Genomic DNA, 55,889 nt, shown 5'->3' with positions numbered 1-55,889 from the left:
ATGGATGACGTCTGCGGGCGACGACCCGGCAGACCGGGCGACAACTCGTCCGGCCGCCATTTGGTTCACAAGCGCGGCAGCCAACTGCGAACGGCCGGCGTTCGCGACGCAGACGAACAGCACCTGCGGCACAGAGACTTCGCGGTCGCGGGTGAGATCCGCGAGACGTTGCCTGGCGAACCGTTCGGCGAGGGGGATCAGTGCTGATGTGACGCGTGCCGTTCGGGCCAGGGAAGTGTACGACTCCCGGACGATCGCCAGCACAGTCGACGCATGCAGCTCTGGCACCTCTGCAGCGAGCTCATCGGCCAGCCGCGTCACGCGTGCGTCGAAATCAGGGCGTCGATCCTCATCTGTGATCTCTTCGGCCCAGGATTCTGCGACAGAAGCCGGCGCAAATGAATCCAGGAGGGCGGTGACAGCGCCACGACGGCTCTGGTTGATCTTGTACCAGACCCACGTTCCGCGGCGCTCGGACGTCAGAACATGCACGTCCTTGAGGACCTTGAGATGGTGCGAGACCGTCGGTTGCGATACTTCAGCAAGCTCCGCGAGGTCGCACACGCAGGACTCGCCTCGAGGATCGGATGCGATGGCTGACAGCATCCGAAGCCGGAGCGGGTCAGCGAGCGCCTTGAGCGTGGCGGCGACAGACGCGGCCGCTTCCTGGCCGATGGCGTGCGACACAGCTGGGCGGCAGGCTGTATCCACGGACGTTGCGTCCTCGGACGCAAGAGACGCACTCATGACGGCATCCGCTCGTTCGTGTACGGGTCGGTGTGGAACCAGGCGCGGGCGGCCCAGAGCGAGACGTAGACGAGTCCGACGAGGATCGGTACCTCAATGAGCGGTCCGACGACACCGGCAAGTGCCTGACCGGATGCGGCACCGAAAGTGCCGATTGCGACGGCGATGGCGAGCTCGAAGTTGTTGCCCGCTGCGGTGAACGCGAGCGTCGAAGAGCGGGCGTAGCCGAGGCCGAGGGCTCTCCCCGTGAAGAGCCCGATGAACCACATCACGGCGAAGTAGACGAGCAGCGGCAGTGCGATGCGCACGACGTCGAGGGGGCGTGAGGTGACCTGTTCTCCTTGAAGGGCGAACAGCAGCACGATCGTGAACAGCAGCCCGTAAAGAGCCCATGGTCCGATCTTGGGCAGGAATCGCTCCTCGTACCAGTCCCGACCTTTTCGGCGTTCACCGATCCATCGCGAAGCGAAGCCGGTGAGGAGAGGGACACCGAGGAAGATGAGGACGTTGAGAGCGATCTGTCCGACCGAGATCTCCAGGCCCTGGGTATCGAACCCGAGCCAGGCAGGGAGCACGGTGAGGTAGAACCAGCCGAGCAGTGCGAAGGCGACGACCTGAAAGACCGAGTTGATCGCGACGAGCACTGCTGCCGCTTCTCGGTCGCCGCAGGCGAGGTCGTTCCAGATGATGACCATAGCGATGCAGCGTGCGAGACCGACGATGATGAGTCCCGTCCGGTACTCCGGCAGGTCGGGGAGGAACGTCCACGCCAGAACGAACATCAGCGCGGGGCCGATGAGCCAGTTCAGCACCAGGGAAGAGATGAGCAGCTTCTTGTCGCCGGTGACAGCAGCGACCCGGTCATAGCGAACCTTCGCGAGCACCGGGTACATCATCACCAGCAAGCCGAGCGCGATAGGCACGGAGATGCCGCCGACCTCGAGGTGGGCGAGCACGGTCGATACGCCCGGGATGAATCGACCGAGGAGGAGGCCCGCGATCATGGCAAGGCCGATCCACAGCGGGAGCCACCGGTCCAGTGTCGACATCCGGCGGGTTGCGGATCGAACAGGAGCAGCCGCGGTACTCATACGAAGACGTCTTCCTGCTCGATCACGACAGTGCTGTCGTCGAGGGCGGAGAGGTAGTGCTGGGCGTCTTGCGCGGCCGCGCACCCGGTGCCGGCTGCGGTGATCGCCTGCCGGTAGGTGTGGTCGACGAGATCCCCGGCGGCGAACACCCCAACGAGGTTCGTGCGCGTGGAGGGATGCTCGACGAGGACGTAACCGTCCGCATCCGTGTCGACGATTCCGGAGACGAGCTCCGAGCGCGGGTCGTGGCCGACCGCGACGAACACGCCTGTGACGGGAAGAACGCGGTCTGCACCGGTGACGACATTCCGAAGAGTGACGGCCTCGACCTTCTCCGCACCGAGGAGGGCGACGACCTCGCTGTTCCACGCGACGTCGATCTTCGGGTGGTCGAGTACACGCTGCGCCATGATCTTCGAGGCACGGAACTCGTCGCGACGGTGCACGACGGTCACCTTCGATGCGAAGCGGGTGAGGAACAGCGCTTCTTCCATCGCGGAATCTCCGCCGCCGACGACGACGATCTCCTGCTCACGGAAGAAGAACCCGTCACACGTGGCGCACCATGAGACTCCGTGTCCGGTGAGACGCTCCTCATCAGGCAGTCCGAGCGTGCGGTACGCGGATCCCATGCTGAGAATGACCGCGCGCGCATGGAATGTGTCACCCGCGCCGGTCTCGATGGTCTTGACCGGCCCCTCGAGTTCGACGCGGACGGCGTCGTCGAGCAGGATACGGGCACCGAAGCGCTCGGCCTGGGCGCGCATCGACTCCATCAACTCGGGACCCTGGATGCCGTCGCCGAAGCCGGGAAAGTTCTCCACCTCGGTGGTGGTCATCAACGCACCACCGGCGGTCACGGAACCAGCAAGAACCACCGGAGCAAGACCCGCACGCGCGGCATAGACCGCGGCTGTATACCCCGCCGGGCCAGAACCGATGATGATCAGCTCAACCTCTTGTATCGACATGCGTCTATATTGACATCAATCGATATGCATCCGCAAATGTGGCGGCGAATGTTCACCTCCTGGTCATCTACCGGATGCGGTCAGCCGACAGCGACCGGTCGCAGGCCGATCTGCAGGGTGGGCTGTGGGGCGCAGCATCCGCCCGCGCCCGTACCGTCGGCGGGGTCGAAATCGACTGCCCCACCGCACACACCCGTGTCAGGAAGGACGAGATCGTTGCGCGCTGCCGCTTCATAGTCGCCGGCGAGGTGCGCCACCACACTGCGCACCTGCTCGTAGCCGGTGAGTGCGAGGAAGGTCGGTGCGCGTCCGTACGATTTCGCTCCCACGATGAAGAAGTCCTTCTCGGGCTGTGCGAGCTGGCGCGCGCCGGTTGCCCCCACAGATCCACACGAGTGGATGTTGGGGTCGATCTCGTCAGCGATACCCGCAACAGCATCGAGCAGCGGGTCAAGGTCGAGGCGCAGTTCGCGCAGCATCTCGGTGTCGGGGCGGAAACCGGTCAGCGCGAACACCTGTGCGACCCCGCTGACCTCTCGGCCGCCTTCTGCGCGGAGCACCAGACCTTGGTCGCCGCTCGCGACCTCGGCGAGCCGGAATCCGGTCATCACTTCGACCGTTCCCTCATCGATGGCCTTCTGCGCGAGTTGCCCGAGCGCCGCGCGCTCTGGCAGTTCGTCTCCTGCTCCCCCACCGGCGATGCGGGCCGCATCGCCGCGACGCAGCAGCCAGGTGACCCGGGTCCCGGGCGTGCGCCGAGCGAGTGCTGCGACCTGGAGCACTGCATGAACGGCGGAGTGCCCTGCGCCGACGACCACGGCGTGGGCGCCTGCGAGCTCTGCGACATCATCGGGGATGCGGTACGAGACACGATCCGCGGCAGCCCGCTCACCCACGGCGGGGAAGCCGTCAGCTCCGGCTGGGTTCGGCAGGTTCCAGGTGCCGCTCGCATCGATCACCGCCCGAGCCAGGATGCGGCCGTCACGCCCACTCGAATCCTGCGTGTGCACGACGAACGGCTGCTGCGCCCGGCCTGTGCTCACGACCTTGTCACGCCCCTGGCGGCTGACGCCGGTGACCGTTTCGCCGTAGCGCACCCGCTCGCCGAATGAGGCGGCGAGCGGCTCGAGGTACTCACTCACCCACTGCGCACCCTTTGGGTACCCCTCGACCGGAGCCACCCATCCGAGCGCCTCGAGGAGACGGCGCGCGGCGGCATCGATCAGCTCTGGCCACGCCGAGAACAGCCGCACCTGCTGCCACTCGGCCACAGCCGCGCCGGCGCCAGCACCTTGCTCGATGACGACGAAGTCGACGCCCCGCTCATTCAGATGAGCCGCCGCGGCGAGGCCCTGCGGACCTGCGCCGATGACCACCACGGGAAGCTCACTCATCACGTCTCCTCAGATCGAAGAACTTCAATATGAAAACAGTGACGCACCTATCGAAGAATGTCAATACGTGCGAGACTGAGGACGTGAGCCTGCCCCTGACCATCGAAGCGACCGCGTGCTGCACGCCGCGGGTGACCTCCTCCCTTTCGGTCGAAGACGCTGAGAAGACGGCGCGCGTCTTCAAGGCGATCGGCGATCCGACTCGCGTCATGCTGCTCTCGCTCATCTCGCGCGGCGAGGGGGGCGAGGCCTGCATCTGCGACCTGACCGAGCCCGTCGGTCTGTCGCAGGGCACCGTGTCTCACCACATGAAGCTCCTCACCGAAGCGGGGCTCATCACCCGCGAGCAGCGCGGCAGATGGGCGTACTTCAGACTGAACGACGGTGCGCTCGACGCGGCCGCCGACGCGCTTCGGAGCGTCTGACGCGCTCAGACCTGCACGATGCGCGGCGCAGGTGGCGGCGGGTCGAGCTGACGCAGAGGCACCCCGTGAGCCTCGCGGTGCAGCCGCTCCATGCGGATGTCGAGTTCTGAGGCGGCTTCGGCGGCATCCGTCAGGCTCTCGACGATGTGCGAAGGCACCTGGTTGGAGAACTTGTAGTAGATCTTGTGCTCGAGGCTCGCCCAGAAGTCCATCGCAATGGTGCGGAACTGCACCTCCACTGGCACCAGCAATGGCCCAGTGGAGAGAAACACCGGCACATCGATGATCACGTGCAGGCTCTTGTAGCCGTTGTCCTTGGGATGAGCGATGTAGTCCTTGACGGCACGGACGGTGATGTCGTCCTGCTGAGTGAGCAGGTCGAACAGCAGGTAGACGTCCGCGACGAAGCTGCAGGTGACGCGAACGCCGGCGATGTCAGTGATGTTCTGACGGATCTGTTCGAAGTAGGGCTCCGCGATCCCCTTGCGGGCGATCTTCTCGACGATGCTGTCCGGCGTCTTGAGTCGGCTCTTGACGTGCTCGATCGGGTTGTACGAGTGGTCGTGCAGGAACTCGTCCCGAAGGATCGAGATCTTCGTCTCGACCTCGCGCATGCCGAACTCGTACTCGCGAAGGAACTTCTGGAACTCATCACGGAGCTCTCGTGTCTGGCGGATCGTTTCGTCGTTGACCTCGATGGTCGTCATGACATCGACGCTACGCGTCCGTGTTCAGAGCGGGCTGTGCGTTCGTCATGAGCGGACATCCCGCTGCCCGCGGAGGCTCATGATGCGGCGCTCGTCATCCGGGGACGGGTTCTCGCGGGTGCGGACTTCGAGCACGGCGCCAGTGCTGATGAGGGTCCCACCAGGCGGGACCTCGCACTTCGGGGATGCCGTGGTTCATGCGGATGACCCATTCGGTCGCGTGCAAGGTGCGGTGGTGGAACCAGCACAGCAGCACACCATTGTCTGTATGGGTGGGGCCGCCCTCAGCATGCTCTCGGACGTGATGCACTTCGCACCATGTCGGCGGAACGGTGCAGCCCGGAATGATGCATCCTCCGTCGCGGATCGTGATCGCGCGGCGTTGCAGCGCGTTGAAGACGCGGGAGCTGATGCCGAGCGACACGATCCGGCCATGCTCGTCGAACAGAATGCGCTGGATGCCGCCCGCGCACGCGGTTTGCAGCGCTGTGGCGACGGGGACGAGATCGCCGGTGCGTCCGATGGTCGCCCAGCCGTGACCAGCTGCGAGGTACCCCCATTCAACACAGGGGCACCGACATTCCGAGGCAGAATTCCGGCTGTTCAGGAGAGTTTTTCGAAGAACTTCCCACGCGCTGCACAAACTGGCACACGCTGCAGTTCTCGGCTCCTAGGATCGGAGGATGACCGATTCGCAACGACGCGCCCCATGGCCGCTGCGCACCGAACGACTCGAGATCAGGCCCGCCACGCCGGACGACCTCGGCGTCGTCTGGGGGTACCGGCAGCTTCCCGAGGTGAATCGCTGGCTCGGGAACGCGCCGCAGACCCGCGAGACGTTCGACGAGCTCTATCTCGAGCCCGATCGGTTGGCATCGACGCTGATCATCACCAGGATCGAAGACGGGCTGGTGATCGGCGACCTCATGCTGCGGGTCGGAGACGGCTGGGCGCAGCGGGAGGTCATCGAGCAGGCGAAGGGCACTGAGGCCGAACTCGGGTGGGCACTCGCGCCCGAGCATGCCGGGAACGGCTACGCGACCGAAGCCGTGCGTGCGGTCGTCGACGTGTGCTTCGGTCCGCTCGCGCTGCGCCGTGTGCACGCCGGATGCTTCGCCGACAACGAGCCGTCGTGGCGGCTGATGGAGCGGCTCGGAATGCGCCGCGAGGAGTTCAGCCGCAAGACCGCGTTGCACCGTTCAGGAGAGTGGCTGGACGGCATGAACTACGGTCTGCTCGCGGAGGAGTGGCCGGCGCGAACCGAGGCATGATGATTCCGTATGGGTACCGGATCGACCCGTAGGGATTCCGTACGGATTCCGTTCTGACGGCGTTCACGCGTGTACGGTCGTCATTCGTGACGCGACGCCGTCACGGGGTCGGGCGCGCGTCAGGCGCCGAGCGCTGCACATGGCTCCGCGCATGAGCGACGGCCGCGCCCAAGTCGTCGAAGAGGTGATTCTGATGGCGCAGCGAGGCGAGCACCCCGACCTTCGTCGCCAGCGCGAGGTGGTCGGGCTGAATACCCTTCACCAGCACCGTGATCCCCCGCCGCTCGAGGCTCGTGATGAGGTCGGTGATGACCTGCGCCCCGGTCGCATCCAGGATCTGCAGCTGCGACATCCGGATCACGACCACTTCGACGTCCCGCAGCTCGCTGATGCGTTCCAGCATCCGCTCTGCGACGCCGAAGAAGAGCGCGCCCTCCAGACGGAAGACGGCGATCCGCTCGTCGCCGGAGACGGCGACGCCGGGGAGTTCTTCGCGGTGCACTCCGCTCGCACGCGCCAGCTGGCGCAACGCGAAGAACGCGGCCACGGCGATGCCGATCAGCACCGCGTAGATGAGGTCGACGCTGATCGTGACGATCGCGGTGATTCCGAAGACGATCGCGTCAGCTCTGGTCGATCCGACGATCGTGCGCACGGTCGCAACCGAGATCATCCGGCAGGCGGTCACCATCAGCACTCCTGCGAGCGCCGCCAGCGGAATGCGTGCGACGACGGATGCTCCGACCAGAACGATCACGAACAGCAGCACGCCGTGCGAGATGGCTGCGATCCGTGAGCGTCCACCCGCCCGCACGTTCACCGCGGTGCGCGCGATCGCACCGGTGGCCGGCATGCCGCCGAAGAGCCCGGCGGCGATCGAGGCGAGTCCTTGCCCTACGAGCTCACGGTCCGCGTCGTAGGGACCCGTGTCGGCCATGGATGCTGCCACTCGAGCCGACAGGAGCGACTCGATCGCGGCCAGCGCTGCCACGGCGATAGCGGGTCCGGCAAGCGACAGCAGTACCTGCGCATCGAGGATCGGGATCGTCGGGGCCGGGAGGCCTGCGGGCAACTCGCCGATCGCATCGACCGGGAGGTCGAACGCCCACGTCGCCACGGCGGCGATGACGATCGCGACGAGCGAGCCGGGAAAGCGCGGGTGGATGCGGGGAGAGACGACCATCACGATCACGACGAGAATCACGAGCATCAGCGACCAGCCGAGCTTCGGCCACGTGACCGTCTGCAGTGACTGGAGCGCGGCGAGCACCGCGTTCGTGCTCTCGCCGACCTCGGTGCCGGTGGCCGTGGGTACCTGCTGCAGGAAGATGATCACCGCGATACCGAGTGTGAAGCCCTCAATCACCGGCCACGGAATGTACGAGATGGTGCGGCCGAGTCGCAGCACGCCGGCGAGGAGCACGATGAGCCCTGCGAGCAGGCACACGGCAGCGAGTGCGCCGAGTCCGTGGACGGCGATGATCGGTGCGAGCACGACGACCATGGCTCCGGTGGGTCCGGAGACCTGCACGTGCGAACCGCCGAAGATCGCCGCGACGATCCCCGCGATGATCGCCGTGACCAGGCCGCTCTCGGCGCCGGCGCCCGAGCTCACTCCGAAGGCGAGGGCGAGGGGCAGCGCGACGATGCCGACCGTGACTCCGGCGAGCAGGTCGCCGCGCCAGGTGCGCCTGGCGCCGCGGTAGTCGTTCGCGGATGGAAGAAGCTGACGCAGAGCAACGCCCACTGACCGTGCGCGCGAGGAGGCAGTCACTGTGAGGATTCCGGTAGCTGCGGCAGCCCGTCGCGCTCGATCAGCTGCTGCTGCGTCGACTGAAGGATTTCGCCGAGCAGCGCACGCGCCACCCGCAGCAGGTCGGCGACCTGCGGGTAGGCGAGGCGGTAATAGACGAGGCTCCCGCGGCGCTCAGAGGTCACCAGCCGGTTGCGGCGCAGCACAGCGAGATGCTGCGACAGATGCGAGGCCTCGAGATCGGTGACGGCGAGGATCTCGGATACGGATGCTTCCGGCGCAGCCGAGAGCACCTCGAGGATGTGGATGCGCAACGGATGCGCGAGCCCCTTGAACAGCCCGGCCTTGACCTCGTAGAGCGGACGATTCGGTTCCGTCAGCAAAGCGCCCCCTGACATGATGATGTGATCAATTCATCATATCGCGGTATTGCGACCTCGGGTCAGGGTGCCGACGTTCGGGTCAGGGCGTCATGCGGTCGGTGCGTGCACCGCGTCCTACGCCGTTGACCGTCAGCAGCGTTCCGGTGTCGGTGAACTCCTGGAGGATCTCATTCTGACGCTCGGTGCCCTGCTTGTACGTGATGAGGCTCACCACGTACGCGACGACCAGAGCACAGATGAACGAGGGCAGCAGTTCGTACATCTCAGGCCAGGCGATGTCCCAGACGAAGACGCCAGCTGCCCCCACGAACATGCCTGCCAGCGCCCCCCAGTTCGTGAGCTTGCGCCAGAAGAGGCTGAGCAGGATCAGCGGACCGAAGGCCGCACCGAAGCCGGCCCACGCGAACGACACGAGTCCCAGGATCGTGTCATCCGGGATGAGCGCGAGCAGTGCGGCGATGATGCCGACGAAGAGCACGGTCGCCCGTCCGAGCATCACCAGCAGCTTGGGAGATGCCTCTTTCTTGACCAGCCGGAAGAGGTCTTCGACGAACGCGGACGACGCGACGATCAGCTGGCTCGAGATCGTGCTCATGATCGCGGCGAGCACTGCCGCGAGGACGAGGCCTGCGACGAACGGGTGCAACAGGGTCTGCGACATCACCAGCACCACTGTTTCAGCGTTGGTGAGGTCGATGCCCTTCTGCGACATGTACGCGATGCCGACGATGCCCGAGAACACCGCGCCGATGAGGGAGATGATCATCCAGGTCATGCCGATGCAGCGAGCGGTCTTCGCCTCACGGGGGCTGCGCAGTGCCATGAACCGCACGATGATGTGCGGCTGCCCGAAGTAGCCCAGGCCCCAGGCGAGACCCGAGACGATGGTCAGCACGACACCGCCGGTGAGTGCGCTCCCGCCGATGAGCGAGAGATGGTTCGGTGCGAGCGCATCGAGCGATGCCCCCACCTCACCGAATCCGCCGACCGCGATGATCGCGGCAACCGGGACGACGATGAGCGCGATCACCATCATCAGCCCCTGCACGACGTCAGTGAACGACGCCCCGAGGAAGCCGCCGAACAGCGTGTACAGCAGCGTGACACCGGCGACGAGCAGCATGCCGAACAGGTAGTCGGAGTTGAAAGAGCTCTCGAAGAAGAACCCGCCAGCGACCATTCCGCTGGAGATGTACAGCGTGAAGAACACCAGGATCACGATGCCGGCGAGAATACGCAAGAGCCTCGAGGAGTCACGCAGGCGGTTCTCGAAGAAGCTCGGGATCGTGATCGAGTTGCGCGACACCTGCGTGTACGCGCGCAGGCGCGGTGCAACGAGCAGCCAGTTCAGGTAGGCGCCTATCGTGAGCCCGACGGCGATCCACGCCTCGATCAGGCCCGACAGATAGATGGCACCAGGAAGACCCATGACCAGCCAGCCGGACATATCGGATGCTCCGGCGCTCAGGGCAGCGACCCACGGCGGCAGGTCCCTCCCGCCGAGCATGTAGTCCTCGTGGTTCTTCGTCCGGCGAAAAGCCAGATACCCGATGACGAGCATTGCGGCGAAGTACAGCCCCAACGCGATGAAGATGAATACTTGGTCGGACATCGTTGTCCTCTCTTTGCAAATCGGTGCGTTGCTGTTCCATCGATACTGACAGGGACGGATGCCTGTGGCCAGGCCCCTCCCGGCACAGCTCGGATGCCACGGAAGGGTGCCCCTCAGGCGCGTACGAGCGTCTGCCGCGCGGAGGGGCGGGTGCCGGCCGGCGTGAGCACCGCGAGAATCCGCACGAGCGTCGTGAGCCAGAGCAGACCGATGCCGATTGCAATGACCTCGAGCACGGTGACCGAGAACAGGTCGAACACGTCCGCAAGGATGAATGCGATGACGATCAGCAGCGCCGCGCCGATCGAGATCAATACGAGCGGATGCGGCGGCCCGGGCATCGCGACAGTCGTCACTGCACCTGCGACGACGAACAGAACCAGCGTCCCCACCGCCGCGATGTTGTGCACGGCCACGATTCCAGATAGCGGGAAGAGTCCGACTGCGGCGAGGGCGACTCCGGTCGCAGACCACAGCGCGACCACCCAGACGATCCGTCCGAGTGCCGCATCTCCGAGAATGCGGTGCAGATCACGCCCGATATACGAACCGACGGTGGCGATGAGGAGCCCCGCGACCACGAGCGTGCCGTTGAACGCCCAGGCGCCGGACCCGATGCCCAGCTGTGAGAAGTTCTGCTCCCACCAGCGCGGGTCCGCTGCGGTCAGCATCGCGAACAGGGTCCCTATGATCAGGTAGCCGAACAGGAGGTCGGCGATGTCGGAGGTGCGCAGGCCCACGCCCGCTCCGAAGGCGAGCCGTCCCGCCACAGCACTGGCAACGCCCGTGACGATACCGCCGCCGATGGGCGGAAGTTCGACGCCCTGAAGCCCGACACCGAGCACCTCCGTCGCCAAGAGGACACCGAGCGCAGTGACCCCGGCGAACGCGAGGGTGAGCGCGACTGCGGACAGCGACGAGATCACCGCCTGCCACCTCGGCATGCCATCGTGGTCGCCCCGGCGGTAGATCTGCGTGCTCGCCACGAACGATGCGGCGGCGATCACCGCGGCGACCATCGCCATCGGCATCCCGACCGACCCATCGCCGGCGACCGGCCGGGGACTCCCCCACAGCTCCCACGTGCCCAGAAGCGCGCCCACGCAGAAGCAGATGACGGTCGCCCAGATCGCTCTGACCTCGCGCTGCATCCGCTCTTCTGCGTTCATAGACTCATCGAACCACGCGGGACCGACGTCAGCACGGCGGCCTCAGCCGCGCATGGCGACGCCGCGACGCCAGTAGCCCATGAAGGCCACCTGCGCGCGGTCGATGCCCAGGTCCTTGACGAGATGGCGGCGGAGCGTCGTGACGACACCGCTCTCGCCGGCGATCCAGAAGTAGCGGTCGACGTCTGCCGCAGCCTGACCGATCGATTCGCCGCTGCCGGAGTAGACCGGCGTCTCCCAGACGAGGTCTTCGCCCTCGGCATCCTGCACGGTGATCTCGGAGTGGCCGGTGTCGCCGAGATAGTCGAGCACGGTCGGGATCACGCGCAGTCCGTGCACAGCATCGCCGCGCGGCAGCCAGTGCACCGTGACTCCCGCGGGAGCCGCGATCGGCAGGACGTCGTCGGCAGAGGGCACCTCGATGAACGCGATCCCGCGCGCATCGCGCGGGGAATCCTCGAGAATGCGCGCGATAGCGGGCGCGGCCGTCTCGTCGCCGACCAGGACGACCGAGGACGCCGCTCCCGGCGAGAATTCGATCCCACTGCGATCCTCACGGCCCCGCCTGGGACCCACGATCCACAGCTCGTCGCCGACGGCGGCGTTGCTCGCCCAGAGAGAAGCGGGACCGGTGAGCCCTGGCGCCAGGTGCAGCACGAAGTCGACGACGACCTCGGTCTCAGCATCCGCCACGTGCAGAGAGCGCACCGAATAGGTGCGCATCGATCCGCGCTCGTCCTCGGGAACCGCGAGGTATGCCCCCCACCAGTCGTCGGTATCGCGATCGATGTCGGCAAGAATTCCGGATGCCGGCGGGAAGACGAGCTTGATCCGCGCGTCGAACACGTCCCCGGGGGTGCCGAAGTCATCGAGGTCTGCGCCCCCGAAGGTGACTCGCACGAAGTTCGGCGACACCCGTTCCACCGCGCGCACGACGGCGCGCGCAAGGACGTAGGAGGGACGAGTGCGGGTCTCAGCGGACATGATGCCTTCCGATCGGGGTGACCATCGGTTTTCCGGAGACCGGATCCGTGGTGATCTGATTCGCCATGCCGAAGACCTCTTCGACAAGGCTGTTGGTGAGCACGTCTTCGGGAGCGCCGATGGCGTGCACTTTTCCGCCGCGCATCGCGACGAGCTCGTCGCTGTAGCGGGCGGCGAGGTTGAGGTCGTGCAGCACCATGACGATCGTCGTACCGCGCGAGACGCTGAGGTCGGTGAGCAGGTCGAGCACCTCGACCTGGTGGGCGACGTCGAGGAAGGTCGTCGGCTCGTCGAGCAGCAGGATGTCGGTCTCCTGCGCGAGCGCCATCGCGATCCAGACTCGCTGGCGCTGGCCGCCGGAGAGCTCATCGACGCTGCGGTCGGCAAGGTCGGTGATGCCGGTCGCCGCGAGCGCGTCGGCGACGACCTCGTAGTCATGCGCCGTCCAGCGCGCGAGAGTCTTCTGATGCGGGTGCCGCCCTCGGCCGACGAGATCGGCGACGACGATGCCCTCCGGAGCGATCGGCGACTGCGGCAGAAGGCCGAGCACCCGCGCGACCTCTTTCGTGGGTCGGGAATGCACCGACTTGCCGTCGAGGACGACCTGTCCGGATGCCGGCGACAAGAGGCGTGCGAGAGCGCGAAGCAGCGTCGACTTGCCGCATCCGTTGGCACCGACGATCGCGGTGATCTTCCCCGGCGCGATGGCGAGGTCGAGCCCTTCGACCACGGTGCGATCGCCGTAGCCGAGGGTGACGGCTTCGGCGGTCAGGGTGTGCGCTTCGGTCACAGCGATCCTCCCGAGCGGTTCGTGCGGATGAGCAGGTAGATCAGGTACGGCGCACCGAGCACGCCGGTGATGACGCCCACCGGGTAGCGGCCCTCGAACGCGAACTGCCCGATCAGATCGCCGCCGAGCACGAGCACGGCGCCGACGCAGGCAGAAGGCAGCAGCAGATTCGCACCCGGCCCGGTGATGCGGGCGGCGATGGGACCCGCCATGAACGCGACGAACGCGATAGGCCCTGTGGCGGCGGTGGCGAAAGCGAGCAGGATCACCGCACCGACGATGAAAACCAACCGCGTGCGGTTCACCCGCACGCCCAGGCCCGCGGCCGAATCGTCGCCGAGCTGCAGCATCCCGAGCGCTTTCGCCTGCGAGAACAGGAACGGCCAGATAACGAGGCTCGCGAGAGCGAGAGGGGTGATGTCGTCCCACGAGGCGTTGTTCAGGCTGCCGGTGATCCAGCGCATCGCGGTCTGGATGTCCCACTGCGCGGCCCGTGACAGCACATACGAGACGACGCTCTGCAGCATGGCGCCGACGCCGATTCCGATGAGGATCAGACGGATGCCGGAGAACCCGCCCTTGTTCGAGAGGAAGTAGATCGCGATCGCCGTGATCAGCGCACCTGCGACCGCGAACCCTGCGACGGCCAGGCCGCTGAGCCCGAGCGTGACGATGGCGACGACCGCCGCCGCACTCGCGCCCTGCGTGATGCCGATGATGTCGGGGGAGGCGAGCGGGTTGCGCAGCAGCGTCTGGAACGAGACGCCGGCGATGCCGAACGCGAAGCCCGCGAGAATCGCGAGAGCGGTGCGGGGCAGCCGCAGCTCCCCCACCGTGAAGGACGCCCCCGGCACGCTCTCGCCGAGGATGACGCGGATGACCTCGCCCGGCGTATAGAAGGTGTTGCCCACCATGAGGGCGACAGCGGCGAGAGCGAGAAGCAGGATGCCGAGGACCACAGTCGCGGTCGCGTGACGACGGTGGCGGGCACGGCGTCCTGATGCGATGGTCTCGGCCGCAGTGCCCTGAGCTGCGACCGACCCCTGAGCTGCGACCGACCCCTGAGCTTCGCCCGACCCCTGAGCCTGTCGAAGGGTCACAGCTCTCTCACCTTCTGGCGGCGAACGATCCAGATGAAGAACGGGGCGCCGATGACAGCGGTGATGATGCCCACCTGGATCTCTTCGCCCGACGGTGAGATCACCCGTCCGGCGATGTCGCTGGCCAGCAGCAGCGCGGCTCCGGCGAGCGCCGAGAACGGCAGCAGCCAACGATGGTCTGTGCCCACCAGCATCCGACAGAAATGCGGGATGACGAGACCGACGAATCCGATCGGTCCCGCGATCGCCGTGGCGGCGCCGGCGAGGATGACGGCACCGACCGCGGAGATCAGTCGTGTGCGGAACACGTTCTCGCCGAGGCCGGTTGCCACGTCATCGCCGAGGGCGAGCGAGTTCATTCCGCGTGCACACGCGAAGCAGACGAGCGCGCCGACGGCGAGCACGGGAGCGGTGACCGCGATGCGCGGCCATTCCGCCCCGCCCACACCGCCGATCTGCCACGCCTGGAACGCTTGCAGCAGGTCGACGCGCGGCAGCAGGATGGCGCTGATGAGCGAGGCGAGCGCCGCACTCGTCGCGGCGCCGGCGAGCGCGAGTTTGAGCGGAGTGGCCCCGCCGCGCCCCAGAGACCCCACCGTATAGACGAAGACGGCGGTCACGGCGGCGCCGATGATGGCGACGAGCATCTGGGTGAAGGCTCCGGTCGCACCGAAGGCGGCGAGCACGATCACGACGGCGAACGACGCGCCGTTGTTGATGCCCAGGATGCCGGGGTCGGCGATCGGGTTGCGGGTCACCGCCTGCATCGCGGCGCCCGACAGGGCGAGCGCAGCGCCGACGAGCAGCGCGAGCACGGTGCGTGGGATGCGCTTGATTATCGCGGCCTGGGCGATGGTGTCGTCCTGACCGGCGAGGGCCGTGGAGATGTCTTGCAGCGAGACGGCACGGACGCCGAAAGCCACCGAGAGGATGCTGAGCACGACAAGCACCCCGACCCCGACGAGCAGCCACATGGTGCGCGCCGAAGCCGGGCGCCGCAGGTTCGCGGTGCCCGGCTTCGATGCGGTGGCGGTCGAGGTCACGCGCCGGTCACTGTGCGAGGAGCGGCGCCTCGAGCAGCGCGAAGTAGTCGTCGAGTCCCCAGCCGATCGACAGTGGCGAAGGGTTCGCCGATGCGGCCAGCGGTGTGGCGTCGGGGAGGATGGCGATGCGGCCCTCGGCGATCGCCGGGATCTTCGACAGCAGCGGATCGGCCTGCAGAGTCTCGATCAGCGAATCGTCGCCGTAGGTGATGAAGACGTCGACATCGTCGAAGACATCAGCGTTCTCCGCGCTCACGGTCAGGTAGAACTCGGTGCTGTCGGTGTCGGCGAGAACGGCTGGCTCCGGGAGCCCGAGCTTGGTGAGGAATCCGGGACGAGTGTCGACCGGCGTGTAGTACATGATCTGGCTGAGGTCGCTCGGGTCGAGGTAGGCGAACAGGAGCTTCGCCTCTTTGAGGGCCGCGTGCTCTTCGAGCGCAGCATCCGTCTGGGCATGGATCTCATCGATAAGAGCGTCGCCCTCGTCGGCGAGACCGAGAGCGGCGGAGTTCATCTCGATCATCGTCTCGACCGGGGTTCCCCAGGCGACCTCGGGGTACGCGACGACGGGGGCGATCTTGGAGAGCGTGTCGTAGTCTTCCTGCGTGAGGCCGGAGTATGAGGCGAGGATCACGTCGGGTTCGGTGTCAGCAACGGCCTCGAAGTCGATGCCGTCGGACTCGTCGAAGAGCACGGGAGTGTCGGCGCCGAGCTCGTCGAGGCGGTCCTCGACCCACGGCAGCACGCCGTTGTCGTCGTCGTCGCCCCACGTGGCCTTGCTCATACCGACGGGGACGATGCCGAGCGCCAGCGGAACCTCGTGGTTCGCCCACGCGACGGTGGCGACGCGTTCGGGCTTCTCGGTGATCGTGGTCTCGCCGTAGACGTGCTCGATCGTGACGGGGAAAGCACCGTCGGATGCCGGGTTCGCGCCCGCTGCGCTGTCGTCGGTGCTTGCGGGAGCGGTGGAGCAGGCGGTGAGGCTTGCGGCGAGAAGCACGGCAGTGCCGAGGCCGAGGATGCGGGAGATGCGCACAGGCGTTCCTTCAGATCGGGGTGGGTGAGGCGTGAGCCGGGGAGCTTTGGTAAGCCTCCCCTAACGTAACACGAGGTTAGGGTGCCCTCAGTTCGCTGTTACCCGATCGGTACGGCGATAACGTGGTCACATGCGTGTGACGGCGGCAATGCGAAGCGCGAAGCGCAGCCCTCTGCTGCAGGTCGTGAAATCGGCCGTCGCGACCATCGGTGCGTGGCTGATCGCCGGATGGCTCGTTCCCGGGCCCCTGCCGGTGTTCGCCGCCATCGCGGCGCTTCTGGTCGTGCTGCCGAGCGTGAACCAGTCATTCACCAAAGCCATCGAGCGCAGCGCCGGTGTGATCGGCGGTGTGCTGATCGCGACCGGTCTGAGCCTGCTGCTCGGTCCGCAGAGCTGGGTGGTGCTGCTGGCGATCGTCGTCGCCATGCTCGTGGCCTGGATTTTCCGCGCCACACCCGGCATGGGCAATCAGGTGGCGATCTCGGCGATGCTCGTGCTCGCACTGGGGTCGTCGAGTCCGCAGTACGCGCTCGATCGGATCATCGAGACCCTGATCGGTGTCGTGATCGGCATCATCGTCAACGCGCTGATCGTGCCGCCTGTTCTCACCGCTCCGGCCCGACGCGACCTGGGGCTGCTCGGAACCGAGCTCGCTGCGAGCATGGACCGGCTCGCGGCCGCCCTCATGACGGTGCAGAGTCCCGCCGACCTTCAGACGCTCATGGTCGAGGCTCGCCTGCTTCGTCCGATGCAGGTCGCTGCCGCGGCATCCGTCACCGCCGGCGAGGAATCCCTGACCCTCAATCCGCGTCGCCGCTCGCGCGGCGAAGTCGCCGAGATGCGGACGCTCCTCGACACGCTCTCCCCGATCGTGACGCAGGTGATCGGCATGACGCGCGCATACTTCGACCACTATGACGAGACTCTCGCCGATGAGCCTTCTGTGCATGCCATCGCCGAGCAGCTGCGCCGGGCAGGGCACGATGTGCGCTTGGCAGTGCAGGTCGCCGATGTGGCCCCAGAGGCGTCGACAGAGACCTCAGCCATTCCGGCCTTGACCGCCCCGCTGTATCTGACACCCCCGGCATCCGGTCATTGGATCCTGGTCGGCTCGCTCATGGAGGACCTGCGCCGCATCCGCGGCGAGCTGCTCGGTGACGAGTGAGGGATGCCGACGAGCTCACCGCGAATGAGGAGAGTTTGAGCGTCAGATGACTCCGCCGCTCAACGCGAGCACTTCCCGCGCGCGCTCCTTGGCAATGCGCGAGTACTCGCGAGCAGCATCCTGCGCGCCTGATTTGTCACCGCCGCGCAGCGCTTCGAGCAGCCGACGCTGTTCTTCGACGAACTGCTGCGATGTCTCTGCGGTTGCCCCGAAACTGCGAGTCATGACCGACTTGATCGCCAGGCCTTCGAACATCGACGTCAGGATCGAACTGCCCGCCAGCGCGACGATCCCCTCGTGAAAGCGGTAGTTCGCCTCCAGATAGGCGTCAAAGTCGACGAAACGATCGTCGATGAGCAGTGCCGCCATCTCGTTGAAGGTTTCCTCGAGCTTGATGATTGTCACGGGTGAAACCTCATCGCCGATCGTCTCGATCACTCCGAGTTCGATGACCAGTCGTGCATCGAACGTCGCGTCCGATGCACGCACGTCGAATGGCAAGACGCAATAGTCTCCGTCCGCTGCACGGCGCACCAGGCCGTCACCCACCAAACGCGTCAGCGCGAAGAATGCCGAAGCCTCGTCCGCTTCCAGAGTCGCGGCAACATCGACAACCTTCAACACCGCGCCGGGGTCGTACGCACGCGTCAGAACCTTTTGACGCACCGCACGGTACGCTGCCTCATCACGCTCGTGCGCGAACTTGCCGAACCCACCACGAAAGTACGTCAGCGGTTGACCGGGTTCATACTCAGCATTGATCACGCGACCGATGTAGATCGTGTGAGTGCCACCGACGACCGATTCGACAACCTCGCATTCGATTCGCGCCAGTGCGTCCTCCAGTAGCGGCGCGCCGAGAAGGCCATACTTGACGGCGACGCCTGCGAACTTATCGTCGCTCGGAACCGCGAACTTGTGCGCTAGCACGCCGCCCCGCTCCGCGAGCACGTTGACCGCATAGTGTCCGGTCTCCGCGATTGCAGCAGCCGTCGGCACGGAATTGTTGATGCACGCGAGCATCATGGGAGGATCGGCCGACAGCGAGGTGACCGAACTTGCCGTCATCCCGTACCTACTGTCGCCAGAACCGGTCGTGATGACTGTGACTCCGGACGCCAAGTGTCCGACGACATCTCGAAACTGCCGCCCGTCCACTGTCGGCAGGGCCTGCTTCTCAACGGCCATCGCTGGTCTCCTTGTCTAGATTCGATGAGTCGTCGAGAAAATCGACGACCAGGCGGGTGAACGTTCCGGGACGTTCCAGGACCACCGCATGGCCCCCCGATAGCCATTCCAGCCGAGCGTTAGGAATCTGCGTAGCCAGCTCGGGAGCAGCAGCGACGAAAGCCGGACCATCGTGCTCACCGCACACCACCAGCGTCGACGATGCGATCCTTGAGATGTCCTCTCTCAGATCAATGTCGCGCAGCAATTCGCACGCACGGGCGTATGCCTCGGCGGGCATCGCGCGAAGCGTCTGCTCGGTGCGCTCTTTCACCACCTGGTCAGAGAAACCGTCCGTGAACCACAGCGTGAATGTCGGCTCGATGAACTGGGCCGTTCCTTCCGCGCGCGCCGCGTCAGCGCGATCGCCCCACATCTTGCGCATCGCCTCGGGATAATGTGCCACGGTATCGGCGAGCACCAGTCTGCGCACGAGCTGCGGGTGGGTCACGGCGAGCCGCTGGGCAAGAATGCCACCCAGCGAAACACCGACCACATCCGCGCTTGTTGCATTGAACTGCGCCAGTGCCGAAGTGATCTGCGTGGCGAGCCGATCAGTGGGCTCGTCAATATGAGCATTCGGCGAGATCTCAGCGGCCGTGCCGTGGCCGGCGATATCGATCGTTATCACGGAGCGATCGCCGAAGCGGTCGCGCACGGGTTCCCAGAATTCCTGATCCGCGCCTAGCGGATGCAGCAGAACAACAGGAGTATCAGCCATCACAGCACCTCCGGGATCAGCCGCGGCGCATCCGCAGGTGCCGGGCTCTGATCAACATTCATGATCAGGGCCAACGTTGTGTAATAGCCAATCGTCGTCGTCAGCTCTACGAGCGTCTCGTCACCGAGGGGGCGCACGTGCGCGAACGTCTCGTCAGAGACCTTCCCCGTCGACAGCAGCTCACGGGTCATCTCCCACACATCCGCCAACTCCTGGCGTCCGCTGCGTGGCCGTCGACCGGCAGCAATGTCTTCAATCACCGACTCCGGCACACCCGCTTTGAGCGCGATCGGCTGGTGGTGGCCCCATTCGAACTGCTGGTTCCAGTGCCGAGCGACCGTCAAGATGGTCAACTCAAACAGATCGCGATCAAGCCTGCCCTCGAACCGAAGAAACTCGCCAACCTGCTGAACGCGCGTCATGAGCTCTGGCGCGTGCATCAGAGGAACGAAGGGCCCAAACAGTGCGCCGCGCGGACCTGAGCTGATGCGCGCTGCGGCCTCATCCTGTACTGCGGTCCATTCAGCTTTCGCAGGCAGCGGCAGCCGCGTGCTCACAGCCGTTCCAGTTCGGCATTCACCAACGGCATGACTTCGTTCGCCATAAGCTCCATCGAACGGCGGCCGAGCGTCTCATCGGCCCAGTCCATGCCCGCATAGACGATCTCGCCGAAGTCACCGACTTCGCTTCGCAGTTCAAGAATGCTCGCCGCCACCTGCTCGGGTGTGCCCGCGATGACAAGATCGCTCATGATCTGATCGAGAGTGACGTCCTCATCAGGCGCTGCCTGGTCTTCCTTGAAGAGCCCGAGCCTGCCGAGCAGAGACATCTTCTTGTGCATCTGGGAATAGTAGAAGCGGTACGGGCTATCCTCACGCGTCAGGGCGTATTCTTCGGCAATCTCCGGAGTATCGGCGACGAAGATCGTCCGTGCAATCCGCCAGTCGGCGGGATCGGCGACGGCACCGATGCTTTCCTTTCCCTGCACGTAGTTTGGCCAGTGCGTCTTGACCCACTTCGGCAGGAGGAAGTTCGCCGAAAGCGGGTGGAAATCCTTCTGTCCCATCACGATGACGCCCTTCGAGAAGGGCGCAACCACTGTTCCCACGATCTCGGGACGCGGCTGTTGCAGCGGCTTGGGCAAGATGCCCATCGACAGTTCGCGATTGATCGTCCGCGAAGTCGACACCTCAAACTGGTTGCCGGGAAAGCTCAGGTCGTAGGGCGCCTCAGACTCCCAGATCGCAGTGATCATATCGATCGAGTCCGCGAAGATCTTGTTGCGGTCCTCGTCGAGAATGCCGAGAACCTCGGCATCGGATGCGAGTGCTCCGGGGCTGACACCCAAGATGAATCGCCCGTTGGCGATATGGTCGAACATCGCTGAGTTCGCCGCGACCAGAGCCGGGTGCTGGTGTGACAGGTTGGTGGTACCAGTGGCCAGCTTTATCTGCTTGGTGTCAGAGATCAGTGTCGCCAGGAACAACAGGCTGTTCGTGACGTTCTCGTGCTCATCGGTCAGGTGCTCACCGATGAATGCATCATTGAAGCCCAACTGGTCGGCGAGGATGACAGCCTCGCGGTCTTCTGTCAGGGTCTCCTGCCAGGTGCGCCCGAGTGGGTGCAACGGCATCGCGAAGTATCCGAGTTTCATTTGTCTGCACTTTCTTGTTGAGCGGGAGTTTTGTCGACGGGGAGGCCGCGCAGTACTTCCATGACAGAGGCCGCGTCCTCGACGCCGCGCCCCTGCGCGGCTGCCTCGTCATAGATGACTGAGGTCGTCTCGATCAACGGCATCGGCGTACCGGACACCGCCGCGAGGTTTCTGATGGCACCGAGATCCTTCACGAAGATGTCAACGCTTGCCATTGCCGGCTCGTAGGTGCTCGAAAGCATCAGCGGACCGCGCACCTGTAGCATTTTCGAACCACCGGCACCGTCTTGCAGAGCGGCGAGCGCCGCCGCCGCGTCAAGGCCGGAGCGCTGCGCGAGTAGCAATGCCTCAGCTGCGGCAAGATTGTGAATCGCCACCAGGGTGTTCGCGACGAGTTTCATCTTCGTGCCGTTTCCGAATGCGCCAACCTCGTAGACGGCTCGCGTGAACGCAGCGACAATTTGCCTAACCTCGTTGAGGACAGTGTCGCCGTCGGCGCTCAGGTAGGCGACGAGATCACCCTTGGCCGCCTGGGCGCTTGTGCCACTCAACGGACAGTCGATCAGGACGATCCCGCTCGAAGCCGCGATGTCGCGCGCTGTGTGCTTCTCACCGATAGTGAGGGTGCTGGTCTCGATGATGACCGGGGGCCGGCCAACAGTCGAGAGTTCGTGAAGCACTGCGTCCAGCGCTGCCACATGTGGCAACGACGTGATGATCACTTTCGCGACATCTGCAATGGCGCCTGCACTCAAGGCAATCTCACCACCGGCGGCCGAGTGGGCGCTGCGTGCCGGTTCCGAGAGGTCGAAGCCGACCACTCGATACCCGGCTCGCAGCAGATGATCAGCGATTGGGCGCCCCATGGCGCCCAATCCGATTAATCCAACAGGCAATGCGGTGCTCATACCGTCTCTCGGCTGACCTTGTGGATGCCCGGAGTCCAAGAGCCGCCCAGGCGTGCATCCGCAATCGACGGGCGATCAAGCGCTGCACGGAACAGGTAGTCGCGTGACGCGATGGCGCGACGCTTGACGTCATCGAGGTCGCCGCGCAAGAGCTTGCCTTCGCGCTTGACTGTCTTGCCGCGCACGAGCACGGTGTCAACGAGTCCGGGGTGGCCCGAGTAGACCAGCGCTCCAGAGGGGTTGTTCAAGGGCGTCATCGCCAGACCATCGGCGCGCACGATGATGATGTCAGCGTCTTTACCGGGGGTGAGCGATCCGGTGATGTGGTCAAGGCCGAGGGCGCGCGCACCTTCGATGGTTGCGAACTCGATGACGTCCATGCATCTGAGGCGAACGGCCTCCTGCTCGCCGGGTACCGCTTCAGCTTCACTGTCGAGCAGACGCTGCAGAGCGATGGTCGACTTCATCGCGTTGAACATGTCGCCACCGTTGGAGACGCATACGTCAATCGAAAGGCTCGGACGCACGCCGGCGTCGAGGAGCCTGCCGGTGGCGGGAACGCCCATGCCCATCTGCGCTTCGACGTCCACCGACACCGATGCCGTCCCGCCCGAATCGGCGATCATCTTAAGTTCGTCGTCTGCGAGAGTGCAGCAGTGCACATGGGTGACGCGATCATTGAGCATGCCGTGATCGCGCATCCACGCAACTGGGCGCTGCTTACCCCATTCGCCATCGCCGTTGTGAACAGTGACGCGAGTATCAAGTTCCTGAATGAGCTTCCAGTCGGCGGCAGCAACCTCGGGGGTGCTGAACTGCGGGCCACGCAGAGCAAACGCCATCGTAGACAGCTGGTCATTCGAGGAGAAGTACTGATCGCGGATACGCAGCACGTCGCGGGTGTGCGGCACATTGCTCGGAAGGTTCCACATCGTCGCACCGCCGCCGTGTGCGAATACGGATCGCATTCCTGTGCTCTGCAGCGCCTCAACGGCCGCATCTGCGTGCTGGGGGGTATCGATGTTGTGCGACCAGTCCAGCAGGGTCGTGATTCCGCTGTCGAGTGCTTCGAGGCCACCGAGCAGGTTTCCGTTATAGGTGTCCTCTGGGCGGAAGTCGCCGCTGAGGCCAAGGTGCACACCCATCAGATACTGCCCGTGGGTCCAGTTGGAGCCGATGTGACGGACGACGGCCTGCCAGAGGTGGCGATGGGAATCGACGAAACCGGGCATGACGATGGCTCCGGATGCATCGATGATCTCGGCGTTGTCGGCTTCGAGGTTCGGAGCGATCGCGACGATCTTTCCGTCCTCGATGAGTACATCACCCGAGTCCAGTTGCCCGATCTTCGGGTCAACGCTGATTATCGTGCCGTTCTTGATCAGGGTGCGTGAGGCAGCCATTGAGTCACTCCTTTGTCGTCCAACCGGGCCTTCGAATGCAAGTCAAGCTTTTGAGCGGGGCTGATGCAGTGTGAGAAGGCATGAAAACTGCGTGCCGCCGATGACAGGTTGTGTGATTTCTGCCGCAGCAATCCTCACGAAGCATCCGGAAATGCGCGTGATCACACGTCGACCCCGTCATGGAGCGCCCGAAAATGGGGGTCAGTCGGCGCCGAAGGTCCGCCACAGTCGCAGCGCAACCTGCAGTTCTGTACGGCGATCCTGAAGCGGACCGAGAAGCTCTTGCGCGCGCTGCAGGCGGTTTCGCACGGTGTGCTCGTGCAGTCCGAGACTGTTCGCAGCCGCGACGTGTGAGCCATACAGAAACGACGCAGCGATCGTCTCGCGCAGACGCGCCGCCTCTGGTGTGTGGTTGGCGAGCAGGCCAAGCTCTTGACGCACGAATTCGCGAGCCAGTTGAGGGTTCTGCGTCAGGAGGATCTCCAAGCGAACATCCGAGAATTTCAGCACACGGATCGCCGCCGCGGGCTCGGATGCCTTCAGGCTCTGGCGGACCGTTTCAATGCGCTCGACCTGGTCCAGGGAAGTGCGCAGCCCCGCGCGGCCGAATGCCGGGGCGCTCACCGACGCCGCGTAATCATTGTCACGCAGCAGTTGTGCAAGCTGTGTCAGACGGTCCTCGGTCCACGGCGATGCAGCGCCCAACCAGAGCAACGAAGAGCTCATGCGTCTGCCGTACAGGAGTGAGCCCTCAAACAGCCCAGAGCGGCGAAGCGTGTCTGCCAGCCGTCCGGCGATCTCGGCTGGGACCTCAGGGAAGAGAACGGCGACGTGGTGGTTCTCCAGAATATAGTCGAGCGTCACCAGATCTGCCGGGTCCATCGGATCGTCTTTATCTTCCAGGAGAGCTTCGATCAGTCGCTGACGCACATGGTGACGTGAACTGTTCAGCGCCTCTTCTGATGCGGCCAGATTCGCCGACAGTTTGGAGACGACAGCGTCGTGGTAAACCATCACGGTTGCCGCCAGTGACTGCTGCGCGCGGGTCTGCTCTGTCGCGCCCACTTTCAACCGCTCGGAGACCGAGGCGACCAGTGTCGACCATTCATGCCACTGCATGAAGAAGCTCAAACGGTACGAACGCTGCATCGCCACTTGCGTGACGCGCATCTGCGCTTCGACGTTGGTGAAGCGCAGCCTGTTCTCCAACGGAACATCGTCGAGTGTGATGGCGCCGATCAGCACATCCCGCAGAGCTTGCACGTTCTCGTCGACGCTTCGAAATAGAGAATCGATGAACACCGTGTCCCCGCGAAGCGCGGGGAAGGCATCTTCTGCGCAGCGGGCGACGATGCGATCGCGCAATCCAGGCAGAGGATGGGAGAGCACATGGGTGAGCGACCAGCGAGGCAAGACGAGCGGAAAGCCGGCTTCAGATTGCAAAAGTCGCTCGGTCAACTATGTTTCTCGCACTTTCTCGATGCCCCCGCTGATTGCGGAGCGCACAATCGCTTCAAAGGCGTTGACGTTGCGCTGGATTGCCGCTTCGTCGATAGGATACTCCGTCTTATTCACGATGGCCTGAGCGAATCGCTCGAGGTTCTCCAGCACCCCAGAGAACGGCGGATAATAGGTTTCTTCCACCGAAGAGCCGTCACGCGTGTAGCGCACGTCCCACCCCGATGGATCCTCCGGATGGCTGCGATCACGGATCTCATACCATCCGTCCGAGCCCATCAGACAGACCCGTCCGATGAACGGTGTCGCCAGAACTGCGGAGATGTTTGCCGTCGCACCCGAAGCGAAGCCCAGGGTCACGGTGAGCGTATCGCCGTTGCCGAACGATGTCGCCAGCGTGCCCAGTCGCGCCCATACCTCTTTCGGCTCGCCCAGTACGCTGATCGCCAGATCTACCAGATGGATGCCGGTTGCCGACAACGGGCCGACCGGCGCCAGTGTCGCCGAAAGCCTCCAGTTATCAGGCGGAAGACTGAGGAACTTGTTCTGGCTGAAGTTTCCTTCGAACACTAACGGTGTGCCCAGCTCCCCCTCGCTGACGAGGCGCTGCATGCGCTGCACTGCGGGCTCGAAGCGGCGCTCGTGACCCAGCCCCACCTGTACTCCCGCTGCGCGTGCCGCTGCGAGTGCCTCCGCCGCCTCCGCAGAGGTCACCGTGAACGGCTTCTCACAAAACACATGCTTACCTGCTCTGGCGGCAGCGATGACCTGTTCTGCATGGAACGCGTGCGGCGTGCACAGGATCACCGCGTCGACGGACGGGTCAGCCAGTGCCTCCTCGAATGCTGAGGCGGTCGGCACTCCCATGCTCGCGAACTCCGCGCGGCTCTGTGCAGATGGATCCACCCCGAGCACGGGCCGGATTACATCGCTCTTCGACAGCAGTCGAGTGATCGTCATTCCCCACCAGCCGAGGCCGACGACGGCGACCCTAAGCGGCAGGGGCAGCTCGAGGTCATTCACAGGCTCATGTTCCGGACGGCGGTCTCTTCCATCGAGATGAGAGACATGCTCTCTTCAGGCGGTAGCACCACTCCGGTCGTGCGCCGGACCGCGTCGAGGATGGCGTCGCGGGATTCTTCGGCGACTCGTCGTGCGCCGGCATAGTCCACGCCGACGAGGCGCCCGTCGCGTTTTACGATCTTGCCTGCGACCATGACGATGTCGATGTCAGCCGGATGCGAATGGAAGATCACCGTTCCCGGCTCCTCCAGCATCGGCCACATGTTCGGTTCGCGGGCGCTGATCACGATGATGTCGGCTTGTTTTCCCTTCTCCAGGCTGCCGATCTGAGACCCGAGGCCGAGCGCCTCAGCCCCGTTGATCGTTCCCCATGCCAATGCATCCATCGAGCTGGTCTCGAGCACGAGTGGCATCTCTTTGCGGGCGTTGAAGCCATCATTGACCCGCACGCGCGAATCTTGTAGGCCCAGACGCAGCTGTCCTACGACGTCGCCACCATTGAGCGTGATGATGTCGCACCCCACCGTCGAGCGAATACCGTACTTCCTCGCTTCGTTGAAGATCGGATGCCCCATGCCCATCTGGATCTCAGTGTCGGGCGTCGAAACCACGGTGCAGCCAGCGCCGGCCAGCATGCGAAACTGCTCGGGCGTGCTGGTGTTGCAGTGCACATGAATCTGACTCTCGTGAAGGAGCCCGGCGCGGTGCATCGGTTCCACTCCCTGCGAGACCGTGACACCGAAATAGTTGTTGTTGTGGATCGACTGCGGCACCTGCATCTCCAGTGCGGCCTCGATCTCTTTGACGCTGTCGCTCCACGGGATCAGTCCGGTCTCGGTCAGAGCCATGCCCATCGTGACGAGGCTGTCCGACGACGGCAGCAGGTCGTCGTGGATGCGGTGCGCGTCTGCGATGCGGTCTTCGACAGTCTTGAATGCCGCATGCTCGACGGGAGCGGGCACGAGTCCGTACCCGTAGACCGCTCGCAACCCACTCTTGAGAAGTGCCTCAACGCCCGCTGTGGCGTGGTCGGGGCTGTTATTGCTGTGCGAATAGTCAAACACCGTCGTCACACCTGCGTTGAGCGCTTCGAGCGCACCGACGTAGTTTCCTGCCCCGACGTCTTCCGGTCGCATCACCGGTGAGATGCTGAACCGGATTCCGCGCATGTACTCGTGCAGCGTCCAGTCTGCCAGCATTGCGCGCATGTTGGTCTGCCACATATGACGGTGGTTATCGACGAATCCCGGCATGACGATGCCGCCGTCGGCGTCGATAATCTCGGCGTCGTCCTCGGGCAGATCGTGCCCTACCTCGAGGATCTTGTCGTCGCCGATCAGCACCTGTCCACGAGACAGAGTTCGGCGCTGACGGTCCATCGTGATCACATAGGCGTTCTTGATGAGCTTCTTGTGCATTACCTTGCTCCTCAGCGGTGTGAGCGAGAGTCAACAGACCGCGCGCGGCCAGAACCCTCTCGAAGTCGGCGGATGTAGCGGATTATTACCGGAGTGGCGAACACAGTCACGATTACCAGGAGTGAGCCCCTGACGAGGCTGGAGACAAACTGCGGGCTCGCCATGTCGGTGAACATTTGCGACAAAAAGCTGAGTCCGAGTGCGCCAGCGGCGATTCCGACGGGTGTGCCGCGCCCACCGGTCAGCGCGATGCCGCCCAGCAGCGCAGCGGTGACCGCAAAGATCAGCGGGGAGAGCCCGGGGTTCGAGGTCGCGGTCGCGACACCATAGCTCTGCAGCGTTCCACCCAGAGCCGCCAACGTTCCAGATATCGCGAACGTGCCGATGACGATGGGATTCACGCGCACTCCGGCAGTGCGGCTCGCACGGCGACCGCCACCTGTTGCGCGCATATCACGACCCAACGGCGTCGCAAGGAACAGAACCGAGATCACGATTATCACCAGGATGGCAATACCACTGCGCACCGAGAAGATACCGGCGATAGGCAAGTTCAAGAAAGCGGTCAGGTCGAAGTTCGCGTACGGCTGACTGCGGTCGTCTCCGATCGTGCCGGTGGCTCCGAGCGTGACCAAGTATCCGGCGAGTGTCACAGCCATCGAATTCACCGCGAATCGTGCGATGACGAATCCTTGCAGCGCACCGAACACTCCGCAGAAGACCATCGCAGCAAGTGCCCCGACCAGCGGATTCTCTCCGCCGAGCTTCACCGCGATCATGCCGCCGAGAGCATATGTGCCCAGCACCGACAGGTCGAACTCACCGATTATCATGGTGAGGCCGATCGCGAGCGCGACCAGAGAAAGCCCGGCGAAGCTCTGCAGAGCGTTGTACGTGCTGAAGAGTGTCGGTGTGCGGCCGTTCAACAGAGGAACGATATACAGGACGATCAGCATCGCGAGCGCAAAAGCGAGCGGCCACAGCGAGATCGCACGATTGGCGCGGCTTGTCAAAGAGGACACCGTCATCATGGTGGTGGTCGTCGTGAGCCTCATCGGGTCTCTCCGTCCTTGGAGTTCACGTGGTTGAGAATGACGACCGCGCCGACGATGAGTCCGAGCACGAGCATCTCAAGCGGGGGCGAGAAGCCGCGCAGTAACAGCATCGAGGACACTGCCGCGATGAGGACAGCGCCGCCAGCGGCCTGCAGCACAGACCCGCGGCCACCGGAGACGGCAAGCCCGCCCACCAGGACCGCAGCGATCGCGTCGTAGGTGAGTGTGCCCGCAGTGGTCAGCGTTCCGCTCTGGTTGAACGCGCCCAGAAGCACGCCTGCAATGCCGGCGGTAACGCCAGCGATGGCGAACGCACCGGTCGTCAGGCGCGTCACCGGAAGAGCCGCTGCTCGTGCGGCCTTCGGGCTAGAGCCCATCAGTATCAGCTGCCGGCCGAATACGCTGCGGCGCAATCCGATCTCGCCGAGGATCACGACGACGACGAAAACGTACACAGGGAAAGGGATCCCGAACAGCGGTGCGGCGAGAAAAGCGAAGTCGGGGGAACCTGCCGGAGGGTGCACCGACGTTCCGCCCGACATCCAGGTCGCGCCGCCTTCGAGCAGTGCACCGGCGCCGATCGTGATGATGATCGGGTTAGCGCCGAAGCGGCCGACCAGATATCCCTGGGCTCCGACGATCAGTGCACCGACCAGCATGGTGCCCAGGATCGCGATGACGAGCCCGAATCCCAGCAGACTGAGAAACACCATCGCGCAAACGGCGACGGTGGCGCCCAACGACATCGAGAACAGATGCCCGCCGATCACGATCGCGGCCGCGCCCACGGCAATGATGCCGACGACTGCGGCGGAGTTGAGAATGGCGCGCATATTCGACAGCGTGTAGAAGCCATCTGTCATGAACGTCGCGATCAACAGGAACACGATGAAGACAATCGCCACGATCCGTGCGACGGGGAGGTATCGGTTGAACCGAGAAGTGGCATGCGTCCTCGGACGCGCGGTCATTGTGGAGTTCATGCTGCGTGCTCCTGCATTCCGTGGGTCATATCGGTCAGCACCTGTGCCGCGCTGACATCAGCTCGCGAATATACGGCTACGACACGCCCCCCGAACATGGTGACCACAGTGTCTGACAGCTCCAGAACCTCGTCGAGCTCCGTCGAGGAGAAGAGCACTGCCGAGCCTTCGTCGGCTGCGCTACGGACCAGATCGTGGATGTCGGCACGCCCACCGACATCGACCCCACGCGTCGGCTCATCGAGCACGAGCAACCGGCAGCCCTCTTTATCGAGCGATCGGGCAACGAGTACTTTTTGCTGATTTCCGCCACTGAGGGCCCCTACTGGCGTGCGACGCCGATCCGGGGCGATGCCGGTCAGTTCCAACAGCCGCCGGATAGAGCGGCGTTCCTTGAGGGAATTGAGAAAACCTGCCCCACTCACGCGGGGCAGCCGGGTCGCCACGAGATTTCGGGCAATGGAATGGCCCAAGAACAGACCGTCGATCTTGCGATCGCTGGTCGTATATAGAATGCCGGCGCGCGCGCTGCGCAGAGGATTGCCGAGCTTGAGCTGCTTGTTATCGATCGACACCGTTCCGCCGACATACGGCACAAGGCCGCCGAGCGCACGGAGCACATCGCTGGCACCGCATCCGACCTGGCCTGCGAGGCCGACGATCTCGCCGGGTGCGATCTTGAGATCGAAATCGACGAGGCGCGGTTCCACGGCGAGATCCTGGATCTCGACGACGACTCCCTCGCTCACTGTGCCGCGTGCTTGCGTGTCGACTTCGGGGAGGTGCCCAAGCATCATGTGCACGATCGACTCTCTCGATAGATTACTGACCTCTTCGGTACCCACGCACTTGCCATCGCGGAACACGGTGGCCCGCTGGCACAGTTCGAGAATCTCGCCCAGCCTGTGCGAGACATAGATAATCGAGCGTCCGTCGGCCGCCATCCGCCGCACTGCACGGAACACCATTTCAATCTCGTGCTCGCTGAGCGTCGCCGTCGGCTCGTCCAGGATCAGGATCTGCGCATCACGGCTGAGTGCGCGAGCGATCTCAATCAGCTGTTGCTCTCCCAGCGGGAGCGACCCCACCTGATCCTTCAGTTCGACACGCGAAAGGCCGAGGGAATCGAGGATCTCACGGAGCACTGAGGCGTGAGGCACATAACCGCGCGTAGCTCCGAGGGTCAGGTTCTCGCGCACCGACAGCGTCGGTACCAGAGAGAGTTCCTGGTCAACAAGTGCGACGCCGTTAGCTTGTGCCTGGCGCGGCGAGCGCGGATCAACCAGCTGTCCGTTGATGAGCACCTCGCCGCCATCGGGCTGCACGAGCCCCGACAGCACCTTGACCAGCGTGCTCTTGCCTGCGCCGTTGTGGCCGAGCAGCGCGTGCACTTCACCGGGTGCGACGTCAAAGCTGACTCCGGCGAGGGCCTTCACCGCCCCGTATGACTTGGAGATGTCTCGCACTTCGAGACGGGAACCTGTACTGCTCATAACTCATTCCTCCGGGGGCGGCCCATACCTGTAGCCGCCCCCCTCAAGGGTTGATAGGTGGTCGCCTCCGGTCAGGAGGTGCTGCACTCTTCGGCGAACTCCTCGACGTTGTCTGCCGTTACACGGTTCGCGGTGTTGAGGTTGACCGGTGGGATCTCACCCGTCTCGAGGTACTCGAGGGTCCACTTGACGAGCCATTCGCCTTCGGCAACCGGCGTCTGGGTGCCGGTGCCATACTGCAAACCGGCGCGGATGTTATCGATTCCTACCTTGAAGCAGTTGCTTCCCGTGACGATCAATCCGTCATTTTCCACTCCCACCGGAATGCCCGATTGCACTGCGCTCTGAATCACTGCGTTGGCAAGATAATCAGCCATGCCGTAGGCCGCCTGGATACCGCCCTTGTTCTCATACTCCGCGAAGAGCTGGGTAGCGATCTGGCCAGCAGCGGCAGGATCCCAGTCGGTGTTTCGCTCGTCGACGATCTTGTACTCGGGGTACTTCGCCATCTCTTTATGGAACTCTTCCATTCGCAGGCCACTGGTGGCGGTCGTGTCGGAGCCAGCCAGCGCGATGACGTTGCCTTCTTCGATGCCGAGCTCTTGTAGACCCTCCACGATGTTCATGGCTGCGAACTTTCCGAGTGAACCGTGGTCGGCGTCAACCGTCATTGCGAGGTCTTCGGCCCCAGGAGCGGGCCGTGTGTTGCTGATGATGACCGGAACACCGGCCGCTTTCGCCTGCTGCAGCGACGGAACGACGGAGTTGTCATCAGTGGGCGTGAGCAGGATCAGGTCCGGTTGCTGCGCGATCGCAGACTGAAGGTTCTGAATCTGCAGAGCGACATCGAACGGATCCTGCAGGTATTCGACCTCAACACCTTCGGCCTCGAGCCCCTCGATGACCGTCTCATTGTAGACAGCGCACCACGGGTTGATATCCCCACAGTGAACCATCACCACGCGCTTGCCTGCGACACCGCTATCCGCGTTGCCTTCTCCTCCAGCGTCCGGACTTGGGGCGCCACCACTAGAGCACGCAGCCAGCGCGACGACGGCGCCGGCTGAGATCACGCCCGCCAGCGCACGCAGACCGCGTCGGGCTTTCGTCCCCGGCGCAAATTGTGCGCCGAGTCGTGCCAGAGCATTTTCAATGCTTTCAACCGTCATGTGATTTCCTCTTTCTCGGTGGGCCACGTTGCCTCCGGACGGAGCGCCTTCGCTCAAACTGAAGTTCACCGCATCATTCACCCCCGTGCAGTGTCGCCTGACGTGAAATAGGAACGCTCAAATCACGGGTTCCGTGATCCTCCCGCGCCGTGGCAAAACGTGTTGTGTGGAAGACAGCCATCCGGTCTCACGTACCGGCTACCGGTGGAGCAACCGAGAGTCTCTATATGTCCCCGATGCCACAGCTCGGCAAACGCTCTTCTTTCGGCGTCATCGCTGCGACCTTCGCACTCCTCACGGTCGGCGGAACGATACTGACGCCGCTTTATACGCTGTGGGCGGAGCAACTCGCGTTCGATACCGCCACCACGACGTGGATCGTCGCGGTGTACGTTGCCGGTGTGCTGATCGCGCTCGTGTGCTTCGGCGAGCTCTCCGACCAGGTAGGCCGACGACCTCTCCCGATCGGGCTCTGATCGCAGCCATCCTCTCGACCGTTTTTTCATCATGGCCGTCGACGTTGCCGCGCTGTTCGTCCGGCGGTTCTTCAGCGGCGTGAGCGTCGGACTGATCACCTCAGCAGCCACGGTCGCGCTGGCTGATCTGCACCCAGGACGCCGCGCCTCGGTACCTGCGATGGTCGCCACGAGCGGCAACACGGGCGGGCTCGGACTCGGTCCGCTCCTGGCCGGATTCTTCGCACAGTACCTTCCCGCCCCGACCGTGCTGGCCTTCTGGGTATTCCTCTCCTTCGTGATCGCCGCGGGCATCGCCACGGTGTTCGTACGTGAAACGCACCGCCGCCGGGCGGGGCCCATCGACTGAGCACCGCAGATCGGCGTGCCCGCCGCCATCCGATCCGCCTACTGGCGGATCGCCATCATGATCTTCCCGGCGTTCGCCATCCTCGGTCTATTCACAAGTCTTTCTCCGCAGTTCATAATCAGCACGCTGGGAGTGGACAATCTGCTTCTCGTGGGCGCGGCGACATTCGTCCTCTTCGAAGCGGGAGTGATCGCTCAGCTACTCCTGCTCAATCGTCCGTATCGCTGGGCGATCCTGTACGGCCTGGGACTGCTGATAGCTTCGCTGCTGCTGATCGCGGTCGGATTGGTTCTGACCAGCTTCATCGTGCTCGCCGCAGGAGCGATCATCGGCGGTTTCGGCGCCGGTCTCGGTTTCATGGGCGGGCTGGGGATGCTCAGTGATGGTATCGCCAGTGACAGCCGGGCCGGCACAACCGCTGCGTACTTCGTCGCCGCGCAGAGTGGGGTCGCCGTTCCCGTCCTGATGATCGGAGCCCTGAGCCCCCCTGGGACTCACGGTCGCGACGATGACGGGGATTATGGCGACTGCTGTGCTGGCAGGTATCGCCTTTGTCATCAACCTGCGCGTGAGGCACTGATCTGACAGCACCTCCCACAGCTCGGTCGGTAGGCTGAGGCGGATATGGGTGGTGCGACGGCGGCTCCCCGACGTGTGGTCAGAACCCCCGGAATCCAAGCGCTATGGTGCTGTCGGCGCTCAGTTTCGCCGGCTTGAGCGCGCTGGTGTAGATCGTGCCGCTGTGGGCGGTGCGCGGCGGCGCCGACGAAGTGGGCGTCAGGCTCGTCAACGCCGTGGCCGCCACCGTCACTCGTGCTGCTTGCAACAGATGCGCTGCCAGTGATCCTTGCTCTCTCAGCCGTGCGCGGCGCAGGCTTCGCCGTGGTCACGGTATGCGGCTCGTCAACTGTCGCACGGCTCGTCCTCGCGCGGCGACGTCGCCGAGATGCGGGCGCTGCTCGACACGCTCTCCCCGATCATGACGCGGGTTGATGCATGCATACTGTAAGCATGCCCAATGTCCTGATTCGAGACCTTCCTCCGCAGGTGCACGCCGTGCTGGTTCGGCGCGCGGAGCAGAACGGACAGTCGCTGCAGCAATACCTCACACACGAGCTGACGAAGCTGGCGAGCGTGCGGACGAACGCCGAACTCATGGATGAGATCACTGCGCGCGGCAACCGGATGCATCTGACCGCCGACGAGATCGTGGAAGCCATTCGACGCGGGCGGTCAGAGTGATCGTCGTCGATGCCTCTGTCGTCGTTAACAGTCTCTTGGGCGTCCTCGAACCCGAAACGCTATCGACGATCAAGCAGTCACAACTCGGCGCGCCCGACATACTCGATGTTGAAGTGGCATCAGCCCTGCGCGGCCTATGGCTTGGACACAAGCTCAATGACGCTGCACTTCACGAAGCTGTGGAAGATCTCGGCGAGTTCGCCGCGACGCGCTTCACCTCGACTCTTCTTGTTCCACGGGCAATACGCCTCAGAGCAAACCTCAGCGTCTACGACGCGACCTACGTCGCACTTGCCGAGGCGCTCGAGTGCACACTGCTCACGCGCGATCGCCGCATCGCCGAGGCCCCCGGCATCCAGTGCGCTGTCGAAGTGATCTGATCTGCATCTGCTGACCCCATGACCGCCACGATGACCGTCCCAGAGGAGTGGTGCCGCCCGGCACCGCGGGTGCATGATGTTCAGAGGATCGCGACCTCTGGGGACGGGCCATGCGCGAAAGCGGCACGGGCGACAAACAGCACACGTCCCGGCACCGCGCCCTGATCGTCGTCGTCGTCGTCCTCGCAGCACTCGTGATCGCGGCGCTCCCGAGCCTTCTGAAACTCGGCAACTTCGCCGAGCGCGTGGAAGAGGGAATGATCGCCGAGCCGGAGGTGCAGGCGTTCTATACGGTTCCGAGTCCTGCGCCGTCTGGAGATCCCGGCGATGTCGTCCGCGTCGAAAAGGCTGTCGGTGCGCCGTCCGGCGCTGAAGCGTGGCGCATCCTGTACCACTCGACCGATGAGACCGGTGCGGACGCGCTCGTGTCCGGCATGATCATCACCCCGACCGCAGCCACAGCGAAGCCTCGGACTCTCGTGCTCTGGGGGCATCCGACCACGGGTATCGCACCACGGTGCGCCCCATCGATCGGGGTCGCGCCCTTCGCCCTGATCGAGGGACTCGAGGCGCTGCTCGATGCCGGCTTCGTGGTCGCAGCGCCCGACTACTCCGGGATGGGGATGCCCGGTCCGCCATCCTTCTTACTCGGCGACACCGAGGCCGCGAACCTGCTCGATATCGCCAGGGCGACCCAGAAAATCCCCGAGGTTCAGATCAGTGCCGATCTGCTGCTGTGGGGACACTCTCAGGGCGGCCACGCCGCGCTCTTCGCGGCGCAGAACGCCGCCGACTACGCCCCCGAACTCACGGTCCTGGGAGTCGCGGTCGCCGCTCCCGCGACAGATCTCGGCGAGCTGCTCAAAGCCGACATCGGCGATGTCTCTGGAGTCACGATCGGCGCGTACGCCTTCTCGGCCTACGCCGCCGCGTATGCGGATTCTCTGCCGCCCGATCCTCTGGATCTCATCCTCACCGAGGCGGGCGCGGCGGCGGTGCCGAGCATGAGCGAGCTCTGCCTCCTCGGCCAGAACGCGAAGCTGCACGACATCGCGACTCCGCTCATCGGCGGGTTCATCTCGCACCCGCCCGAGAGCACGAGCCCCTGGGACGACTTGCTCACCGCGAACACCCCGCAGCAGACCGCGCTGCCGATGCCGCTGTTCGTCGCGCAGGGAGAGTCCGATACGCTCGTGCGCCCGGACACCACGGCGGCCTATGTCCGCACACAGCAGGCCGCCGGAACCGCCGTCACCTCGCACACCTACCCCGGCGTCGGCCACGGTGGCGTCGCGCTCAAAGCCATCGACGAACTCATCCCGTGGATGACCGCGCTCCGGGATGCACCGCGGGCGTGAACTCGCCGCCGAGATACGCTGATCACATGGCTGATTCGCTTCCTCTGTGCCCCGAGTGCTCCAGTGAGCACGCCTACGAAATGGGCGCCCTGCTGGTGTGCCCGATGTGCGGTCACGAATGGTCGCCAAGCGAAGCATCCTCCGACTCGGCAGACGAGCCGGCTGAGAAGGTCGTGAAGGATGCCGTCGGCAACGTCCTCTCCGACGGAGACACCGTCACCCTCGTCACGAGCGTCAAGGTCAAGGGCTCGACAGGTATCAAGGCGGGCACCAAGGTGCGCGGCATCCGCCTCATCGATCCCGTCAACGGTCACGACATCGACTGCAAGATCGATGGGTTCGGCGCGATGCTGCTCAAGTCCAGCGTCGTCAAGAAGGCCTGAGCCGGCCGTTTTTCATGTCTTCTCTTCTCGATCCCACGACTCTTCCCGACGGCTCCGATGCGGATGCCGTCTACATGGCGTTCGTGGAATGGGCAGAGGCCACCGGCATCCAGCTGTATCCCGCGCAGGATGAAGCGGTCATCGAGATCGCCTGCGGCAACAATCTGATCCTGTCGACGCCGACGGGCACCGGAAAGTCACTCGTCGCGATCGGCGCCCATTTCGCGGCGCTCGTCGAAGGCCGACGCAGCTACTACACCGCGCCGATCAAGGCGCTGGTCAGCGAGAAGTTCTTCTCACTCGTCGACATCTTCGGCCCCGACAACGTCGGCATGATCACCGGAGATTCGTCGGTGAATGCGGATGCTCCGATCATCTGCTGCACGGCTGAGATCCTCGCGAATCTCGCACTGCGCCAGGGCCCTTCGGCCGACGTCGGCCAGGTCGTGATGGACGAGTTCCACTTTTACGCCGACCCCGATCGCGGCTGGGCATGGCAGGTGCCGCTGCTGACGCTTCCGCAGGCGCAGTTCGTGCTGATGTCGGCGACGCTCGGCGATGTCACCGAACTCGCCGAAGACCTCACCCGGCGCACTCGCCGTGAGACCGCAGTGGTGACCGGGGTCGAGCGTCCCGTCCCGCTGCACTTCTTCTACGAGCTCACGCCGATCCACGAGACGGTCGAAGACCTGCTGGGCACCAGCCAGTCGCCGATCTACGTCGTGCACTTCTCGCAGGCGGCCGCGATGGAGCGGGCGCAGGCGCTGTCGAGCACGAAGATCGCAACGCGTGAGCAGCGCGACGAGATCGCCGCTCTGATCGGAGAGTTCCGGTTCACGACGGCGTTCGGAAAGACGCTGTCGAAGTTCCTGCGCGCGGGCATCGGTGTGCATCACGCGGGGATGCTGCCGAAGTACCGCAGGCTCGTCGAGCAACTCGCCCAGCGCGGGATGCTGCGCGTCATCTGCGGCACCGACACGCTCGGCGTCGGCATCAACGTGCCGATCCGCACGGTGCTTCTGACCGCGCTGACGAAGTTCGACGGCACGCGGATGCGGCAGCTGAACGCCCGCGAGTTCCATCAGATCGCCGGTCGCGCAGGGCGCGCGGGATACGACACGGCGGGCACCGTGGTCTGCCAGGCCCCGGAGCACGAGTCGGAGAACGCCGCGGCGATCAAGAAGGCCGGCGACGACCCGAAGAAGAAGCGCAAGCTGATCCGCAAAAAGGCGCCGGACGGATTCGTGTCGTGGGGCGAGCCGTCATTCCGCAAACTCGTGGATGCTGAGCCTGAGACGCTCACCTCGCACATGCAAATCACCAGCGCGATGATGCTCAATGTGATCGGCCGCGGCGGTGACGTGTTCGGGAATATACGCGCACTGGTATATGACAACCACGAGCCCCGCAACAGGCAACGCCTGCTCGCGCTACGGGCGCTCGGGATCTACCGGACGCTGCGCGAATCAGGAATCGTCGAGCAGTCCGAGCCTCGCTCCCTGAGCCTGTCGAAGGGGCGAGAGCCGGAGATCCGCCTCACGGTCGACCTACAGCCGAACTTCGCACTCAACCAGCCGTTGTCACCGTTCGCTCTCGCCGCATTCGAGTTGCTCGATCCGGAAGCGGCTTCGTTCGCCCTCGATATGATCTCGATCGTCGAATCGACGCTGGACGATCCGCGTGCGGTACTGAGTCAGCAGGAATTCCTTGCTCGCGGTGATGCCGTGGCAGAGATGAAGCGCGAGGGCATCGAGTATGACGAGCGGATGGAGCTGCTCGAGCAGATCACGTACCCGAAGCCTCTGGAGCAGCTGCTCGGTGCAGCGTTCGAGACGTACAGCGCTGCGCAGCCGTGGATCCGCGACTTCGAACTGCATCCGAAGGCCGTCGTGCGCGACATGTACGAGCGAGCCATGTCATTCGGGGAATATGTCGCCTATTACAAGATCGCACGCTCTGAAGGAGTGGTGCTTCGCTATCTGTCGGATGCGTATCGCGCAGCATCCCAGACCATCCCAGAAGAGCTGAAGAACGAAGACCTGCGCGACCTCATCGAGTGGCTCGGCGAGCTCGTGCGCCAGGTCGACTCTTCACTTCTGGATGAGTGGGAGGAGCTGCGCGCCGGCACCGACAACGGCATCGTCGATCTGCATCGTCCCGACGAAGAGCCGATTGTCCCGCCGGCTCCGAAGCGCCTCACCAGCAACGTGCGCGCGTTCCGCACCCTCGTACGAAATGAGCTTTTCCGGCGAGTGCAGCTGGCAGCCCTCGAAGATGTCGACGGGCTCGCGCTGTTGGATGCGGACTTCGGTGCGAATGCGTGGGATGACGCGCTCGACGGCTACTTCGCGGAGCATGATGAGATCCTCACTGGTCCGGATGCCCGCAGCTCGAAGCTCTTGATCCTCACCGAGGGCGCGGCACAGTGGACCGCACGGCAGATCTTCGACGATCCGGCTGGGGATCACGACTGGGGGATCTCCGCGACCATCGACCTTGCAGCATCCGATGAAGCGGGTGAGGCCGTCGTGACGGTGACCGGGGTGGATCGGCTCTAGGCCGGGCGCTACGGGGTTGTATCCATCGGAGCTTGTTACGGGCGTCGGAGAGATGACCCGAAAAGGTCCGTCAGGTGCAACACCCTCCGACAGGCGCAACAGAGCGGACGACGCTCACCCGCACTCACCAGGGGCTGGGCTTGTAGTCCTTCAGGAACACCCCGTGCTGATCGACGCCGGCCTCGCCCTGCACGATCGGGTCGTACACGCGTGCGGCGCCGTCGACGAGATCGAGCGGCGCGTGGAAGCCCTCTTCGGCGAGTCGCACCTTGGTGTGATGCGGCCGCTCATCGGTGATCCACCCGGTGTCGACGGCGGTCATCAGGATGCCGTCGGTTTCGAGCATCTCGCCCGCACTGGTGCGCGTGAGCATGTTGAGGGCGGCCTTGGCCATGTTCGTGTGCGGGTGACCTGGGCCCTTGTAGCGGCGCGAGAACTGTCCCTCCATCGCAGAGACGTTCACGACGTACTTGCGGTGCGCGCTGGACGAAGCCATCGACGCCCGAAGCCTGCTGATCAGCAGGAAGGGAGCGGTCGTGTTCGCCAGCTGCACCTCGAGCATCTCGAGCGGGTCGACCTGTTCGATCGACTGCACCCAGCTGTTCACGTGGTCGATGTCGGGCACGAGACCGCCGGCATCGATCGCCGAGCCGTCGCTGTGCTTTGCAAGCGACGACGAACCGGGAGCCATCGCGAGGCGCGCGAGATCCTCAGCGGTCAGCGCTTGACCGCCCTGCTCCGCGACGGTTCCGCCGAGCGCCGCAACAGACAGCAAGGGATTCGCATCGACGGATGCCTGCAGCGCCTGCGGGTGCGGGTCTGCGGTGTGCCCGAACGTCTCCATCTCAGGCAGCTTTCCCGAAGGAAGGGGCTGCATCTCAGCATCCGCCAGCAGGGAGTAGGCACCCGGCGAGCGCCGGACGGTCTGGGCCGCATTGTTGATGAGGATGTCCAGCGGCCCTTGGGCTGCAACGGAGTCGGCCAGCGCGACCACCTGGGCGGGGTCGCGCAGATCGATGCCGACGATGCGGAGGCGGTCGATCCAGTCCGCGGCATCCGGAAGCGAAGCGAACCGACGCACGGCGTCCCGCGGGAAACGCGTCGTGATCGTCAGGTGCGCGCCGTCGCGAAGCAGACGCAGCGCGATGTGCATGCCGATCTTCGCGCGTCCGCCGGTGAGCAGCGCGCGACGGCCGGTGAGGTCGGTGCGCGCGTTGCGCTTGCCGTGGCTGAACCGCGCGCAGTCCGGGCAGAGCTGGTGGTAGAACGCGTCGACGAGCGTGTACGGCTGCTTGCAGATGTAGCAGTTGCGGGGCTTGATGAGCTCGCCTGCGACCGGAGCCTGCGCGCTGGTGGCCAGATCGATGCCGCGCGTCTCATCGTCGATGCGATCGGGAGCGCCGGTCGCGGTCTTCGCGACGACCGCTCTGTCGGCTTCGGCGACCGCCTCGCGGATCTCCTTGCGGCGCGCGCGCTTGACGGCCTTGAACATCTGCGCGGTCGCGCGGCGGACGGCGATGTAATCGGGATGCTGCTCGCTCATCGAATCGAGCGAAGCGAGCACCCGGAGAGTGATCGCGAGCTCATCGGGATCGAGGCCGTCGCCGAGGTCCCTGAGCCTGTCGGGTCGGTCCCTGAGCCTGTCGAAGGGTGCGTCGGTCATTGGGCCGATTTTACGCGAGCGAGCTGGGAGAAGACGCCGCCGGGAGGTGTCGGACGAGAGTCCCCATGACACGTGTCGGCTCCCCCGCGTATCGTCGATCGCATGGACGGCGTACACGGCATCATTCCGGCATACCTGCTCGCCCGCCTCGCGCAGTCGAGTCGGTTCCCGAAGGCCGCCGATGCCGCGCGCCAGACTCTGTTGGCGGGTCGTCCGCAGTTCCGCGCGCGCATCACCCTGTCGATCGATGAGAACGGCGACCTCGTCGCCGAGCTGACGGATGCTCCGAACCGCACGATCAACGATGCCGGCGGCACCGAGAAGCTGCCTGGTGTCGTCGTGCGCACCGAGGACGAAGGGCCGGTCGCAGACGTCTCTGTCAACGAGGCGTTCGACGGGCTCGGGGCGACATTCGAGATGCTGCTCGGGGCGTTTCAGCGCAACTCGCTCGACGGAGCAGGGGCGCCGCTCGACGCCACAGTGCACTACAGCACCGACTACGACAATGCCTTCTGGGACGGCGAGCGCATGGTGTTCGGCGACGGCGACGGCGAGGTGTTCCGCGGCTTCACCGGCTCGCTCACCGTGATCGGCCACGAGCTGGCGCACGGCGTCATCCAGCACACCGCGAACCTCGAGTATCAGGGGCAGCCCGGCGCGCTCAACGAATCGATCGCCGATGTGTTCGGGGCACTCGCCGAGCAGTACGCACTCGGGCAGACGGCGGCAGATGCGAGCTGGCTGATCGGAGCCGGTATCTTCACCGATGCGGTGCAGGGGAAGGCGCTGCGATCGATGCTCGAACCCGGCACGGCATACGACGACGATGAACTCGGCAAAGACCCGCAGCCCGCGCACATGACCGGTTTCGTGCAGACCACAGAAGACAACGGCGGCGTGCACATCAACTCCGGCATCCCGAATCGCGCCTTCGCGCTCACCGCCCGTGCGCTCGGCGGCAAGGCCTGGGAACACGCAGGCACCGTCTGGTACCGCGCGCTGACCGGAGGGCTCTCCTCGACCGCGACGTTCCGTGAATTCGCGGACGCCACGGTGTCAGCTGCCGACCACGAGTACGGTGAAGAGGTGACCGCCGCAGTACGCGACGCATGGATGACCGTGGGAGTGCTCGATGCTGAAGGAACCCGCCGCACCGGATGACGACGACCGGTTCATCGTCACAGTCGTGCGCACCGGCGGCATCGCTGGGCTCCGTCGTCAGTGGGAGGTCGTGCCGCCCCGCGATGAAGAGCCGCACTGGATCGAGCTGATCTATCGCTGCCCCTGGCAGGATCCCGCGCCGACGGAGTCGGGAGCAGACCGGTATGTCTGGAGAATCCAGGCGCGCCCGCCCGGCGCCCGGCTCGAGCAGACCCTTCCGGAGTCGGCGCTCGAGGGCGCCTGGAGACAGCTCGTCGAGGCAGTGCGTGCAGCGGCGGCATCCTGACCGCACTTGCCTGACCGCACTTGCCTGACCGCACTTGCCTGACCGCACACCCGTCAGTGCGGATCACACCTGTCAGCGCGGAGCGCCCGATCCGGGCTGACGCCCGTGAAATCCACTGACGGGTGTCGCGCGCTCACCCAGTGGGGCGATCCTCCATCGCCACGCGCGTGACCGGCAGCGCCTCGGGATGCTCCTGCTGCAGCCAGGTCACGATCTTCTCGCGCACAAGGCACCGCAGATCCCACTGGTCATCAGAGTTCGCTGCCGAGATCTTGAACCGCACGGTCACGTAGCCACCTTCGGACCCGGTGACGAGCACGTTCGCCGAACGCTGGTCCCAGAGCGGTGAGGCGGTGACGATCTCCATGAACTTCTCACGCACAGCATCCACCGGCACCCGCCAGTCGAGGTCCATGTAGACGGTGCCGATGATGCGCTCAGAGTTCCTCGTCCACGTCTCGACGGGCGTCGTCGTGAAGTATGTGCAGGGCAGAATCAGACGCCGCTCGTCCCAGATGTAGACGACGACGTACGAGAGGTTGATCTCGCCGATCGTGCCCCACTCGCCCTCGATGACGACGACGTCGCCGACGCGGATCGAGTTCGTGAAGGCGATCTGCACTCCCGCGATGAGGTTGCCCAGGGTCGACTGCGCGGCAAGACCGGCGATGACGCTGATGACACCGGCAGATGCCAGGATGCTCGTGCCGACCGCTCGCACCTCGGGGAACGAGAACAGCACGACGCCGACGGCGATGACCGCGATCAGCACGACGACGAGTCGGTTCATGATGGTCAGCTGCGTCTTGCGGCGGCGGGCCTCAGGACTCGTGGCGTCTTTGCGGCTGTCGTACTGCATGAGCCGTTCCATGCCGAACGTGACGACGGTCGACAGCAGCCAGGCGCCCACCAGTACTGCCGCGATGAGCAGCACCCGTTGCAGGACCGGCCACCAGGGCAGCGTCGCGGGCGCATACGCCGCGCACACGATCCATACGGCGATCACGAACGCCAGGGTCATGCCCGGTATGCGGATGCGACGTTCGAAATCAGCGATCCACGCGGAGCGTCCGCGCGCCCGGCCCGCGATGAAGCGCGCACTGATCACGATCGCCGCTACGATCGCGATCGCCACGACCGCGGCGATGAACGTCCCGATCCAGGCGTTCCATTCGAGCTCGAACTCCGTGACAGATGCCATCACCCCAGGCTAGACAGATTCACCGCACGGGGCACATCCCTCTTGAATACGCGGCGCGTCCGGAGCACTCTTTATTCACAGGCTGCGTTTCGCGGTCACGACAAAGGAGTCGAGATGTCTCAGAAGATCATTCCGAACATCTGGTTCGATCAGAACGCCGATGAGGCGGGCAAGTTCTATGCCGGCATCCTGCCCGACACGACAGCGACGGTCGGCGCGAGGTATCCCGATGAGGTGGCAGAGTGGCAGGCTGACTTCGCCGGCAAGACGCTCACGGTCGATGTCGACGTTGGGGGGTATCAGCTGACGCTGATCAACGCGGGGTCGGAGTTCCGCCCGAACCCCTCGGTGTCGTTCATGCTGAACTTCGACCCCACGCGTTTCGGTGATGATCGGGATGCCGCGCGCGCCAGCCTCGACGCCGTGTGGGCTGGTCTCTCCGAGGGTGGGGAGGTGCGGATGGAACTTGGCGAGTACCCGTTCAGCCCGCGGTACGGGTGGGTGGAAGACCGGTACGGGGTGAACTGGCAGCTGATCCTCACGAGCCCCGAAGGTGAACCGCGACCGTTCCTCATTCCGCAGCTGATGTTCACCGAGTCCGTCGACGGCAAGGCACGTGAAGCGGCACAGTTCTACTGCTCGCTGTTCCCGGACGCGGGCGTGGGCTACATCGCCGTGCACCCACCGCAGTCCGCACAAGAGGTGCCGTCCGCGCATGCGTCACCGGGGACGATCATGTTCGGCGAGTTCCGGCTGGCGGATCAGTGGTTCTCGATGATGGATGGCGGACCAGCCCACGACTTCACGTTCGACTGCGGGGTTTCGTTCGAGGTGCGCGTGGCGGATCAGGAAGAGCTCGACCACTACTGGGATGCCCTGACCGCAGTGCCCGAAGCGGAAGTCTGCGGCTGGCTCGCTGACAAGTACGGGCTCAGCTGGCAGATCGTTCCCGAGAACATGGGCGAACTCATGGAACGTCCGGGTGCATACGCGAAGATGATGGAGATGAGCAAGCTCATCATCGACGACTTCTAGATCATCCGAGGAGATCATGGGACTTTTCTCGCAGAACCCCGCAGACAAGGATGCGTGGGCCGCCCTCCCCGGCGAACCACTCGATCGGAACGGCTCGGTCGACGATCTTCCCGAGGTCCCCGTCGATCCGCTCGAGATCGGCCTGGGGCTCGAAGCCGGCACGAGCGTCTCGTCGATCAGCATCCCGGTCGCGCTTCCCGCACCCGAACACCACAACGCATCCGAAGAGCACGACGCACCCGAAGAGCACGCCTGACCCAACCGGTTACGGTTGAAGGATGACGATCACCGCCGCCGCAGACGGCTCCGCCCTCGGCAATCCAGGACCGAACGGCTGGGCCTGGTACATCGACGACGACAACTGGGCGGCGGGCGGTTCTCCGCACGGAACGAACAACCAGGGCGAGCTGCGGGCGGTCCTCGAGCTGCTGCGCGCGACGGCAGGGTCGGACGAGTCGCTGCTGATCATGTGCGACAGCAAGTACGTGATCGATTCGATCACCAAATGGATGCCGGGATGGAAGCGCCGCGGCTGGCGCAAAGCCGATGGCGCCCCTGTGCTGAACCGCGACCTCATGGAATCGCTGGATGAGGCGATGCAGGGAAGAGATGTGAAGTTCGCCTGGGTGAAGGGTCACGCAGGACACGATCTGAACGAAGCAGCTGACGAGCGGGCGAACGCGGCTGCGAAGGCGTACCAGGCGAAGCAGGAACCGCGCCGCGGCCCCGGCTTCACGCTCGGTGGCGACGCTTCGACAGGCTCAGCGAGCGCGCAGAAGTCGCAGCCGATGTGGGCCGAAGCATCCTCACTGCTCGACGTCTTCGAGGTCCCTGAAGGGTCCGCGGCATCTGCAATCGATCTGCACGTGACGCTCACGCCCGACGAGCACGCGCGGCTGCGCGATCGTGCGCAGGCGCAGGGCATCTCTCTTGAGCAGGCCCTGCGCCGCCTGATCTGAGGCGCGTCAGGCCGACGTCGGTGCGGTCATCCACGCCACGACGACATCGCCGATCATCGATCGCAGGTGTTCGCGCCGCTCTTCTGCGAGCAGGTCGCGGTCGAACAGGTACCCGAAGGTGTATTGGTTGGCGACCTGAAAGAAGCAGTAGGAGCTGATCAGCAGGTGCACGTCGAGCGCGTCGACATCGGCGCGCACCGACCCCTCGGCTCGACCGCGCTCGAGCACCGCTTCCAGAACATCGACGGCCGGCTGGTTCAGCGTGCGCAGTCCGTCGAGACGCTTGATGAACTCGCCATGGTGGATGTTCTCGATCGACACCAGCCGGATGAACGAACTGTGGTTGAGGTGGTGGTCGTAGGTGAGCTCAGCGATCTGGCGGAGCGCTTCCACGGGCGGCAGATCACCGGCATGGATCGACTGCTCGGTCTCGCGAATGCCGCGATACGCATTCTCGAGCACGGCGAGGTAGAGCTGCTCTTTGCCGCCGAAGTAGTAATAGATCATGCGCTTCGTCGTCTGCGTGCGCTCGGCGATCTCATCGACCCGCGTTCCCGCGTAACCTGACTCGGCGAATGCCTCGGTGGCTACCTCGAGGAGCTCCGAGCGCGTGCGCTCAGCATCGCGCTTGCGCACCACCGGCGCAGCCTTTTCGCTCATCGCGTCCACCCCCACATCATGCCCTACCCCGCAGCTCATACCGCTCGATCAAAACGTCGCCACCGGACTCACCGGCGATCCGACCCCACCGGTGACTCGGAGCCCCGCGCATGAGAGGTGGAACACGGATCGGCCCAACGTGGCAGCGGCCGCTGCAAGCTCCTCCATCACGAACATCTCCCCCAGCGGCATCCCGATGTCGCGCACGAGAACGCAGTGCAACGGCATCGCGGCGCCGGATTGCGATGGCGCGACTTCCACGCCCCAGTTGTCCGAGGCGACGAAGGCGACGTCTCGTTCACGCAACCAACGAGCTGTGGACAGGTCCAAACCGGGTTCGGTGGCGAAATACTCTTGCGCATCGCCCTCGAGCAGCAGTTGCATCCATCCCGTGCGCACGAGGACGATGTCCCCCGGCTCCACCCGCACTCCGGCACGGGCCTCCGCCATCAGCAGGTCTTCCGTTGTCACCGGTTCGCCCGAGTCCAGTCGCGCGCGACCAGTCAGCGCAGGAATGTCGAGCAGCACTGCCCGGCCGTTGATGCGGCCGACGTAGTTCTCCATGCCGAGGCGCGACGCGCCCGCCGCGGTCACGGCTGACGCCGCGGACACGCCGTTGTACAGTGCCCCGTCGTACGAGACGTGGGCGAGCGCATCCACCTGCGTCGCTCCTTGCAGGTGCAGGAACATCGCATCGTCGAAGTAGTGGAAGCCGCCTTCTTCGACCGGCGCATCCGGAAGCCGGGTCATGATGTGCACCGGATTGGTGCGACGGCTCCCGGCGGGTTGCGGACCATCGCCGCCCAGCGGCAGCGACAGTTCGAGCACGTGGCCGGTACGGATGCTGTCCGCACCGGCGCGCACGCGTTCCGGGGTCAGGAGGTTCAACGTGCCGAGTTGGTCATCGTCACCCCAGCGACCCCAGTTCGACAGCTCCCTGCCGAGAACTCGATGGTCCGTCGTCACTGCATGCTCACGATCGTGACTGCCGCGAGCGTCGACGAGTGCTGACGGAGTCGAGCAGCACGGCGAGGAAGATCAGAGCACCCTGCACGAACTGCACCCAGAACGACGACACATTCAACAGGGTGAGCCCGTTGTTGATGACGCCGATCAGCAGCACACCGACGAACGTTCCGATCATGCTGCCCTTGCCGCCGAACAGGCTCGTCCCACCGATGACGACGGCCGCGATCACCTGCAGTTCGGTGCCCGTCGCGGCGTTCGGCGTCGCGGAGTCGAGTCGCCCGAGCAGGATCAGCGCGGCAATGCCGGCCGCGATACCCGCGATCACGTATGCGGAGAAGACCACACGGCGCACGTTGATGCCAGCGAGCCTCGCCGCTTCCGCGTTGCCGCCGACAGCGTAGATCCGGTGGCCGAAGGTTGTGCGCGAGAGCACGAAGTGCGCAACGACGAACAGTAGCACCGTCGTGAGGGCGGAGGTCTTCACATCGAACACGGCTGAGGCACCCAGCCAGTTCAGCGATTCTGGAAGGCTGTACACCGACTGCCCCTGGCTGATCTGCAGCGTGAGACCGCGCGCCATTCCCATGGTCGCGAGCGTCACGATGAACGGCGCGAGACGCAGCCAGGAGACGGATGCTCCGTTGAAGGCGCCGACCGCGGCCGCCACCACGATGACAGCGGCGATGCCGAAGAAGCCGTTGCCGGTCGCCTGCGCGACGATCGCGCCGATCATGCCGGACAGCGCGATATTCGCGCCGACGGAGAGGTCGATGCCGCTGGTGATGATGACGAACGTGGCGCCGATAGCGGCGATGCCAACCACAGCGCTCTGCGTCACGATGTTCGTCAGATTGCTCGCGGTCAAGAACGTCGGCGTCATCACCGAGAGCGCGACCGACACGATGATCAGCGCGGCGATGATCGGGAGAAGATTACTGTTGAGGACCGTGCGCGATGCGTCTTTCCAACGCGTCTGAGCGCCGGGGGCCACAGCGGAGTTCGTCATAGGGGGAGCGTTCCGTTCATTGCGTTTCCACTCATTGCGTTTCCACCCGCGGAGAGGTGGAGAATGTGCTCTCGTTCGAAGTCATCACGGGAGATCTCCGCGACGATGCTGCCGCTGACCAGCACATAGATTCGGTCAGCGACGGCCAGTACCTCGTCGGTGTCGCTCGAACAGACAAGGACAGCGGTCCCGCGTTCAGCGAGGTCGAAGATGCGCTCGTAGATGCCGGCTTTCGCGCCGACGTCGACACCTCGCGTCGGGTCGTCGAAGAGCGCGACACTCGGGTCTCGCTCCGAGATCCGAGCGACGACGACTTTCTGCTGATTCCCACCAGAGAGCTCGCCGACGGCTTGAGCCGTCGAGCTCATCCGAACCTGGTATCGCTTGGCGACATCGCGTGCGTTCCGGGCGAGGGCTCGGAAGTCGAGGAACCCCCAGCGCGAGACGCCTCGGTAGTCGCCGTAGACAAGGTTGGATTCGATGCTGCCGTCGAGGACCAGTCCGTCTCGTTTGCGGTCCTCGGGTGCGTACAGGATTCCAGCTCGTGATGCCCTGGCCAGCGAGCCAGTGCGTACGGCTTCGTCGTTGATCGAGATCGAACCGGAGGAGACATTGTTCGCGCCGGAGATCGCACGCATCAGCTCGGTCCGGCCGGCACCGGCGAGACCGACGAGCCCTACGACTTCGCCCGCCCGCGCGACGATCGAGTTGCCGTTGGACCCGGCGGCGACCAGATCATCGACCTGCAGGACGATCGACCCGACAGCGCGAGCGCGATACGGGTACGCCTGCTCGAGGTCTTTTGCGAGCATGGCGCGGACCAAGGACTTCTCATCGAAGTCTGAGGTCTCGCCCTCGGCGACCTTGCGGCCGTCACGCAGCACGACCAGCCGATCCGAGATCCGGAAGAGCTCGTCGAGATGATGGGTCACGTAGAGGATCGCGATTCCCTCTGCCCGCAGTGCTGTGACCACGTTCAGTAGAGTCTCGACGTCTGCCTCCGGCAGCGACGATGTCGGTTCGTCGAGGATCAGTACCCGAGCATCCCGAACGAGGCAGCGCGCGATCTCGGCGAGCTGGCGCTGCGCGATGGTGAGATCCCGGATAGGCGTACCGAGGTCGATCCCGCCCAGGCCGACGCGCTCGAGGCCGGCTTGCGCCCGCCGCCTGTTCGCCGCCCGGCTCTTCACGCCAGCACGGGACTCGAGGTTTCCCAGCAGTACGTTCTCGAGCAACGACATGTCCGGGATGTCGGTGAGCTCCTGGTAGATGACGCTGATCCCCGCATCGATCACGGCCTTCGCCGAGCGCGGAAGCGGCGCTCCGTCGATCGTGATCTCACCCGCTGTGGGTTCGATGGCGCCGGAGAGCGTACGTATCAGCGTCGACTTACCAGCGCCGTTCTCGCCCACCAGGCCGGTGATCTGGCCCCCCTCGAGGACGAACCCCACGTCCTCCAGCACCGTGTTGGTGCCGAAGGTCTTGGAGACGCCCTCGAGAGAGAGTCGAGTGATGCTATTTGACTTCATCCGCCCAGATTCCGTATTCCTTGACCTCTGCGGAATCGATGTTCGCAGGGGTGATGATCTGACCGGGCCACTCGATGAATCCGGTGATCTTCTCACCCTTCTCCACATCGGCGATGTTCTTCATCACGAGCTTGGCGAGCTCGATCGGGTTCGATGCCACAGTCATATCCTGGCGGTTCGCGCGGATGTCCGCGATTGCAGGAGCGGGTGCGTCGTTGCCGGTGACGAAGATGTGGTCGGGGTCACCCACGGGCTTGAAGAGCCCCGCCGCTTCGATCGCCTTGGTGCTTCCCTGCGCTTCGCTGTCGTTGGCGTTCATCACGGCATCGATGTCGGAGTGGGCCTGCAAGATGGTCGACATCTGCTGGAACGTCTTGTCCGTGTCGAACCCGCCATCGACGCGCGCCACGACCTCGATGCCGGGGTACTCGCTGATGATGTTGTCGAATCCAGCGGTCCGATCCGAGCCCGCAGCGCTCCCGGCGATGCCCTGCATCTCGACGACCTTGCCCTTGGGCTCCCCGTACTTCTCGGTGAGGAAGTCGACGATGCCCTGAGCGCTCTGCTCGCCGATGGTCACGTGGTCCATTGCGACCGTGAAAGTGACAGCATCCGAATCGATCGTGTCGGAGATGCCGACGACCGTAACGCCGGCGTCGGCCGCCGCGTTCACGGCGGGGACGATGGCGGATGCATCGGCGGGGCTGACGATGATGTAATCGGCGCCCTGGCTCACGAGGTTCTGGATGTCGCTGGTCTGGGTGTTGTTGTCACCGTTCGAGTTGGTCTGAAGCAGGCGGAAGCCGTACTCATCGGCACCCTCTTCAAGGCCTCGGACGAGTCCCGCGAAGTACGGGTTGGTGAGCGTGTAGCCGGAGTAGCCGACGACGATCTCGTCGGAGTCGCCTCCGGCGTTCTCGTTCTGCTCAGCCGATGCGCACCCGGCCGCCGCAAGGGTGAGGCTGGCTACGAGGGTAAGGCCGAGGATGGCACGACGTACGGTTGTGATTCGAGGATTCACCGTTGAGTCCCTTTCTGGGATGTTGTTGCTGTGTGAGTGGGGGTTGTGGCTTCCTCATCGACGAGTGCGAGGAAGTGCTGCCGCATCCGGATTCCATCGGGCTCGTGACCCGTGATGATCCGGATGCTGTCGATCGCCTGCCCGACGGCCATCAAGCCGCCATCGAGTACGCGGTGTCCGCGGGAACGCGCTGTTCGCACGAGCTGAGTCGCCAGGGGAAGGTAGACCACATCAGCGACCCAGGCCTCAGGGCGCAGCCCGTCGAGCTCGAAAGCGAGCCCTGGGTTGTGCAGCATCCCGGTGGGCGTCGCATGCACCACGCCGTCGGCGTTCGCGAGAGCGGGGGACATATCCGCGAGAGCACAGCTTCTGATCGTGGCCTGCGGGAAGAGCTCCCGCATTCGGCCGACGAGCCTGTCCGCTGCGTCGGGGAACAAGTCGGCGATCGTCATCTCGGTCGCCCCTGACTTCAATGCGGCGAAGCAGGTGGCCGCGCCGGCGCCGCCGGCGCCGACCTGCACGACGTTCTCGCCCTCGATCGAGGTGAGGCCCGCGCGCAGCGCGTACTGAAAGCCCGTCCAGTCGGTGTTGTGCCCGATCACGCGACCGTCGCGGTACAGCACGAGGTTCACAGCACCGAGCTCGGCGGCGTCAGCGGTGAGCTCATCCAGGTACGGAATGATGCCCTGTTTGAACGGATGCGTGACGTTGATCGCGTCGAAGCCGTCCGCAACGATCTCGTCGAGGATCTGCGGCAGATCGCTGACGCCCCGGCCCGTCGAGGCGGTGTCGAGCACTCGATACTCGTAGTCGAGCCCCAAGCGGAGCGCCTCTTCACGATGCATCGGAGGAGTGAGAGAAGTGGCGATTCCCTCTCCGAGCAGACCGACGAGCGTCATGCAGAAATCCCTCTCGTGGCGCGACGAATCATCGTCTCCTGCGGGGGTAGCTGCTGGTGCATGTCGTCGTTGACCTTCATCTGGGGATCGGTGCTGGAATTGAATGTACCGGTTAGTACATTGATCGGCAACACCTCTGGGAAATTAATGTACAAACTGGTACGTTCACAGCCATGCGTACTTCAATCGCCTCCGTCTGCATCTCCGGAGGGCTCGTCGAAAAGCTCCACGCCTGCGCCGAAGCGGGTTTCGATGGAGTCGAGATCATGGATGCGGATCTCATTGCCGCACCGGAGTCCCCCGAAGAGATCCGCGCGCTCTGCGACCGACTCGGGCTCACGATCGAGATGTTCCAGCCCTTCCGCGATGCAGAGGGAGTCGCCGACGATGTGTTCGTCGACAACATGCGCCGCGCAGAGGCGAAGTTCGAGGTCATGAGACGCCTCGGCACCGATCTGATGCTCGTCTGCAGCAACGTCGGAACTGCGACCGTCGATGATGACGACGTCTTTGCACGTCAGCTCGGCGAGCTGGCGGACAGGGCTGCGGCGCACGGCATCCGTCTCGCGTATGAGGCGCTCGCCTGGGGACGGTATGTCGACGACTACCGTCGCACGTGGGAGATCGTGAAGCGGGCCGATCGACCGAACCTCGGCGTCTGCCTGGACAGCTTCCACATCCTTTCGCTCGGCCACGACCCGGCCGCGATCGAGCAGATCGACGCGGAGAAGATCTTCTTCCTTCAGCTCGCCGATGCCCCGGCGCTCGACATGGACGTGCTGTCCTGGAGTCGGCATCACAGGCTGTTCCCCGGTGAAGGGTCATTCGATCTGGTCGGGTTCATGACACACGTCGTGCAGGCGGGATACGCGGGGCCGTGGTCGCTGGAAGTCTTCAACGACACATACCGGCAGACCGACACGGTACGCACCGCGGCCCACGCGCATCGATCACTGGTGTGGCTGGCTGACCGCACGGCAGCTGCGAACGGGTGGTCGCAGGGGCAGATCGGTGAGGCACCCGCAACGACCGGGTTGGATTTCATCGAAGTGGCCGGAGCCGATCTCGCCGAGGTGGACGAACTGCTCGAGCAGCTCGGCTTCGCATTCGAGGGACAGCACAGGTCGAAGCCGGTGCGCCTGTGGAGTGCGGGGTCCGCGCGAGTCATCCTGAACGAGCAGGTGCGAAGCGGTGAGCCGGTCCTCGCGGGAATCGGCTTGCAGACGGCGGATGCTGAGGCCGCCGTGTCGCGGGCCCTCGCACTCGGGTCCCCCTCGGTTTTCCGGCGCACGTATGAGGGCGAGCAGCACCTGCGGGGTGTGGCCGCACCCGACGGCACGCAAGTGTTCTGGAGCTCCCGGCCGGTGGAGCGATCGTGGCTCCAGGAGTTCGAGGGCGGCAGACAGATCGCCGGAGGACTCGTGGGAGAGATAGATCACATCAACCTCGCGTACGCGTGGCAGGACTTCGACGAGGCGGTGCTGTTCATGTCGAGCGCCCTGTCACTGCAGGCGGATGCTCCGGCCGATGTGCCGGGGCCGCACGGGTTGATCCGCAGTCAGGTGATGCGCACCCCGGACGGAATCATCCGGGTGCCGATCAACCTCGCCCCGCCCACCGCGAAACCCCCGGCTCGGCACGTCGCGGTGCGGACCTCGGACGTGTTCGCTGTGGCTCGGCGAGCGCGAGAGCGCGGTATCGACCATCTGCGGATTCCCGCGAACTATTACGACGACCTCGCGGCGCGATTCGACCTGCCCGCCGACATGCTGGCGTCGCTGCAGGAACTCGATCTGTTGTACGACCGCGATGCCGACGGCGAGTTCATCCACTTCTACACTCGCACCATCGGCGACGTCTTCTTCGAGGTGGTTGAACGTCGCGGCGGCTACGACGGGTACGGCGGCGCGAACGCGCCGATCAGACTCGCGGCGCAGCGGTAGGTTCGGCGCGTTCGGGCCTGGTTTGTCCGGAGTTATGAACTCGTGAAGCCCAGCACCTCGCGCTCGAGACGGGCGAAGGATGCTTCCATGCCGTCGGCCATGCCGGTGGCGAGGATCATGTCGCGCGTCTCCTTGTCGGGGTACTCGATGAGCACCGTGACGAGGGTGGCGCCGTCCTCCTCGTAGAGGTTCAGGTCGTTCAGCGTCTGGGTCGGCATGCCCTGCATCCGCTCGGTGGTCACGGCACGGCGCGGGGCATCGATGAGCAGCACCTCGCCCTCGAATCCGAAGGGCTCGCCCTCGGTGTCGCCGATCGGCGCCCAGGAGTTGCGGTACGTGTCACCCGGAGCCATGCCGACGACGGACTCCGTCATTTCCCAGCCGTCCGGTCCCAGCATCCACTTCTTCACGAGCTCGGCGTCGTGATGCGCGCGCCAGACCAGCTCACGCGGACCGTTCACGAGGCGCGTGATGCGTACGTGCGTGTCGTCGAGCAGTTCGACGCGCGTGCCTTTGCCCTGCGCGTATTCGCGCAGGTCCTGCAGTACGGCATCCAGCTGCGCCATGGCCATGCGCGTTCCTTCGACGGCGCCCATCGCGACGACCTGCTCGAGCGCCTCGGCGGAGTCGAAGTGGCTGGTGTTGATCATGCGGCTGCCGGCATCCGTCGGCTCGAAGCCGAACGTCATCCGCATCGCCGGCATGCCCTCGAGCGGGTTGCCGTCGGAGTCTGCGAAGGAGTCGATGACGTCGAAGCCATGCGGTTCGAGGATGTTCAAGAATTCCCACGATCCGCCAGAGCGCTCGCCCTGCGGACTGGTCATGCAATAGAGCGCCTTGCCGCCGACCGTGAAGTCGAACTGGGTGAAGGTGGCGGGCCATCCGGGAGGACCCCAGAACCGCTCGAGCTGGGCCGGGTCGGTGAACACGTGCCAGAGCCGTTCGATCGGAGCCGCGAAGTCGGCGACGACGGTCATGGTGAGATTCTCAGCATCCGTGGTGATATCGGTGACAGGCATTTCAGTCTCCTTCGGTGTTTTCAGAGAGCAGATCATCGAGGCGAGCGACGCGGTCGCGCCACAGTTCTTCGTAGCGGGCGAGCAGCGCCCGAGCGCGCGCGATCATCTCGGGATTCGCGCGGACGAGCCGCTCGCGTCCCTCGGCACGCTTGATGATGAGGCCGGCGGCCTCAAGGACGGCGACGTGCTTCTGCACGGCGGCGAAGGACATGTCGTAGTCGCCCGCGAGGGACGACACGGATTGCTCTTCGCCACTCGTTCGGCGCAGAATGTCACGCCGAGTCGCGGCCGCCAGTGCGTGGAACACACGGTCGGTCTCCGCTTCGCTCAGTTCTCGTTGTGCAACCATTTGGTTGTACGTTACGCCCGAGCGGATGCTACGTCAAGACTTTTCTTGTCGGAACCGCGTTGAGGTGACACAAACCAGCTTTAGGTGACATGCGGCCCGGCTACGGTGACACCGTGTGTCAGGAAACGCCGACGACCTTCCTGTATCCGCTGTCGATGCGGAGGAGCATCAGCAGTGGATACAGGAGCGATGGGGCTCCGATTGCCCCCATCGTCTTCGCATCACCTGAACCACGGGTTCACTTGTGAAAGGGGCTGCAGTGCGGCCAGTCGATGAGGCCAGGCGGATCACCCCTCGGTGTCGAACATCATCTGCCGAGTTGCACTGGATCCCGCGCATGGGCAGCGGCCGCGCCACAGACAGAGAGCTCGAGTGGGCGGCTGTCGGTCGAGACCTCGGAGACAGAGACTGGCAGGCGATCGATCCCATGAGCGTTCGCAAGTCGAAAGGCGTTCGCCATCAATTCACGCCTGCGATGTACTTCTGGCAGCACACGCGATCGCATGTGTGGTGCGAGTCCCAGGAAGAACGCTGGGAAGTCCTGTGGCTGGACTATAGCGGGCAAGCTGAGCGACTGTGGGCGCAGCCGCTGGCGATCGCCTTCGGGCACGGTTCACAGTTGTCGGGGGACTCACACATCCCTGACTTATTAGCGCAGTTCACCGACGGCAGCTTTGGGCTATTCGATGTGCGCCCGGCAGAGCGCATCGACGACCTTGCCCGCGTCCAGTTCGGCGAGACGGCAACTATCTGCGGTCGACTCGGCTGGCGTTACGAGGTACTTACGGGACACGACAATCGCGCGACCGCGAATCTCGATTACCTGTCGGCGTCGCGCCACGATCGCTGCTTGCCCGCACGGGAGACGGAATCCCTAATCTTGGAGATGGCCGTCGGCGGTCGGCCCCGCGGGGAGCTGTGCCGGATCGTCTCTCCCGACTGCCCACCTCTGGCCTGCGCATGGATCGACAACATGGCCTGGCGACGACTACTCAACATAGACCTCGCCGCGGTCTTCAGCAGCGAAACCGTGTATACGACTGCAGAATCTGGCAGCGAAAGAAGGGCAGAGTGATGTCTGACGAGTACAAGGTTCGGCTCGGCGACACGGTGGAGATAGATGGTGAACTCTGGGTGTGGGAGTAGTGCCCCATAAAGTGGTGTAGCCCGCGGTGGCCGGCTCGTCGCTTCCGACGTAGGCGCGGTCACCGTGTGATCCTTCGAGGAAACTCTCACATCCCACTCGAAAGGCATCATCACGATGACCGCACTTCATATTGTCGACAGTGA

The 55,889-nt window shown here is 64.6% G+C and carries 56 protein-coding genes (1 of these 56 running past the window's edge); 18 read left to right on the top strand and 38 right to left on the bottom strand.

Going from position 1 to position 55,889, the window contains the following annotated elements:
* The 4 genes from ACN0RC_RS05910 to ACN0RC_RS05895 all read right to left on the bottom strand — a co-directional run.
* Positions 1–747, bottom strand: the 5' portion of a protein-coding gene (locus ACN0RC_RS05910) for a metalloregulator ArsR/SmtB family transcription factor (RefSeq protein ID WP_417509782.1). 264 nt of this gene lie to the left of the window's left edge; only the first 747 of its 1,011 coding nucleotides appear in the window; the start codon lies at positions 745–747; the stop codon falls past the left edge of the window.
* Positions 744–1,838, bottom strand: coding sequence for an ACR3 family arsenite efflux transporter (gene arsB, locus ACN0RC_RS05905; protein ID WP_417509780.1), 1,095 nt, complete (start codon positions 1,836–1,838; stop codon positions 744–746). The genes ACN0RC_RS05910 and arsB overlap by 4 nt, the downstream gene beginning before the upstream one ends.
* On the bottom strand, positions 1,835–2,809 hold the full coding sequence (gene trxB / locus ACN0RC_RS05900) for a thioredoxin-disulfide reductase (protein ID WP_417509778.1): 975 nt from the start codon (positions 2,807–2,809) through the stop codon (positions 1,835–1,837). Before trxB ends, arsB begins: the two co-directional genes overlap by 4 nt.
* An 80-nt stretch (positions 2,810–2,889) precedes the next feature.
* Positions 2,890–4,203 (bottom strand): NAD(P)-binding domain-containing protein, encoded by a 1,314-nt coding sequence (locus tag ACN0RC_RS05895; protein WP_417509775.1) that lies wholly within the window; start codon positions 4,201–4,203, stop codon positions 2,890–2,892.
* Between the two features lie 83 nt (positions 4,204–4,286).
* On the opposite strand from ACN0RC_RS05895, the gene ACN0RC_RS05890 reads away from it, so the two are divergent.
* Positions 4,287–4,628 (top strand): ArsR/SmtB family transcription factor, encoded by a 342-nt coding sequence (locus tag ACN0RC_RS05890; protein ID WP_417509773.1) that lies wholly within the window; start codon positions 4,287–4,289, stop codon positions 4,626–4,628.
* A gap of 5 nt (positions 4,629–4,633) precedes the next feature.
* On the opposite strand, the gene ACN0RC_RS05885 is transcribed toward ACN0RC_RS05890, so the two are convergent.
* Positions 4,634–5,335: a GTP pyrophosphokinase gene (locus ACN0RC_RS05885; RefSeq protein WP_417509771.1), complete on the bottom strand. Its 702-nt coding sequence runs from the start codon at positions 5,333–5,335 to the stop codon at positions 4,634–4,636.
* 683 nt (positions 5,336–6,018) lie between these two features.
* Between ACN0RC_RS05885 and ACN0RC_RS05880 the strand changes: the two genes are divergently transcribed.
* Complete coding sequence (locus ACN0RC_RS05880) at positions 6,019–6,606, top strand: GNAT family N-acetyltransferase (protein WP_417509769.1); 588 nt, start codon at positions 6,019–6,021, stop codon at positions 6,604–6,606.
* Between the two features lie 100 nt (positions 6,607–6,706).
* On the opposite strand, the gene ACN0RC_RS05875 is transcribed toward ACN0RC_RS05880, so the two are convergent.
* The 9 genes from ACN0RC_RS05875 to ACN0RC_RS05835 form a co-directional block, all read right to left on the bottom strand.
* Complete coding sequence (locus tag ACN0RC_RS05875; RefSeq protein WP_417509767.1) at positions 6,707–8,380, bottom strand: SulP family inorganic anion transporter; 1,674 nt, start codon at positions 8,378–8,380, stop codon at positions 6,707–6,709.
* Complete coding sequence (locus ACN0RC_RS05870; protein ID WP_417509765.1) at positions 8,377–8,742, bottom strand: ArsR/SmtB family transcription factor; 366 nt, start codon at positions 8,740–8,742, stop codon at positions 8,377–8,379. Before ACN0RC_RS05870 ends, ACN0RC_RS05875 begins: the two co-directional genes overlap by 4 nt.
* A 79-nt stretch (positions 8,743–8,821) precedes the next feature.
* Positions 8,822–10,354 carry a sodium/proline symporter PutP gene (gene putP, locus ACN0RC_RS05865; protein WP_417509763.1) on the bottom strand — a complete coding sequence of 511 codons (1,533 nt, stop codon included), beginning with the start codon at positions 10,352–10,354 and terminating at the stop codon, positions 8,822–8,824.
* A 113-nt stretch (positions 10,355–10,467) separates the two neighbouring features.
* Positions 10,468–11,523 carry a DUF998 domain-containing protein gene (locus tag ACN0RC_RS05860; RefSeq protein WP_417509761.1) on the bottom strand — a complete coding sequence of 352 codons (1,056 nt, stop codon included), beginning with the start codon at positions 11,521–11,523 and terminating at the stop codon, positions 10,468–10,470.
* Positions 11,524–11,565: 42 nt separating this feature from the next.
* On the bottom strand, positions 11,566–12,507 hold the full coding sequence (locus ACN0RC_RS05855) for a siderophore-interacting protein (RefSeq protein WP_417509759.1): 942 nt from the start codon (positions 12,505–12,507) through the stop codon (positions 11,566–11,568).
* A complete protein-coding gene (locus ACN0RC_RS05850) occupies positions 12,497–13,297 on the bottom strand; it encodes an ABC transporter ATP-binding protein (RefSeq protein ID WP_417509757.1) in 801 nt (266 codons plus the stop codon). The genes ACN0RC_RS05855 and ACN0RC_RS05850 overlap by 11 nt, the downstream gene beginning before the upstream one ends.
* Positions 13,294–14,304 carry a FecCD family ABC transporter permease gene (locus ACN0RC_RS05845; RefSeq protein WP_417510434.1) on the bottom strand — a complete coding sequence of 337 codons (1,011 nt, stop codon included), beginning with the start codon at positions 14,302–14,304 and terminating at the stop codon, positions 13,294–13,296. Before ACN0RC_RS05845 ends, ACN0RC_RS05850 begins: the two co-directional genes overlap by 4 nt.
* Positions 14,305–14,393: 89 nt before the next feature.
* Positions 14,394–15,440, bottom strand: a complete 1,047-nt coding sequence (locus ACN0RC_RS05840; protein WP_417509755.1) for a FecCD family ABC transporter permease — start codon at positions 15,438–15,440, stop codon at positions 14,394–14,396.
* 7 nt (positions 15,441–15,447) lie between these two features.
* Positions 15,448–16,476 carry an iron-siderophore ABC transporter substrate-binding protein gene (locus tag ACN0RC_RS05835; RefSeq protein ID WP_417509753.1) on the bottom strand — a complete coding sequence of 343 codons (1,029 nt, stop codon included), beginning with the start codon at positions 16,474–16,476 and terminating at the stop codon, positions 15,448–15,450.
* A gap of 130 nt (positions 16,477–16,606) precedes the next feature.
* On the opposite strand from ACN0RC_RS05835, the gene ACN0RC_RS05830 reads away from it, so the two are divergent.
* Positions 16,607–17,641, top strand: coding sequence for an FUSC family protein (locus tag ACN0RC_RS05830; RefSeq protein WP_417509752.1), 1,035 nt, complete (start codon positions 16,607–16,609; stop codon positions 17,639–17,641).
* Positions 17,642–17,683: 42 nt separating this feature from the next.
* Here the strand turns inward: ACN0RC_RS05830 and ACN0RC_RS05825 are convergent, their stop codons facing one another.
* From ACN0RC_RS05825 to ACN0RC_RS05765, 13 genes are all read right to left on the bottom strand, one after another.
* Positions 17,684–18,829, bottom strand: coding sequence for a flavin reductase (locus tag ACN0RC_RS05825; protein ID WP_417509750.1), 1,146 nt, complete (start codon positions 18,827–18,829; stop codon positions 17,684–17,686).
* Positions 18,819–19,589 (bottom strand): alpha/beta fold hydrolase, encoded by a 771-nt coding sequence (locus ACN0RC_RS05820; protein WP_417509748.1) that lies wholly within the window; start codon positions 19,587–19,589, stop codon positions 18,819–18,821. Before ACN0RC_RS05820 ends, ACN0RC_RS05825 begins: the two co-directional genes overlap by 11 nt.
* A complete protein-coding gene (locus tag ACN0RC_RS05815) occupies positions 19,589–20,011 on the bottom strand; it encodes a carboxymuconolactone decarboxylase family protein (protein WP_417509745.1) in 423 nt (140 codons plus the stop codon). Before ACN0RC_RS05815 ends, ACN0RC_RS05820 begins: the two co-directional genes overlap by 1 nt.
* 131 nt (positions 20,012–20,142) lie before the next feature.
* On the bottom strand, positions 20,143–21,243 hold the full coding sequence (locus ACN0RC_RS05810; protein WP_417509743.1) for an LLM class flavin-dependent oxidoreductase: 1,101 nt from the start codon (positions 21,241–21,243) through the stop codon (positions 20,143–20,145).
* Positions 21,240–22,151 (bottom strand): NAD(P)-dependent oxidoreductase, encoded by a 912-nt coding sequence (locus ACN0RC_RS05805; protein WP_417509741.1) that lies wholly within the window; start codon positions 22,149–22,151, stop codon positions 21,240–21,242. Before ACN0RC_RS05805 ends, ACN0RC_RS05810 begins: the two co-directional genes overlap by 4 nt.
* Positions 22,148–23,554: an amidohydrolase family protein gene (locus tag ACN0RC_RS05800; RefSeq protein WP_417509739.1), complete on the bottom strand. Its 1,407-nt coding sequence runs from the start codon at positions 23,552–23,554 to the stop codon at positions 22,148–22,150. The genes ACN0RC_RS05805 and ACN0RC_RS05800 overlap by 4 nt, the downstream gene beginning before the upstream one ends.
* A gap of 201 nt (positions 23,555–23,755) precedes the next feature.
* The gene (locus ACN0RC_RS05795; RefSeq protein WP_417509737.1) at positions 23,756–24,919 is read right to left on the bottom strand and encodes a PucR family transcriptional regulator; all 1,164 of its coding nucleotides are present in this window, start codon (positions 24,917–24,919) and stop codon (positions 23,756–23,758) included.
* A gap of 93 nt (positions 24,920–25,012) precedes the next feature.
* Positions 25,013–26,035 carry a Gfo/Idh/MocA family protein gene (locus tag ACN0RC_RS05790; protein WP_417509735.1) on the bottom strand — a complete coding sequence of 341 codons (1,023 nt, stop codon included), beginning with the start codon at positions 26,033–26,035 and terminating at the stop codon, positions 25,013–25,015.
* The gene (locus ACN0RC_RS05785; protein ID WP_417509733.1) at positions 26,032–27,453 is read right to left on the bottom strand and encodes an amidohydrolase family protein; all 1,422 of its coding nucleotides are present in this window, start codon (positions 27,451–27,453) and stop codon (positions 26,032–26,034) included. Before ACN0RC_RS05785 ends, ACN0RC_RS05790 begins: the two co-directional genes overlap by 4 nt.
* Before the next feature lie 11 nt (positions 27,454–27,464).
* Complete coding sequence (locus ACN0RC_RS05780; protein ID WP_417509731.1) at positions 27,465–28,508, bottom strand: ABC transporter permease; 1,044 nt, start codon at positions 28,506–28,508, stop codon at positions 27,465–27,467.
* Entirely contained in the window at positions 28,505–29,491 is a 987-nt protein-coding gene (locus ACN0RC_RS05775) for an ABC transporter permease (protein WP_417509729.1), read from the bottom strand. The genes ACN0RC_RS05780 and ACN0RC_RS05775 overlap by 4 nt, the downstream gene beginning before the upstream one ends.
* Complete coding sequence (locus tag ACN0RC_RS05770; RefSeq protein WP_417509727.1) at positions 29,488–30,984, bottom strand: sugar ABC transporter ATP-binding protein; 1,497 nt, start codon at positions 30,982–30,984, stop codon at positions 29,488–29,490. The genes ACN0RC_RS05775 and ACN0RC_RS05770 overlap by 4 nt, the downstream gene beginning before the upstream one ends.
* A gap of 71 nt (positions 30,985–31,055) precedes the next feature.
* Positions 31,056–32,234 carry a sugar ABC transporter substrate-binding protein gene (locus ACN0RC_RS05765; protein ID WP_417509725.1) on the bottom strand — a complete coding sequence of 393 codons (1,179 nt, stop codon included), beginning with the start codon at positions 32,232–32,234 and terminating at the stop codon, positions 31,056–31,058.
* A 146-nt stretch (positions 32,235–32,380) separates the two neighbouring features.
* On the opposite strand from ACN0RC_RS05765, the gene ACN0RC_RS05760 reads away from it, so the two are divergent.
* The 3 genes from ACN0RC_RS05760 to ACN0RC_RS05750 are packed head-to-tail and all read left to right on the top strand — an operon-like array spanning position 32,381 to position 33,563.
* A complete protein-coding gene (locus ACN0RC_RS05760; RefSeq protein WP_417509723.1) occupies positions 32,381–32,629 on the top strand; it encodes a hypothetical protein in 249 nt (82 codons plus the stop codon).
* 31 nt (positions 32,630–32,660) lie between these two features.
* Positions 32,661–32,978, top strand: a complete 318-nt coding sequence (locus tag ACN0RC_RS05755; RefSeq protein ID WP_417509721.1) for an MFS transporter — start codon at positions 32,661–32,663, stop codon at positions 32,976–32,978.
* Positions 32,979–32,993: 15 nt separating this feature from the next.
* On the top strand, positions 32,994–33,563 hold the full coding sequence (locus ACN0RC_RS05750; protein ID WP_417509719.1) for a hypothetical protein: 570 nt from the start codon (positions 32,994–32,996) through the stop codon (positions 33,561–33,563).
* Positions 33,564–33,636: 73 nt separating this feature from the next.
* Here the strand turns inward: ACN0RC_RS05750 and ACN0RC_RS05745 are convergent, their stop codons facing one another.
* Positions 33,637–33,789, bottom strand: coding sequence for a hypothetical protein (locus ACN0RC_RS05745; protein WP_417509717.1), 153 nt, complete (start codon positions 33,787–33,789; stop codon positions 33,637–33,639).
* Positions 33,790–33,989: 200 nt separating this feature from the next.
* Between ACN0RC_RS05745 and ACN0RC_RS05740 the strand changes: the two genes are divergently transcribed.
* From ACN0RC_RS05740 to ACN0RC_RS05720, 5 genes are all read left to right on the top strand, one after another.
* Complete coding sequence (locus ACN0RC_RS05740; RefSeq protein ID WP_417509715.1) at positions 33,990–34,220, top strand: FitA-like ribbon-helix-helix domain-containing protein; 231 nt, start codon at positions 33,990–33,992, stop codon at positions 34,218–34,220.
* The gene (locus ACN0RC_RS05735; protein WP_417509713.1) at positions 34,217–34,600 is read left to right on the top strand and encodes a type II toxin-antitoxin system VapC family toxin; all 384 of its coding nucleotides are present in this window, start codon (positions 34,217–34,219) and stop codon (positions 34,598–34,600) included. Before ACN0RC_RS05740 ends, ACN0RC_RS05735 begins: the two co-directional genes overlap by 4 nt.
* 110 nt (positions 34,601–34,710) lie before the next feature.
* Positions 34,711–35,958 (top strand): alpha/beta hydrolase, encoded by a 1,248-nt coding sequence (locus tag ACN0RC_RS05730; protein WP_417509712.1) that lies wholly within the window; start codon positions 34,711–34,713, stop codon positions 35,956–35,958.
* A gap of 26 nt (positions 35,959–35,984) precedes the next feature.
* Complete coding sequence (locus tag ACN0RC_RS05725; protein ID WP_417509709.1) at positions 35,985–36,341, top strand: zinc ribbon domain-containing protein YjdM; 357 nt, start codon at positions 35,985–35,987, stop codon at positions 36,339–36,341.
* Between the two features lie 14 nt (positions 36,342–36,355).
* Entirely contained in the window at positions 36,356–38,899 is a 2,544-nt protein-coding gene (locus tag ACN0RC_RS05720) for a DEAD/DEAH box helicase (protein ID WP_417509707.1), read from the top strand.
* 124 nt (positions 38,900–39,023) lie between these two features.
* Here ACN0RC_RS05720 and ACN0RC_RS05715 read toward each other — a convergent pair whose 3' ends face one another.
* Positions 39,024–40,562, bottom strand: a complete 1,539-nt coding sequence (locus ACN0RC_RS05715; RefSeq protein WP_417509705.1) for an SDR family NAD(P)-dependent oxidoreductase — start codon at positions 40,560–40,562, stop codon at positions 39,024–39,026.
* Between the two features lie 102 nt (positions 40,563–40,664).
* Here ACN0RC_RS05715 and ACN0RC_RS05710 point away from each other — a divergent pair, with 102 nt between their 5' ends.
* Together ACN0RC_RS05710 and ACN0RC_RS05705 are read left to right on the top strand one after the other, a co-directional pair.
* Positions 40,665–41,723 carry a M4 family metallopeptidase gene (locus ACN0RC_RS05710; protein ID WP_417509703.1) on the top strand — a complete coding sequence of 353 codons (1,059 nt, stop codon included), beginning with the start codon at positions 40,665–40,667 and terminating at the stop codon, positions 41,721–41,723.
* A complete protein-coding gene (locus tag ACN0RC_RS05705) occupies positions 41,695–42,009 on the top strand; it encodes a protealysin inhibitor emfourin (RefSeq protein ID WP_417509701.1) in 315 nt (104 codons plus the stop codon). The genes ACN0RC_RS05710 and ACN0RC_RS05705 overlap by 29 nt, the downstream gene beginning before the upstream one ends.
* A gap of 133 nt (positions 42,010–42,142) precedes the next feature.
* Here ACN0RC_RS05705 and ACN0RC_RS05700 read toward each other — a convergent pair whose 3' ends face one another.
* The gene (locus ACN0RC_RS05700) at positions 42,143–43,210 is read right to left on the bottom strand and encodes a mechanosensitive ion channel family protein (RefSeq protein ID WP_417509699.1); all 1,068 of its coding nucleotides are present in this window, start codon (positions 43,208–43,210) and stop codon (positions 42,143–42,145) included.
* Between the two features lie 114 nt (positions 43,211–43,324).
* Between ACN0RC_RS05700 and ACN0RC_RS05695 the strand changes: the two genes are divergently transcribed.
* From ACN0RC_RS05695 to ACN0RC_RS05685, 3 genes are read left to right on the top strand one after another with little or no spacing between them, the layout of a single operon-like run.
* Complete coding sequence (locus ACN0RC_RS05695; protein WP_417509697.1) at positions 43,325–44,245, top strand: VOC family protein; 921 nt, start codon at positions 43,325–43,327, stop codon at positions 44,243–44,245.
* A 16-nt stretch (positions 44,246–44,261) separates the two neighbouring features.
* Entirely contained in the window at positions 44,262–44,501 is a 240-nt protein-coding gene (locus tag ACN0RC_RS05690; RefSeq protein WP_417509695.1) for a hypothetical protein, read from the top strand.
* Positions 44,502–44,523: 22 nt separating this feature from the next.
* On the top strand, positions 44,524–45,204 hold the full coding sequence (locus ACN0RC_RS05685) for a ribonuclease H family protein (RefSeq protein ID WP_417509693.1): 681 nt from the start codon (positions 44,524–44,526) through the stop codon (positions 45,202–45,204).
* Positions 45,205–45,210: 6 nt separating this feature from the next.
* Here the strand turns inward: ACN0RC_RS05685 and ACN0RC_RS05680 are convergent, their stop codons facing one another.
* Genes ACN0RC_RS05680 through ACN0RC_RS05655 form a run of 6 tightly spaced genes read right to left on the bottom strand, consistent with a single transcriptional unit; the run spans position 45,211 to position 51,288 of the window.
* Positions 45,211–45,864, bottom strand: coding sequence for a TetR/AcrR family transcriptional regulator (locus ACN0RC_RS05680; RefSeq protein ID WP_417509691.1), 654 nt, complete (start codon positions 45,862–45,864; stop codon positions 45,211–45,213).
* Between the two features lie 48 nt (positions 45,865–45,912).
* Entirely contained in the window at positions 45,913–46,830 is a 918-nt protein-coding gene (locus ACN0RC_RS05675; protein WP_417509689.1) for a cyclase family protein, read from the bottom strand.
* A 7-nt stretch (positions 46,831–46,837) separates the two neighbouring features.
* Entirely contained in the window at positions 46,838–47,839 is a 1,002-nt protein-coding gene (locus ACN0RC_RS05670; protein ID WP_417509687.1) for an ABC transporter permease, read from the bottom strand.
* A complete protein-coding gene (locus ACN0RC_RS05665; protein ID WP_417509685.1) occupies positions 47,836–49,368 on the bottom strand; it encodes a sugar ABC transporter ATP-binding protein in 1,533 nt (510 codons plus the stop codon). Before ACN0RC_RS05665 ends, ACN0RC_RS05670 begins: the two co-directional genes overlap by 4 nt.
* A complete protein-coding gene (locus tag ACN0RC_RS05660) occupies positions 49,355–50,389 on the bottom strand; it encodes a sugar ABC transporter substrate-binding protein (RefSeq protein ID WP_417509683.1) in 1,035 nt (344 codons plus the stop codon). Before ACN0RC_RS05660 ends, ACN0RC_RS05665 begins: the two co-directional genes overlap by 14 nt.
* A complete protein-coding gene (locus ACN0RC_RS05655; protein WP_417509682.1) occupies positions 50,386–51,288 on the bottom strand; it encodes a shikimate dehydrogenase in 903 nt (300 codons plus the stop codon). The genes ACN0RC_RS05660 and ACN0RC_RS05655 overlap by 4 nt, the downstream gene beginning before the upstream one ends.
* 173 nt (positions 51,289–51,461) lie before the next feature.
* On the opposite strand from ACN0RC_RS05655, the gene ACN0RC_RS05650 reads away from it, so the two are divergent.
* Positions 51,462–53,231 carry a TIM barrel protein gene (locus tag ACN0RC_RS05650; protein WP_417509680.1) on the top strand — a complete coding sequence of 590 codons (1,770 nt, stop codon included), beginning with the start codon at positions 51,462–51,464 and terminating at the stop codon, positions 53,229–53,231.
* A gap of 32 nt (positions 53,232–53,263) precedes the next feature.
* On the opposite strand, the gene ACN0RC_RS05645 is transcribed toward ACN0RC_RS05650, so the two are convergent.
* Both ACN0RC_RS05645 and ACN0RC_RS05640 read right to left on the bottom strand, forming a co-directional pair.
* The gene (locus ACN0RC_RS05645) at positions 53,264–54,250 is read right to left on the bottom strand and encodes an SRPBCC family protein (protein WP_417509678.1); all 987 of its coding nucleotides are present in this window, start codon (positions 54,248–54,250) and stop codon (positions 53,264–53,266) included.
* 1 nt (position 54,251) lies between these two features.
* The gene (locus ACN0RC_RS05640) at positions 54,252–54,599 is read right to left on the bottom strand and encodes an ArsR/SmtB family transcription factor (protein WP_417509675.1); all 348 of its coding nucleotides are present in this window, start codon (positions 54,597–54,599) and stop codon (positions 54,252–54,254) included.
* A gap of 427 nt (positions 54,600–55,026) precedes the next feature.
* Between ACN0RC_RS05640 and ACN0RC_RS05635 the strand changes: the two genes are divergently transcribed.
* On the top strand, positions 55,027–55,674 hold the full coding sequence (locus ACN0RC_RS05635; RefSeq protein WP_417509673.1) for a hypothetical protein: 648 nt from the start codon (positions 55,027–55,029) through the stop codon (positions 55,672–55,674).
* The last annotated feature ends 215 nt before the right edge of the window (positions 55,675–55,889 follow it).

Source organism: Microbacterium sp., from assembly GCF_048259935.1.
Lineage (GTDB): Bacteria > Actinomycetota > Actinomycetes > Actinomycetales > Microbacteriaceae > Microbacterium.
This window is presented reverse-complemented; position numbering and strand designations above follow the sequence as displayed.

What these genes read in the sequence shown, in the direction of transcription:
- arsB (WP_417509780.1), bottom strand. Translation starts at nt 1,838, where the DNA reads ATGAGTACCGCGGCTGCTCCTGTTCGATCCGCAACCCGCCGGATGTCG.
- trxB (WP_417509778.1), bottom strand. Translation starts at nt 2,809, where the DNA reads ATGTCGATACAAGAGGTTGAGCTGATCATCATCGGTTCTGGCCCGGCG.
- ACN0RC_RS05895 (WP_417509775.1), bottom strand. Translation starts at nt 4,203, where the DNA reads ATGAGTGAGCTTCCCGTGGTGGTCATCGGCGCAGGTCCGCAGGGCCTC.
- ACN0RC_RS05885 (WP_417509771.1), bottom strand. Translation starts at nt 5,335, where the DNA reads ATGACGACCATCGAGGTCAACGACGAAACGATCCGCCAGACACGAGAG.
- ACN0RC_RS05880 (WP_417509769.1), top strand. Translation starts at nt 6,019, where the DNA reads ATGACCGATTCGCAACGACGCGCCCCATGGCCGCTGCGCACCGAACGA.
- putP (WP_417509763.1), bottom strand. Translation starts at nt 10,354, where the DNA reads ATGTCCGACCAAGTATTCATCTTCATCGCGTTGGGGCTGTACTTCGCC.
- ACN0RC_RS05860 (WP_417509761.1), bottom strand. Translation starts at nt 11,523, where the DNA reads ATGAACGCAGAAGAGCGGATGCAGCGCGAGGTCAGAGCGATCTGGGCG.
- ACN0RC_RS05855 (WP_417509759.1), bottom strand. Translation starts at nt 12,507, where the DNA reads ATGTCCGCTGAGACCCGCACTCGTCCCTCCTACGTCCTTGCGCGCGCC.
- ACN0RC_RS05830 (WP_417509752.1), top strand. Translation starts at nt 16,607, where the DNA reads ATGCGTGTGACGGCGGCAATGCGAAGCGCGAAGCGCAGCCCTCTGCTG.
- ACN0RC_RS05825 (WP_417509750.1), bottom strand. Translation starts at nt 18,829, where the DNA reads ATGGCCGTTGAGAAGCAGGCCCTGCCGACAGTGGACGGGCGGCAGTTT.
- ACN0RC_RS05820 (WP_417509748.1), bottom strand. Translation starts at nt 19,589, where the DNA reads ATGGCTGATACTCCTGTTGTTCTGCTGCATCCGCTAGGCGCGGATCAG.
- ACN0RC_RS05815 (WP_417509745.1), bottom strand. Translation starts at nt 20,011, where the DNA reads ATGACGCGCGTTCAGCAGGTTGGCGAGTTTCTTCGGTTCGAGGGCAGG.
- ACN0RC_RS05810 (WP_417509743.1), bottom strand. Translation starts at nt 21,243, where the DNA reads ATGAAACTCGGATACTTCGCGATGCCGTTGCACCCACTCGGGCGCACC.
- ACN0RC_RS05805 (WP_417509741.1), bottom strand. Translation starts at nt 22,151, where the DNA reads ATGAGCACCGCATTGCCTGTTGGATTAATCGGATTGGGCGCCATGGGG.
- ACN0RC_RS05800 (WP_417509739.1), bottom strand. Translation starts at nt 23,554, where the DNA reads ATGGCTGCCTCACGCACCCTGATCAAGAACGGCACGATAATCAGCGTT.
- ACN0RC_RS05785 (WP_417509733.1), bottom strand. Translation starts at nt 27,453, where the DNA reads ATGCACAAGAAGCTCATCAAGAACGCCTATGTGATCACGATGGACCGT.
- ACN0RC_RS05780 (WP_417509731.1), bottom strand. Translation starts at nt 28,508, where the DNA reads ATGAGGCTCACGACGACCACCACCATGATGACGGTGTCCTCTTTGACA.
- ACN0RC_RS05775 (WP_417509729.1), bottom strand. Translation starts at nt 29,491, where the DNA reads ATGAACTCCACAATGACCGCGCGTCCGAGGACGCATGCCACTTCTCGG.
- ACN0RC_RS05770 (WP_417509727.1), bottom strand. Translation starts at nt 30,984, where the DNA reads ATGAGCAGTACAGGTTCCCGTCTCGAAGTGCGAGACATCTCCAAGTCA.
- ACN0RC_RS05760 (WP_417509723.1), top strand. Translation starts at nt 32,381, where the DNA reads ATGTCCCCGATGCCACAGCTCGGCAAACGCTCTTCTTTCGGCGTCATC.
- ACN0RC_RS05755 (WP_417509721.1), top strand. Translation starts at nt 32,661, where the DNA reads ATGGCCGTCGACGTTGCCGCGCTGTTCGTCCGGCGGTTCTTCAGCGGC.
- ACN0RC_RS05740 (WP_417509715.1), top strand. Translation starts at nt 33,990, where the DNA reads ATGCCCAATGTCCTGATTCGAGACCTTCCTCCGCAGGTGCACGCCGTG.
- ACN0RC_RS05730 (WP_417509712.1), top strand. Translation starts at nt 34,711, where the DNA reads ATGCGCGAAAGCGGCACGGGCGACAAACAGCACACGTCCCGGCACCGC.
- ACN0RC_RS05725 (WP_417509709.1), top strand. Translation starts at nt 35,985, where the DNA reads ATGGCTGATTCGCTTCCTCTGTGCCCCGAGTGCTCCAGTGAGCACGCC.
- ACN0RC_RS05720 (WP_417509707.1), top strand. Translation starts at nt 36,356, where the DNA reads ATGTCTTCTCTTCTCGATCCCACGACTCTTCCCGACGGCTCCGATGCG.
- ACN0RC_RS05715 (WP_417509705.1), bottom strand. Translation starts at nt 40,562, where the DNA reads ATGACCGACGCACCCTTCGACAGGCTCAGGGACCGACCCGACAGGCTC.
- ACN0RC_RS05710 (WP_417509703.1), top strand. Translation starts at nt 40,665, where the DNA reads ATGGACGGCGTACACGGCATCATTCCGGCATACCTGCTCGCCCGCCTC.
- ACN0RC_RS05705 (WP_417509701.1), top strand. Translation starts at nt 41,695, where the DNA reads ATGCTGAAGGAACCCGCCGCACCGGATGACGACGACCGGTTCATCGTC.
- ACN0RC_RS05700 (WP_417509699.1), bottom strand. Translation starts at nt 43,210, where the DNA reads ATGGCATCTGTCACGGAGTTCGAGCTCGAATGGAACGCCTGGATCGGG.
- ACN0RC_RS05695 (WP_417509697.1), top strand. Translation starts at nt 43,325, where the DNA reads ATGTCTCAGAAGATCATTCCGAACATCTGGTTCGATCAGAACGCCGAT.
- ACN0RC_RS05690 (WP_417509695.1), top strand. Translation starts at nt 44,262, where the DNA reads ATGGGACTTTTCTCGCAGAACCCCGCAGACAAGGATGCGTGGGCCGCC.
- ACN0RC_RS05685 (WP_417509693.1), top strand. Translation starts at nt 44,524, where the DNA reads ATGACGATCACCGCCGCCGCAGACGGCTCCGCCCTCGGCAATCCAGGA.
- ACN0RC_RS05680 (WP_417509691.1), bottom strand. Translation starts at nt 45,864, where the DNA reads ATGAGCGAAAAGGCTGCGCCGGTGGTGCGCAAGCGCGATGCTGAGCGC.
- ACN0RC_RS05670 (WP_417509687.1), bottom strand. Translation starts at nt 47,839, where the DNA reads ATGACGAACTCCGCTGTGGCCCCCGGCGCTCAGACGCGTTGGAAAGAC.
- ACN0RC_RS05665 (WP_417509685.1), bottom strand. Translation starts at nt 49,368, where the DNA reads ATGAAGTCAAATAGCATCACTCGACTCTCTCTCGAGGGCGTCTCCAAG.
- ACN0RC_RS05655 (WP_417509682.1), bottom strand. Translation starts at nt 51,288, where the DNA reads ATGACGCTCGTCGGTCTGCTCGGAGAGGGAATCGCCACTTCTCTCACT.
- ACN0RC_RS05650 (WP_417509680.1), top strand. Translation starts at nt 51,462, where the DNA reads ATGCGTACTTCAATCGCCTCCGTCTGCATCTCCGGAGGGCTCGTCGAA.
- ACN0RC_RS05645 (WP_417509678.1), bottom strand. Translation starts at nt 54,250, where the DNA reads ATGCCTGTCACCGATATCACCACGGATGCTGAGAATCTCACCATGACC.
- ACN0RC_RS05640 (WP_417509675.1), bottom strand. Translation starts at nt 54,599, where the DNA reads ATGGTTGCACAACGAGAACTGAGCGAAGCGGAGACCGACCGTGTGTTC.
- ACN0RC_RS05635 (WP_417509673.1), top strand. Translation starts at nt 55,027, where the DNA reads ATGAGCGTTCGCAAGTCGAAAGGCGTTCGCCATCAATTCACGCCTGCG.